Below are 57,028 nucleotides of genomic sequence, written 5' to 3' on the forward strand. Positions count from 1 at the left end.
TCTCGATCAAGGTCACGAGCGATCTGAGCGGTCGGCTCAGATCGCATCTCCTTGACGATATAGAACATCTCTTCGAGATCGAAGCGATGCTGGCCGAAGATCGTCTTTGTGAGGTCGTTGAAGTAGGTTTCGCAGGATTTGCACCAGTACTGCTGAGCGTCCTTACCGGTCGTTCCTCGGTCGACAACCGCGTCACTCTCGCAGTGAACACACGTCACCGTCTCGCCGAACCGGGCGAGACGGAGACGCTCAAAGCATCGCTCACGCGGTGGAAGGAACACTTGAGCTGACTGCTCGTCCATCGTTGGCTGCTACTGAGTCGCCAGCAGAATTGATGTTACGATCTATCGAGATGAGCGAAACACAGCGAGGACGTCCAGATGAAGCAATCAACGTTAGACGAGACGTATAACCGCCGTACGGGAGTAGAGCGAACCAACGAATCAGTGAAGGACTGCGGCCTCGGGCGAACGCACGCCCGAGGCCGCGTCCACGCACGAGCGCAGGTGTTTCTTGCTCTGTGCCTTCGCCTCGTCGTCGCTATCACCAACTACGAACGTGGAGACAACCCGGGAAGCACGATCATCACGGTGTGAGAAGAGTTCTATGACACCCTCTTTATTATAGTTGCGTACCGGTGATCGTCGCCACGGGGTAGACGATCACCGGTAAATCGCTACAATAATCCGTATCAGTGCACTCGCGCCCCCAAGCGCGACGGCTGCCTTGAGAACCTGTCGCCGAGGAATATCGTCGTCGAGTAGATCCATCACTATCCCGAACCTCTGGACTCGACGGAAAGCAGAGTTCTGGTTCGGTTCTCGAACGAGTGTCTACAGCGTCTCACGGGTCGTGCTCTGTCGTATCTGGCTCACCGGCGAGTAGCCCGTCGACGAGTCGCGTGAACCGATCGACCAGTCTGTCGGCGACCGATGGTTCGACCAACCGAAGCATCCGGGCCGTCTCCTCTGGGTGTGTAATAGCGAGTGTCACGTGGTTTTGAGCATCGCGCTGCTTCTCGACGAGGTCCTGTTCGACGAGGTGGTCGAGATGCCACTCGAGGGTACTCCGTGCGATATTCACACCGTCGGCGACTGCGTTGGGTGCACTCGAGCCGTTGGCCATGAGATAGACGAGGACGTCTCGTGCGGTTTCTCGACGGAGCACGGCCAACGCTCCCCGTTCCCAGGTTCCGTAGTCCGGCGTGTAATAGTGCGTCCGACCGTACAGCGACTCCTCGACGACATCATCAGAGCGTTCGAGTTTCCGGAGGTGGTACTGGACCTGCCCTGGTGCGAGATCGAGCGTCCGGGTGAGTTCGTTAAAATGGATGCCGGGGTTCCGACGAACCTGACGTGCAATTTGATTTCGTGTTCCAGTCATTGTTTGGTATCCCCGACTGCGGAGCGAAGTCACCGATTCAGCTATACAGATCTCTTCGAGTAATGGCTTCTATATTTCACGGTCCGTCGTTCGGGTTCGTTAATTGAACCACAACTTGTGAGTTGATCCGGCTACTGTGATTAGCTACATACGCCTGGCCACTCGAATCTCCGGGACTCAATTACATGCTGTCAATAGCATCACTCACCGCTGACGTTCTATCGCCACTCCATTTCGGGGTTTCACTGTCCGATAGTCTGCTTATCATTGCGCTCAGTGCAGGTACAGTGTTCTCGATACTCGTCGCGTTGCTCTCGTTCGTCGCGTTCGCGAGGCGTCGGACGATGTCGTATCTTCTCATTGCAGTCGCGTTCTCGACATTCCTCGGAAAGACCGGTCTAGGACTTACGTACCTGATAGGACGTATGAACTCCGAGATGCACCACTCGTTCGAGCATTCGCTTGATGTCGTCATGATGGCACTCGTACTTGCTGCAGTGTACTACGCTCGGTCGCAGGAGAGTCAAAAGCTCGGCTCTGACTGACGACCAGAGTGAGCCAGTTCACGGGAACTTCGATTATTGGACCAGTACACCTACTCTAATCGGGATGTGAATTTGGAGTATGGACGAACTCTCGACTCCCACACGACGCAGACTCTTACACGTCCTCGGTGGAACGTTGCTCGTTGGACTGGCAGGCTGTGCCGGTGACGATCCTCAGTACGAGGACCTTCAGGGACCAGTTCCTGATGAGTACCAAACAGCGACTTCTCAGGGTGAGACTGAGCGCTCCGCGGGAAACCTCCAATCGAAAGCAGGTGTCAACTACCACGATGCACAGGGGGCTGCCACCTGCGAGAACTGTATCCCCTATATCTGCGATAAGAACGACGATGGTCTCGGTGCCTGTAGCCTCGTCGAAGGTTACATCGAGCCGAACGCGTGGTGTACTATCTATGCGAGACACACCGGATAGCCCCGAGAGTCTGGCAGCTATAGTAACAATTGAAATGATTCACACACCGATCGCACGACTGCAGTGCGATTAGTGTGTAAATCGTTTCAATTATTACTACAGGAGAATTAAATCTGAGCGCTGCCAACGTATGATATCACTATTGACGGGACTGAAAAGAGAGTCGTTCGGTATGGAGGTGGAGGGGTCGCCATGCTTGCCTACAGATCGTGAGGGTGCATTCGTTAGTTGGACCAGAATCACCATACCACCACGCTTTGTCTCTCGAATTGTTGTATGAGACCGAAGCAATCGACACCAGTCGATAAAGAGGCAGAAACTAAAACCACGACGCGACGGCGCTACGTCAAGGGAACGCTCGGTGCTGCTGCTGCCGTCGCGGCTATTCCCAGCCTAAGTGGCGTGGCAGCCGCACACTTTCCCCTCGAACTCGATATCGATATTCAACCCGAGAACGCAGAGAACTTTATCGACGTAGACCAACACGAATCAGTGCCAGTTGCCGTCCATCGGTCAGAGTTTCTCAACGGTGATGATGAACGAGAGACGTTCGACCCCACAGACGAACCCGTACGTTATCGCTTTGGGTCACAGTCTACAGTCGAAGATGGTGGGGGCGCACGGCCAGAAGACGATGGGGTAGTTCGTGAGTTCGAGGGCCACGCCGGCGGGAGCCATGAGGCGCTAGTGCTAACATTCCCTGTTGACGAGATGGGATTCGACGGCAGAGAAGAGACGGGGTTGCTCTACTGGGAGCGTGATGAGTCAGGGGAACACGGCTACTCTGGTACGGAGTCCGTCAGCATCTATGGTACAGAGCCGACCGATCAAGACCTCCTTGATTTGCTGAGACGTTTGTTGAGTCAACGAACCAGTTATCCAGGGAGACGGCCCTGAACCCGTTGTATCGTCGTTTAGACGCCCTCTAAAACGCTTTAGCTGAACAGGTTCACATATCGCCAGAGACGGACTGAACCCGACTGCACTGACTGGCTGGATCACTGTCGCGTCTCCTCTTCTCAACGATATAGCCATCTGTAATCCCAGACAAGGCTGTCTCGTCACGCACCGAGGGGCTGGTAGATCGGTGGTTCGATATGGGGAACCTGAATCCCGAACAGCGCGAGACTGTGTACAATTGGCATCAGCCCGAGGAACAGGAACGCCACCCCAAGCGCACGGTGGAGTCGCTGACGGTTGGTCGCATCGACCGACTGGACGATCGTTCCGTAGATGAAGAGCGTAGGGAACGTCCCTAGTAGTCCGAGAACACCGAGCGTGAGGACGCCAGCGAGCGGAGAGTCGCGCGCGAACGCGTACAGGTAGGCCGGGTAGAGAAGCGGGCACGGGAGCAAGCCGTGGATGAGTCCCAGCCCGACGATGCCTGGGCCCTGGGCCCACCCGTCGATACGTGATTGGAGCGTTCCGAAGACGCCGGCGAGTCGCCCCACAATTGGGAGTTCAATACTGCTTCCGTGGCTGCCGTGTCTCCCGCTCACGTATCGGAGGCCGGTCCCGACAATCAGGAGGCCGATGACCAACCCGATCGTTGCGCGTACGGCACCGCTGAATACTAGGACGGCCGACGAAGCATCGAACACGAATGCGCCTGCAAGTCCGAAGAGCCCGCCCAACGCGGCATAACTCACTGTTCGACCACTGTTGAACAGGAGGTGTTGGCGGAGTTCCCAAAACGTAACTCCAGACCGCTCGGGGCTACTGATTGCACTTCCCCCGAACTGTTTGGCGTACATCGTCACCAGAGGGCCACACATCCCGAGGCAGTGTGCCCCACCGAGAAGACCGATCAAAAAGAACGCAGAGAGCTCGATCTGCTCGGACGTTACTATCCCCGTGTGGAGTATCACTGACGAAAGCGTCTCAGTCGCTGGAGCACCGAGTGTTATTCTGTCACCACTAGATAGTCTGAGTTCTAGCCCACTATTTCGTCTCTATGATTATAAGAACATCATCCGAATCCTGGCGAGCGAGAACGGGCCAGGAGTACGCGGGGACGTGTATTCGAGACCCGAACCAGATACCCCAAATGTTCGAGACCCTAACGACCGATTATGCACAGACGAACGTTTCTCAGGTCGACCGGAGCGCTCGGAGCGATCGGTGGACTCGCCGGATGTCTCGGGAGCGTTGGCCTCGGCGATTCGAATCCTGACGTCGCTCTCGGGGAACCGGATCGGGAATTCGAGAGTAGTGACGTTCCGTATCCGGCATGGGGCGAACAGATTCCGGACGTAACTGTCCCCGCACCAGTCGAGTCCAGAGAGATTCGTCTGCGTGACATCGAGACACCGTCACTCCTCACGTTCTTTTACAGTCATTGCCAGACCGTCTGTCCCGTCCTCATCTCGACACAGCGAAGTATCCAGGCCCACGCGCAGAACAACGGGTACAGTGATGCCGTCTCGTTCTTCCCGACGACGTTCGACCCCGCCCGTGACACTGCCGATCGCCTTCGGACGTACGCCGACGACATGAACGTCGACGCCGATCACGAGAACTGGCACTTCCTCCGGCCAGCCTCGAAGGAGCGAGCCAAGGCTGTCGTACAGGACCAGTTCGGCGTCGCCTTCGAGCGTACCGAACCCGAGGACATGGACATGTACATGTTCACACACTCGGCCATGACGCTGCTGGTCAACGCCGACGGGTTCGTCGAGCGCGCCTATCGCTCGAAGTCGCCGGACGAGGGAACCATCATCGCCGACCTGAAGACGGTGAGAAACGCGTGAACCGTCGGCAGGCCGTTGCCGCGATCGCAGGGCTCGGACTTACCGGGGGAAGTCTGTGGGTTACCCAAAACGGTCTGCCAGACATGAACTCTCAAGGGAACGAGCGGCTTCCAATTCGCGTTGAGACCCTGGACGCACGCGGTTCGACGGCCGGCGAAGCGGTCGTCCCGACACCAGATACCGTCACCGTGGTCGATCTCTTCGCCACGTGGTGTGCCCCTTGCGACGACCAGCTCGAGATTCTGAACGCAGTTCAGCCAGATTATGACGAGGTATCGTTCATCTCCGTGACAAACGAACGCCCGAGCGAGACGCTAACGAGAGCCGACATTGCCGAGTGGTGGAATCGCAACGACGGTGCCTGGACCGTCGGCTTGGATCCTGGGAGCGAGCTGCTGGCGGCGCTCGGAGCGGGCGGGCTGCCCTACGTCACCATCACCGACGAGGACGGAACCATCGAGTTCGGTCACAGCGGGCTCGCTGGAGAGAAAACACTCCGAGACCAGCTCGATTCACTGGTGTAAAATGGTCGAAACTGCAGTCGTTGGGGCGCTGGCCTTCGCTGCAAGCGCTGGCGTCGCGACGTTCTTCGCCCCATGTGCGTTCCCGCTTCTTCCGGGCTACGTGGGGTACTACCTGAGCGAGAAAGAGGAGGATACGGGGATGCTCGCACCTGCTGGTGCCGCTGCCGGAGGCGCTCTCGGTGCTCTCGCCGTCGTCGCGCTGCTCGTCCTGGCGGTGGGTCGGCCAGTGAAGACCGCACTGCCGGTACTCGAACCGGTTATCGGTGCTGGGCTGGTCGCCTTCGGCCTCGTGACACTCCTGGACCGAGGGCCGGAACTCCGCGTCCCGCTTCCCGAACGGCCGGTGTCAGTAACCGGATTCGGTGTGTTCGGTGCCGTGTATGCGGTTGCCGCAGCAGGCTGTGTGGTGCCACTCCTCTTCGGCGTAATCACCCAAGCGCTCGCATTGCCGGTCCAGTCGAGTGCCCTCGTACTGGCCGTGTATGCCCTCGGGGTGACGCTCCCACTCGTTGGAGTGACGTTGCTCGCGGGCGTCGGAATCGACTCCTGGCGTTCCTTGGGAAAGTACTCGAGACAGGTCCAACAGATTGCGGCCGTAGTGATGATATTGGCCGGTGGTGGGCAGATATACCTCGCAGTGTTCGAACTGGGAGTTCTGTGACGGGACCAGGAATCAAAAGGAGCACTCAGGCCGCTACAGAGCCCTCGTTTCGGGAGATTTTCACTCGCCAAGTTGCCACCGCGAGTATCGTCGCCAGTATCGTCAGCGCAACGACGCCCGCGGCTCCAATCTCGTGTGCTGCAGAGACGTGCTGGACGGTGCCGTTCACGACCGGTTCGACTGGCAATAGGGAGTGGTGCGGTGTTCCGACAATCGGGACGAAGTAGTCGACGTGGTCGTTGAACCCATACCAGGCCACGGCAACGAGAGTCGCTCGACCAGGAAAGTCACTGTACCGATGGATGAGGAACGCTTGAACGACCATACTCAGGTGCGAGACGAACAGGAAGGCGTACATCGCGTCCGCAGCGAGTGCTTGTCCCAGCAGTGGAACGACCTGTGGTGGTGGCGAGACCGTCGCGAGAAGTCGACCGCACGACGACATGTGGGCGATCTGGTAAAGACCTACGACTTTCCGTATCAGTCGTGTGCTCCGCCATCAGGCGAGGGTGTCTGTGCGGTTTCCAGATCGTTACCTTGCGTGAGGAGCGACACGAGATCCGCTTCCGTCACGGGCTGTGCGCTCGCATCGAGCCCCGCATCGCGAGCCACACGGACTGCACTCGGTGGGTGAAGGTTCGCTTCCGCCAACAGTGCGTCGTCGTAGAACACTTCACGGGGCGTCCCGCTTCCGACGACGTTGCCGTCGGCCATCACACAGACGCGAGTCGCGACCGTTGCGGCGAAGTCGAGGTCGTGCGTCGACAGGACGACACTGATGCCCTCCTCGTGAATCTGCTCGATGCGGTCGGCGACCAGTCGGGACCGCTCTGGATCGAGCCCTGCGAGGGGTTCGTCCAGCACGACCACGCTCGGTTCGAGCACCAGTACACCGGCGAGGCCGACGAGGCGTTTCTCGCCACCGCTCAGGTAGTGCGGGATCCGGTCTTCGAGGTGGCTCGCGTCGACGGTCGCGAGCGCCTCACGAGCGCGCGCTCTCGCTTCGTCACCGGGAACGCCGTAGTTCTGGAGGCCGAACAGCACGTCATCGAGGACCGTGGGCGCGACGAGTTGCGTATCGGCGTCCTGGAAGACGAAGCCGACTTCCTTCCGCGCGTGTGTCTTATCGTCTTCAGTGATCGGCGTGCCGTCGACGACGAGCTCGCCGTCGTCGGGAACGAGCGTCGCGTTCAGGTGTTCCAGCAGCGTCGACTTCCCCGCGCCGTTGCCCCCGACCAGGGCGACGACCTCGTCGGGATACACCGAGAAGTCGACATCGTGCATCCCGACGGTCCCGTCGGGGTACGTGTGGGCCTCACACTGGAGGTCGACCAGCGGTGCATCGTCTCGACTCACACTCTCACCCCGTAGACCGCGACTGCTGCGTAGCCGAGGATAGCGACGTACGACCCGACCACGACGAATAGTTCGTGGATCGGTGGCCGCGAGACATCGCCATACAGTGTGATGTCGCCGTTGTAGCCACGGGCTTCCATCGACTTGACGAGCCGTTCGGACTGCTCGATCGCCGACAGCATCGTCATGCCGAGGATTCTCGCGTACAGCCGTTTGTTCGACCAGAACTCCGAGAAGTTCGCACCTCGGGAGAGCGCGGCTTTCACCAGGTCCTCCAGCGTCTCGATCATGACGAACGTGAACCGATAGGTCAAGAGCGCGATCTGGTCGATCGGTCGCGGGAGCAACCGGCCGAGCATGTACGCGACGTCCGTGTATTTGGTCGTCATCGACGCCGTCAGCGTGAACGTGACGACCGTGAGCGATCGACAGCTGAGCTCGGCGAAGAGCACGAGTCCGTCCCACGTGACCGAGAGGTCGCCGAGCGGCGTCGGAAGTGCGCCACCGATCGGCGTCCCCGGTTCGAGAAACGCCAGCGGTCCAGCGACGGAGACGATGAACAGCATCGGGAGCGTGTACCAGCCGGCGAGCCGTCGATACGGCAGCCCCGAGAGTCCGTAGACGACGAGGACTACCCCGTACAGTCCGGCCAACAGCGCGAGGCGGTCGAACACCGTAACTGCGAGAACGAGTGCGCCGACGATACCGACCTTCGTCCATGGATTGACGCGGTGCAACGGTCCGTCTCGCCGTTCGGCGAACGCCGTGATGAGCCGCGGGTCGGGAACGTGGTTCGAGAGTGTCGTCACGGTCACCGAGCCGCGCGTTCGCCGTCCTCGAAGCCGCCGTAGCGGTCGACGTAGACGTACAGCCCGACGCCGAGTACGGCCAGAAGAGCGACGATAGCGCCGAATTCGAGCATCATCCCGCCCTTCCGAATGGGGCCAGCCACCACGATACCGCGACCGAAGTCGACGAGCGAACCACCGCCCTCCCGCACACCGCGCTGGAGGGCCTTCGCGGATCGCTTTGCCCACGGCAGGGCACCGCCGGTCGCAGTGAAGCCCCAGTAGCCGGCGGCGAGAAAGGCCGCGAACAGACCGAGGAGTCCGCCGTACTGCTTCCAGCGCTGCATCAGGCGGTCACCCCGGTCGGCTCCTCTTGAGTGTCACGGTCAACGAGACCGACGAGGTCGGGGCGCACGGAGGCGAGGAACTGAACGATGAAGCCCGTGAGCAGGCCTTCGATGACGGCCACGCCGAGGTTGAGCCCGACGAGTCCGCCGACGGCGATGGTGAGGTCACCGCGCGGCAGCGCGCTCCCGTTCACGCCGCTGACGACGATGATCGCACCCATCAGGAACGCGCCTGCCGAGAGGCCGAGTGTCGCCGCGCTCGCGCTGGCGGGGAAGACGTCCCAGTCCATTCCCAGAAGCGTCTTGAACGCGTAGTAGGCGACGATGGCCTCGCTCGCGTTGACGAGCGTATTCGCGCCGAGCAGGCCGACTGCACCGTGGCCGAGCGCCGCCGAGAAGATGTTCACGACCAGCGCGATGAGTGCCCCGAGTAGCGGCCCTGCGAGAATCCCCACGAGGCCGGTGAGGTTCATGTGGATGCCACCCCAGACGGGAATGTTCAACTGGAAGATCGCGAAACTCGCGGCCGCGCCGATACCGGCGAGGGCAATCTGGTGAGTCTCGATACCGCCCTTCCGAATGCGCCGGACAACGGCGCTAACGAGTACAGTTCCGAGCAACGTCCACAGGATCAGTGCCCATAGCGGAAACGACCCTTCTCCGAGGTGTATGTGTGCCATCTCTATATTGCCAATCTCAACTGGAATTATAATAAAGTTGCTGTACTAGCTCAATTCCGATAACAATCCTGGCATAGAGTTACGATATATATTGATATCGAAGGAGTCAAGTTTCGTCGGTGCAAGTGATTTCGAACCTAACGCTCGTTGATCTGTGCGTTCATGACATCGACGGGGACGACCGTGTATTCGACTGAGACCGACTCGTCTGCTCCTCGAACGGTCCCGATAAATCGCAGGGCGTCGTCGTACGGTGCTTCGATGACGAACGTCTCGACACAGCCGGCGTTCCCTTCGAGGCAGTTGTGGGAGTTCGACCGGATCGACGCTTCGAATTCGTGGCGAATATCCATCATCTGGCGTTCGATCTCCGGTTCGTCGTATCCGAAGACAGCAGTAACTGTCGCCAGTACCCGCCGATCCACGTCGTCTGGCTCTTGGTACTCTTCGAGTAGTGACTGGCACGCTTCGCGGATGACCTCACTCCGGCCGGTGTAGCCGTGTTCTTCCGCAAACGTATCGAGATCGTCCCGGAGTCGCTCCGTCATCGAGGAACTCACGATGGGCATGTATTAAAAATTGTCTCGGAGATAATAGAGATAGTGATACAGTGGGTTGCTATTAATAAACCCACCTCCAGAGAGTGTCACTCGATAGTATCGATCGGACTTCCGAGCTCGTCCCTGATTCGCGCGACGTAGTCCACGAACTCACGAGATGTCCGTTCACGTGGGCGCTCTATGCCAATGGAGAACGTCGACTGCACGGATCCCGGCTCGGCGTCCATGACGACCACGCGATCAGCGAGGGTCACCGCCTCGTCGATGTCGTGGGTGACGAACACGACGGTCTGGCCGGTCTGTGCCCAGATGTCGAGTAATTCGGCGTGCAGACGGTCGCGCGTCCGAGCGTCGACGCTCCCGAACGGTTCGTCCATCAACAGAATCTCCGGGTCGGGAGCGAGGGCGCGAGCGATACCGACACGCTGTTTCATGCCGCCTGACAGCTCTTTCGGGTACGCGTCCTCGAACCCGTCGAGGCCCACCAGGTCGATCAATTCTCGAACCCGTGCCTCGCAGTCCGCACAGTCACACGCAGGCCGGTCGAGCCCGAACCGGACGTTCCCGCGGACGGTTCGCCAGGGAAACAGCGCGTACTCCTGAAAGACCATTCCACGGTCTAGTCCAGGACCGGTAACCGGGTCTCCACCGACCAGTATCGACCCACCGTCCGGGTCGTCGAGACCGGCGATCGCTCGCAACAGCGTCGTCTTTCCACACCCCGATGGACCGACGATACAGCAGAACTCACCCTCCCCGACCGAGAGCGAGACACCCTCGAGCGCCTGGGTCGAGTCGTACGCCCTGCTGACGTTCCGGACAGTGATCTTCTCGCGCGACTCCCGATCGACTGACGACTCGGAACTCAGCGCCACGCGAGAACCCTCCCTTCGAGAAGGCGAAACCCGACGTCCATACACAGGAACGCCAGGCTGATCAGGAACATGTACGCGACGCTGGTTGCCATCGCGAGGTTGTTGGAGGCGTTGATGATCTCGTACCCGACGCCGGGCGCGCCGAACAGCTCCGCGCCGACGACGATCATCCAGCACCGACCGATGCTCGTCCGGAACCCGGTCAACACCTGCGGAGCAGCGCTCGGGAGTGCAACGAGTTTCAGCATCGAGAGATCGCGTTCCACGCCGAGCGTCGACGCCGCATCGGTTAGGTCGGTTGAAACGCCCTCGACACCCCCATACGCGCCGTAGAAGTTGATCCAGAACGCCCCGACGAAGACGATGAACGCCGCGCCGGTGTGGTGGATGCCGAACCAGACGATGGCGAAGACGACCCACGCCAGCGGCGGGATCGGCCGCAGCACCCGGACGAGCGGCCGCAACCAGTCGTCGAGCGCACCGTTCCAGCCCATCGCCAGACCGAGACTGACCCCACAGCTCGCACCGAGGAGGAGGCCTGGAACGTAGTGGAACAGCGTCTCCGTGAGATGTGCAAGTCCGGTCGGTAGCACCAGATCCGATCCCGAGACGGGGACGACGATCGCGGTCGTGGTCGCGAACAGGTCGATGAACGCGCGCACCGAATCGAGCGGTCCCGGCACGAGATACGACGGCTGGGTCGTCATCGCGCCAACCCACCAGACGAGCAGGAACACGAGGAGACCGCCCAGGCCGCGCAGATACCGCCGTGGGTCTCCCTCGAAACTGCCGGCGACTACCGCGCTAGAACGGGTGTCGGTCTGCGTGCTCATTCTTGAATAGCGTCGTAAGGGTCGAACGCGAACAGGTCCTCAGTTGCGACCGGTTCTTCGATGTTCCCGACGTTGGCGGCGAATTCACCCATCGTCGCGGCCTGCTCGGTGATCGCGTGCGGGTTCGAGAAGAAATCCGACGCCTGTGAGTCGATAGCCGCCGTCGCAAGCTCCTCGCTCACGCCGGAGCCGATCACCGATGCGGCGTGGGCGGCGGCGACATCCGGTGAGTCTGCTGTGAACTCGGTCGCCGCTGTGTGCTGTTCGACCAGCGATTGGGCGACGTCGCTGTCGTCGAGGACTCGCTGGTTCGCGAACAGCACCGTAACTGGGTGGTTCTCCAGAATGTTTCCGGACCAGGCGAGTTCGCCGAAGCCGTCGTTCTGGTCGATGATCGTCGCGAACGGCTCCTGGATGATCGTCGCGTCGATATCGCCCGACTGGATCGTCTGGACTGCCTTCGCTGGCGGGACTTTCGACTTGTCGATGACGGACTCCATCTCACCGGCATCGAGGTCCTCCTGGGTCCAGTACCGGAGGACGATGTCGGGAACGCTCCCGTCCGGTGGGGCACCGAATCGGACCTTTCGATCGTGCTCTTCCTCGAAGCGGTCGAACATGGCTGGCCCTTCCTGATCGTAGAGAGCAGCGAGTTCGGTTGTCCCCACAACCTTGAAGCCATTTCTCGAGTTTGCCGCGAGGACGCCGGCGTCGGTGCCCTTGTCGACGAGGACCATCGCAGGAGTAATCCCGAAGAGCGCAACGTCGACGTCTCCGCTCGCGAACGCCTTGACCACACTGGGACCGGAGCTGAATCGCTCTACTGTGACGTCTGCTGGAACGTCCTCGTAGTAGCCCTCTCGTTCCATCACGTAGTGTTGCATGTTCGGATAGATCGGGACGTACGCGACCGTGACAGAATCGAGTGACGCACCGCCCTCACCGAGACAGCCAGCGATTCCTGCCGTAGCAATCGTGGTTGCCCCCGTCTGGAGCAGCCTTCGGCGCGAGATGTGACCCATCTGTGTTGCTAACTCTATATCCGATTCTAATAATACCTGTGATTTACGAGTAGAAGGTTAATACTAGTGGGGTTAGGAGTGTAGATGTCGCTAGGGTTGGCGTGAATACAGCGAGGGAGGGAGAACAGAATCAGTCCATGTCGGCCAGCGGGCCGAAGTCATCCACCGGCAGCACTGAGTAGTCGATCGTGAGCGTGTCCTTCGTCGCTCGGATCTTCCCGACGAACGTCGATATCTCTTCGAGCGACCCTTCCAACACGAACAGTTCCATGCAATGATGGCCGCCGACGTGACTATGGAAGTTCGAAGCGACGATGCCCTCGTGCTCGTGACGCAGGTGCATCATCTTCTCCTCGACGCTTGTTGTTTGGTAATCGAAAAGTACTGTGACGACGCCCATCAAGTCTCGATCTTCGAGTTTCGTATCCTCGAACTCACCGAGAAGGTTTCGACTCGCCTCACGAAGCACTTCACTGCGACCAGTATAGCCGTGATCGTCTGCGAACTGGTCGATTCGATTAAGCAACTCCTCCGGCATCGAGACGCTGACCACACTCATATAACAACATATCCGGTACAAAATATTAAAGATTATCATCTACAGCTGCGTCATTAGAGTGATCGGGATAGGCCCTCCAACGATAGTGGAACACGGACATTCTAAGACACACCGAGTTGTTTCGGAATTTCGAAGGGTTACTGGAACGAATTTCAGGGTTAGTCGAAAGCTCGTAACGGGTTTTGTTGGATTTGAGATAACAGAAGGCGCAGATCAATACCATCCTCCGTGGTTGTGAGGAAGCGTCTCTTTATCGAGGGCATCGATCTGGGTGCGTCAGTTGCGACGTCACCAGCTTCGATATGTGAATAACGCTCTCTCATCATCTCCTCAGAGTTATCCAAGTAACGAGCAGCGACTGTATGCCCGAATGCGCGGACAAGCACCTCGCCCATTCCACGCCGGCCACCGTGTGGAGCAAGATAATCGTGTTTCGGATGATCGATATTGATCTCTGCGGTCTCCGAGAGCCGTTGGAGAATCGACCGTGCGCCGCCCGTCGTAAGACCACCACCACTGGAGTCTGATGACTGTGTTTCAAGCCCTGATCCCAGTGCTATCTGCAGATTCAACAGAGCACCGCCGGCACAACGGTGGCCGCTCCCGTGTTTCAGTCCCGTACCGAGTTTCGACCGCGTCTCGACATAATGGCCACTCTTCGAGAGGCATCCGGTTGCTGTTCTCGGTCGTCGGGAATCGTTAGTCGCCCCTCGATGCGGATTCGGTCGTATCGATGCTGCCCATCTCGGGTGTCTCTTCCTCGCCGAAGGCGGTCTGGAGTTTCCCGAGCACGACGGCGACGACGTAAATCGCGACCGCGACGAGAACGATAACGCCCCCGGCGGTCGCTTCACCGTAGTACGACGCTCCGATGCCGAGAACGACTGCCAGTTCGGCGAGCACGACCGAGATCAGGAGGGATTCGTTGAAGCTCCGCGCGACCTGACTCGCGCCGGCCACGGGCACGACGAGCATCGCAGCGACCAGGATGACGCCCATGATCTGCATCGCGCCGACGACGACCATCGCAGTCAGCATCACCGTGATGCGGTTGTACCAGCTCACCGAGAGACCCGACACCGCAGCAGCCGTCTCGTCGAAGGTGACGTACAGTAGCTGGTTGCGTGTGAGCCCGATCACGCCGATGATGATGCCGAACAGCGCCAGCAGTATCGCCGCACTCTCGTTCGAGACGGTGGACAGGTTGCCGAAGAGGAACTGATTCACGCCGACAGCGAGCCCGCCTGCGTTGATGCTGATCAGTGTCGTCCCCAGCGCGAAGCCCGTCGAGAGCACGATCGCCATCGAGACGTCGTTGTAGGCGTCTGTCGCCTCCGAGATGAGCTCGATGAGCAGGGCTGCGATCATCGCGACGACGACGGCCGTCAGATACGGCGAGACCCCCAGGTCGATGACGGCGTTCAGGAACAGTCCGACCGCGACGCCGGCGAATCCGGTGTGGGCGAGTGCGTCACCGATGAGCGCGAGCTGGCGGTGGACCAGAAACGTCCCGATCAGCGGTGCCATCACGCCGATACAGAGCCCGACCAGGATCGCCCGATGCATGAACCCGTACCGCAGGATTTCGAGGCCTGTCTGGCCGGCGAGCCACGACAGAACCTCCGACCAGGACGCCAGAATCCAGTACAGCGGCTCGAACACGGGGTCGAGCAGTCCCACTCGAAGCGGCAGGGCAGCGAGGTGAATCATCGAGACCCACCCAGCAGGTTCGCGGTGGTGCCGAATGCGCGGGCCAGAGAGTCGCTCTCGACGAACTCGGAGGCCGGTCCGTCGAAGTAGACCTCTCGGTTGAGACAGACGACGCGTTCGGCGTGTTCGGTGACCGCACCCAGGTCGTGCTCGATGAGTACGACTGTGATACCGTCGCCGTTCAGCGAATCCAGGAGGTCGTAGAACGCCTCGACGGACTCCATGTCGACGCCGACGGTCGGCTCGTCGAGCACGAGCAGGTCAGCCTCACCGGCGAGCGCGCGGGCGATGAATGCCCGCTGGCGCTGACCGCCCGACAGCTGTGTCACGCGGCGATCGGCGAACGCCGTCATGCCGACGGTGGCAAGCGCCTCGTCTACGATGTCCCAGTCCGCACTGGAGAGACGACCGAAGCCGACGTGTGGGAACCGACCCATCTTGACTACTTCGCGGACGGTGATCGGCATCTCTTTGGACGCGCTGGCGTGCTGGGCGACGTAGCCGAGACGGGAGCCGTCGTCGAACTCGTGGGCGGGTTCGCCGAAGAGCCGAGCAACCCCCTCGTCCGGTCGAACCAGCCCCAGCATCAACGTCATCAGCGTCGACTTTCCCGACCCGTTCGGACCGACGATCGCAACGTACTCACCGGGGTCGATCCGAAGCGAGACGTCCGCGACGACTGGGGTAGACGTGTACCCGAAGTCGACGCCGGACAGTTCGATGATCGACTCGGTACTGTCGGTCGATTCCGAGCTCGTGGTGTTCTCGGAGGTGTGTGTGCGCATTGGCGGTCACTCGAAGTTCAGCCACTCGTCGGCCCAGCCGTCGGGTCCGGCTTCCTCGGGTCGTTTGTTGCCGAGGACGACCTCGAACGTGGGCATGTTGATGTTGTAAGCGATCTCCTCGTAGCCCCAGTCGTTCTCGACCCAGTCCTCCCGGACCCCCGCGTAGGGGGTGACGGGGAGATAGCCGGCGACTCGCGTTTCGTCGAGCAGTTGCTTCGCCGGCTTCCGTGACTCGAAGACGCCGTTTGCGATGTAGTCGATGTCGTTTCGCTCGATGACCGCCTTCGCCTCGGTGATGTCCGAGAGCTTGACGTCACCGCTGGCTGCGAGGTTCGTAACGAGGGGGACCATCTCGGCGTCGTATTTGACGCCGATGTACTGGAAGGCGTTGTGCGCCGCGAGCTGCACGACGTTTCGGTCGGCGGCATCGAAGATGGCCCGGTAGTCCCGGTCGATCCGTTCGAGGGTGTCGGAGTTGTACGTCTCGGCGTTCGTTCGGAGAGTGTGGGCGTGGTCGGGCGCGAGTGTCGCGAGCCCGTCGGCGATGTTGTCTACCGACTGCTTCGCGCGGTCGGGATCGAGCCAGAAGTGTGGGTCCTTCCCCTGCTGCTTTCCGACCCCCTCTTCCTCGGGGTCCAGCGTCGCGGCGAGATCGACCATTTCGACGCCCTCACGGACGTTGATCAACTGCGTGTCGACGGCGTCGTCTTCGAGCGTCTGAATCGCGCGGTCGGCCCACGGCTGGAACCCCGGACCGACGTGGAGAAACGCGTCGGCTTCGACGATCTCTTTCGTGACGCTCGCATTCGGCTCCCACCCGTGACCGTGCAGTCCGGTCGGGACGAGGTTTTTCACTCGAAGCGGTGTCCCGTCGACGACGTTCCGTGCGAAGTCGTAGAAGCTGAAAAAGGAGGCGACTGCGACAGTGGGGCCGCCTCCGTTCGCGCCGCCCGCGTCGCTCGCGGGCGCGGTATCGCTGCTACCGACGCTGTTCGTGCATCCGGCGAGGCCGGTGGCGAGAAGTCCTGCACCGGCAGTAATGGCTCTCCTGCGTGAGAATCTGTCCCGCGTTCGAGACTGCGGTGTGTCGTCCATCGTCGACTAGCTAGAGATAAGTCGAAGAATATAGTAGTTTCTATCAAATCTAAAGGTTAGACTAGTCTAATCTACGGGCGCAGATTCCTTCGCCGAGATGTCGCTGGCAGCGGCTCGTACGGGCGGTTGTCGTTGCGTATCAGTACGTACGGCGACATGGGCACCGCCCTGGGCAAAGACGACGGCCGGAACCTTCCACTATCACGAAAGAGAATCGGCACACGTGATTGATTAAACAGCGCTACTTTTGTACAGTAATGAATCATACAGAGAACGCCACGTCGAAGGAGATCCACCTTCTGTATGTGAACGACGACACCGACTTCGTCGACCTGGCACGTGCCAAGCTCCAGAGTCACTCTTCGGCATTCGAGATTTCGACTGCTGGCACAGTCGCAGCCGCCCGTGAACAGATCGAGACGGCGGCCATCGATTGTGTCGTCACTTCCTACTCGCTGCCGGACGGAACGGGAATCGAGCTCATAGAGCAGATTCGATCAGCGGACACCGAGTTGCCGACGATCCTGTTTACCGGCAGAGGCAACGAGCGGATCGCCAGCGAGGCGACGCAGGCGGGTGTCTCAGATTACATCCCGCTGCGGGCAGACCAGCACAACTTCGAGCTACTCGCACGTCGCGTCCACACGCTGGTCGAAGCGGCACGCAAAGCGGCCATCGCACAGCGGCTCTCCGATCGATTCCAGCGGACGCTCGAATGTGCCACCGACGCGATCTACGCGGTGGATAACGACTGGCGGATCGAGTACATGAACGAGAAGATGGCCGACCGGATCGACAGGGACCCGGAGAACATCGTCGGCAGCAGAATCTGGGACGAGTTCCCCTCGATCGTCGGCACAGAACTCGAAGAGCGGTATCGGACTGCCATGGAGACCGGCGAGCCGGTGTCGTTCGAGCAGCACCTCGGCGACCCCTTCGAGTACTGGGTCGAGGTGCGGGCATTTCCCGACGACGACGGCCTGACCGTCTTCTCGCGTGAGACCACTGACGAACGGGAGCGAGAACGGGAACTGGAGCGCAGCGCGGCGATCCTCGAAAACATCCACGACATCGTGTTCGTCGTCGACGAGGACGGCGTCGTGAAGTTCGCGAACGGAGCCGGGAAACGCCTGGTCGGGGGGAACCAGTCGACGACACTCGACGGGCGACAGCTCGACGCGGTCGTCGAGGAGCGACTCTCCGACGACGAGGCAGAGCAGCTACGAAGCGTCATCGACGCCGCGCTCGACGGGCCGGAGGGCGACGGCGGACTGACCGGCCTGTACGACTCTGATCTACAGGTCGATATGGCGGTCGGGAACGACGAACGGACCTTCGACATCCGCGTGACGCCGTTCCGAAGTGATACCCGTGAGCAGGTCCTCGTCGTCGCCCGGGACATCACGGAACAGAGCGAAGTCAAGCGACGAGCACAACGGGAGCGGGACGCGCTCCGAGAGCTCCAGAGCATCATGGCAAAGAGCGACGTCTCGGGCGAGACCCGGCTCCGAGAACTGCTGGCCGTCGGCTGTCGGACGCTGGACCTGGAAATCGGGATCGCTTCGCGCGTCCGCGGCAGCGACTACACCGTCGAGGCAGTCCACGCACCGGAAGCCGACATCGAACCGGGAGCACAGTTCGAACTCGAAGCGACGTACTGTGCGGAGGTCATCGACGATGACGGAGTCTGTGCGTTCACCGATGCGGTCGCCGACGGAAAGCGGACCCATCCAGCCTATCGCGAACTCGGACTGGAGTCGTACATCGGTGCGCCACTCGTCGTCGACGGTGAGCGCTACGGGACGATCAACTTCTCGAGCCCGAGCACACGGGTCACGCCCTTCGACCCACTCGAACAGACGTTCGTCGAACTGTTGTCGGAACTGGTGAGCACCGAGATATCACGCAACCGCGACCAGACCGAACTCGAACGGCAGGACTTCCTCTTCGAGCGGGTACAGGACATCGCGGAGATCGGTGTCTGGGAGTACTTCCCATCGACGGGCGATCTCGAATGGTCCGACGGCGTCCGTCGAATCCACGGTGTCGATGACGACTACGACCCGTCACTCGAAGACGCGCTCGACTTCTACCATCCCGACGACAGGGAAACGATCGCGACTGCGGTCGAGCAGACACTCGAACACGGGGAGGCCTACGATCTCGATCTCCGGATCGTTCGAGCCGACGGAGAGATCCACGACGTGCGCGTGTGGGGCGAACGCGTCGACAACACACCCAACGGCACGACCGTGCTCCGTGGCGTCTTTCAGGACATTACCGAGCGGAAAGCCCAGGAGCGCGACCACCGAGAGCTCGCAGAGGAGTACGAGGCACTGCTGGAAACGTCCGGCGACGCGATCTTCCTGCTGAACGTCGACACGACCGGCTCGGAGCCGGCATTCGAGTTCTCCCGGCTCAGCCCGGGGTACGAAACCCAGACCGGGCTGACGACCGAAGACGTTCGACAGCAGACACCGAGCGAGGTGTTCGGAGCGGAACGCGGCGCAGAGCTCGAAGCGAACTACAGCCGCTGTGTCGAGCAACGAGAGCCGATCTCGTACCGCGAAGAGCTGGCTATCGGCGACGGCGCGCGGTTCTGGGAGACGACCCTCGCACCGGTGATAATCAACGGGGAGATCGTCAAGATCGTCGGCATCGCACGCAACGTCACCGAACGGGTCGAACGCGAGCGGAATCTCGAAGCGACGAACCAGCGGCTCGAATCGCTCATCGAAGCGACGCCACTCACCGTGATGGAGATCGACCGTGACGGCATCGTCACTCGCTGGAACGACGAGGCAGAGAAGATGTTCGGCTGGTCGCGAGCGGAGGTGCTCGGTGAGCCGAACCCGATGATCCCCGACGACAGGCAGGGCGAGTGCGACGAGCATCGACAGCGAGCCATGAGCGGCGAGCGGATCCGCGCCGAGGAGATACGACGAGAGACCAAGGACGGCGACGAACTGGACCTGCTCCTGTCGGTCGCCCCGATCAGTGATCCCGACGGCGAGGTGACGAGTATCCTCGCAGTGCTCGAAGACATCACCGAGCAAAAAGAGTTGGAGACAAAACTGCGCTCGCTACAGGAGACGGCCCAGCGGCTCAGCAGGGCACAGTCTGGCAGTGAGATCGGAGAAATCGCCATCGAGGCAGCCGTCGAGATTCTCGGCTTCGAGCTCACAGGAATCTGGGAGTCCGACCAGCGAGCGGACGAACTCGTTCCGCTGGCGTCGAGTGCGGCTGTCCGGGACCTGCTCGGCGAGTTGCCACGGCTCCAACCAGAGGAGAATCTGGCCTGGGAGGCGTTCGAGTCCTCGGAGCTGCGGACGTACGACGATCTTCGGGAGGAACCGGGAATCGACGACGCAGCCGCATTGCCGACGAGTGGGCTGTTCGTCCCGCTGGGTGAGTACGGACTCGTCGGCGTCGGGACCTCGAACGAGCGAGGGTTCTCCGAGACGGATGTGGACCTGTTTCGCATCCTCGGTGCGACCGTCGAAGCCGCCTTCGGTCGGGCGAACAGAGAGACGAAGCTACAGCGCCAGAACGAACGGCTGGACCAGTTTGCGAGCGTCGTCGCCCACGACCTCAGGAATCCACTCAGCGTCGCGATCGGGTTCACCGACATCGTACAGCAGACACAGGATCCGGCACACTTCGAGAAGATCGAGACCGCACACGAGCGCATCGAGCGTCTGATCGACGACCTGCTCACGCTCGCGCGTGGCGAGTCGACCGTGACCGAGACCGAAGAGATCGACCTCGAAACGATCGCGACAGAAGCGTGGGGGTACGTCGACACGAGTGAAGCGACGTTGACGGTCGAATCTGTCCCGGTCGTCGCGGGCGACAGTGGTCGCTTGACCCAACTGTTCGAGAATCTCTTCCGAAACGCAGTCGAACACGGTGGCGAGGAGGTTTCGGTGAACGTGGGACAACTGACGGAGGCGGACGGGTTCTACGTCGAAGACGACGGTGTCGGGATTCCGCCAGAGAAGCGAACGACTGTGTTCGAACACGGCACCACCACGAACGAGGGTGGCACCGGTTTCGGACTCTCGATCGTCGAAGACATCGCGAAGGCCCACGGCTGGACGGTCAGTGCTACCAGCGGGACAGCGGGTGGAGCGCGGTTCGAGTTCGAGATGACCCCGTGACACTGCCGGCAGTCTGTCTATAGTAGCCATTGAAAATCAATGCACACCCGATCGCATGACTGCAGTGCGATCGGTGTGTAAATCGTTTCAATTGTTACTATATCACGGATATCTCCACCCCACGAGATCCGATGTCGTACAGCGGTGCCACCGGATCCGACGGCGAACAGCAACGGACGTGCGAGTCGCGCTGAAGGTGCCGGCAAAAGTATTTGGCCGTCCTAAACCACAGCCCATTTATATTATTAGGTTAGCCTAAAATCATGGTCGAAGACGAGACATCGACTCGACGTGACGCGATCAAATACGGGTTCACCGTCGCCGCATCGGGCCTGCTGGCCGGCTGTACCGATCAGGAGAGCTCGGGTTCGGACGTGACCGAGACGCCGACCCCCGAGCCGACGGCGACGGCGGCGAAGGAGGACACGCCCACTCCCGAGCAGTCGTACACGGCGACGATGCCGCCCGTCGGCGAGGTGACTCTCGAAGAGCCGCCGTCGTCGTGGATCGGCGGGCTCGGGTTCACTGCCGACGTACTGACGGCGCTCGGGCAGGCGGACGGCGCGGTCGGGATGGTCGACCCGAGCTTCTGGTACACCGGGTTCTACGACTTCCTCGACGGCGTGACCGCACCGTCGGAAGACGAACTCGCCCGGATCACGACCGAAGACCGCGAGACGGACGTGGAGATGGTGTACGAGCTGGACCCGGACCTCATGGCGGTCGACCCGAACGCCCTGATGGGGATCTACGGACTCGACGAAGCGGGGGCGCGCCAGATCCAAGCGGACGTCGCCCCCTGGTTCGGCAACGAGAGCAGGCGAAAGCGCTTCGACGGCTGGACACACTGGCCGGTCGGAGAGCCCTACGACTACCTCTCGCTTCCCGAGTACGTTCCGAAGTACGCGGCGCTGTTCGGTGAACAGGAACGCGGAAACGCACTGCTGGAGCTGTACGAACCGTTCGTCGAATCGGTCACTGACCGATTACCGCCCAGAAAAGACCGGCGGTCGATGGCGCTGGTCAACGGCCGGTACAACCCCGAGAACCGGGACGGATGGGTCGTCTACAACCCGAACTCCGAAGTCGAAGCGACGTGGGGCAAAAAGCAGTATCGAGATCTGGGCGTCGTCGACGCGTTCGACGGGGCCTACGACGGCCAGTCGTCGGTGACCGTCAACCACGAGGGACTGCTGGAGTACGATCCGGACGTGATCATCTTCAACTTCGGGATCACTTACCGGGACTTCGACGGCACGAACTACATCCAGCAGCAACGCGAGTTGCTCGAAGACCACCCCGTCGGGAGCAGGGTGACCGCGGTCGACAACGGGGACCTGTACGTCGGGGGCACGCCCTACCAGGGACCGATCATCAACATGTTCCAGACCGAGATGGCCGCAAAGCAGCTCTACCCCGAGGAGTTCGGAGCGTATCCGGGCTACGGGGAGCTGTCGGCGGACGAACAGCTGTTCGACAGACAACGGCTGGCGGAGATCGCGACCGGCGATTTCTGATACTGCCGGCCGGAATCTGTACAGATTTTGCGACCCCGTATCGCGAATATCTTGAAACAGTTACAGCCGGAGGATGGGGGCTCACGCGAACCGCGCGAGCCACGACTCGATGTCGTCGACCGGCGCAGTGCCGGCCGTCGAGTCGACGCGCTCGCCCACGTAGGTGATGCGCCCCCGGACCGTCGCGTCGTCGAGCTGGCGTTCGAGCAGCCAGGCGTAGAAGGCGGTCTGGAGCGCGTATCGGTCCCGAGTGGCGTCGGTGTCGGCGAGGACGAGCTTGATGTCGTCGACGTACCACGTGCCGTCCGGAGCGCGCGAGACGATGTCGGCGTGGTTCCGGGTCTCGATGGTGTGGTCGACCACGGGAAGCACGGCGTCGAGCGGCTCCTCGACGTAGACGGCGCTCGACTGCAAGCGCTCCCAGACGCCGGTCGAGGCGAACTGCGGGCAGACGGTCTCGCGGACGTAGCTCGCCACCTGCTGGCGCTCACGGCCGCCAACGTCGCGGCACTGCTCGTCGATGGCGGCGTCGAGCCGCCCCGCGAGCGGTTCGGCACAGTCTTCCAGCGTCGCAGTCGAGACGCCCCGCTCGACGGCGGTCGTGAGCACGTCGTGTGCGATCGTCCCGAGGCCGTCGGGGCCGACCGCGTCGAAGGCCAGCGGGAGGCCGTCGGCGGGAGCGGGACGGTCGCTGTGGAGCGAGGCCCCCTTGAGGTGGGCGAGCCAGTGCTCGTCCAGTCCCGTCGCCAGCGGGTAGAGCGTACTGCCGTTGACGAAGCGGGGCGTCCGGCCCGTCCGAGTCGGCGACGGCGCGAGCGCAGTCCGCGGCGTCGGGCGACTCGACGGCGAGACGCTGGCGTCGTATGCCACGTCGAGACAGCCGATCGCCAGCGGGTACTCCCCGATCGGTCGCTGGAGCGCGGTGTCGATTCGGCCGGGCTCCAGCGAGTCGGAGAGAGCGAGTGCCCGCCGGATCGTCGTCATCCAGCTGTCCTGTGGCGGCGTTCCGTGGCTCGTCGCGTCCCGTGGCACCGAGAGGACGAGGTGGTCCCGGGCTCGCGTCATGGCGACGTACAGCGTCCGCCAGCGGTCCGCGCGGTGTGCGGCGGCGAGCTCGCTGAACACCGGCGGACCGCCGAGTCGCGGCTGCTCGTCCCCGACCCAGCGGTTCGTCGCCCAGCGGAGCCGCGGCACCGACTCGACGCCGTGAGCGCCGGGTTCGTCGACGGGAACCGACGGCGCGGTCGCTGGCGGTGCGAGCGCGAGCGTCTCACCGCGGGCCACGAACGAATCGCGATGTGGGCCGTGAACGCCGAGCGGTCGGCTCAGATCGGCCAGGCAGACGACGTCGGCCTCGTCGCCTTTCGCGTTGTGGATCGTCCGGAACACCACGTCGTAGTCGCTGGCGTCGGGCACCGGGACGAGCGGCCCGTGGGACGGGGACGCGCGGTACCGCTGGAGGACGCCGGCCAGCTCGGACAGCGAGTAGCGGTCGGTCCCCTCCCACGACTCGACGGTCTCGACGAGCGTATCGAGGACGGCGAGACAGCGCCGCGGATCGTCGACCTGGTCGAACGGGTCGGTCTCCAGGGCCAGCGTCTCGACGACGGTCGCGACGACGAGCGCCCCCGGATCGGCCGTCCGTCGCGCGAGCCGCCCGCGGAGTTCGGCGAGGTCGTCGAGGAACGTCTCGACGCGGGCCGGGAGTCGATCGTCGGCCCCGATCTCGTCGAGGCGGTAGTCGGCGGCGGCAGCGATCTCTCGGACGGTCGACCCGTCGTCGCAGGTCACCGCCGGAACCGCACCGTCGAAGAGCGCGCGCGTTCGCTCCGGGTCGAACGGGTCGACGAGCCACTCGACGACGCCGACGACGAGTTCGACGAGCGGGGTCTCGAACAGCAGTTCGCTGGCGTCGGCGACGGACAGCCCCTTCGCTTCCAGACGAGCGGCGAGCGAGCGCATGTTCGTCCGCGTCGGAAAGAGGACCTCCACCGGGCCGTCAGCGTCTCGGCCCGCGAAGCCGTCGTCGGCCAGCGCACCGTGGAGGTAGTTCGAGAGCGGCGCTGCTTCGCTCTCCTCGAACCACGTGGTCGTCCCCGGAGATCCCCGCGCCCGGTAGCTCGCGACGTGGACCGCCGGCTCGCTCGTCGCCTCGCGGTCGGTCTCGACGGGCGTGTAGCCGTCGCCGGTCCGGTGTAGGGCACCGCGTGCGGGATCGGTAAAGACCGTCTCGAAGACGGCGTCGACGGCCGCCGAGACGTCCGGTCGCATCCGGTAGGTCCGTGCGGCGTCGGCCCGATCGTGGGGCGTCCAGGAGCGCCCGAAGTACGTCCCCTCGTCGAACGCTCGCGTGAACAGCGCCGGCCGGGCGTCGCGCCAGGCGTAGATACACTGGTCGGTGTCCCCGGCAAGCAGGACGCGGGCGTCGTCGGGGACCAGCGGGGCGAGCGCGTCGTGCTGTGCGACGGACACGTCCTGGGCCTCGTCGATGACGAGGGTCTGGAGGGCGTGAGCGTGGCGCTGTCGGACCCGCTCGCGGAACGAGTCGTCGGCGTCGCCGGACTCCTCGAAGAAGTCGGCGACCCAGTACGCCACGTCCTGGTGGGCGAGCACGCCGCGCTCGCGACACCGGCGGTCGTACTCGGTCTCGTAGGCGGCCACGAGCGAACAGAACTCCTCGACACGCGCACGCCAGCGGTCGAAACACGCCCGGGACTGGGCCGCGACCGCCGCCTCGTCGTCGTGGCGTCGCCGGAACGCCGCGGCGGTCTCCTCGTCGAAGAACCGCGCCACGTCACGGACCACGGCGTCGAACGCGGCCGGGCGACCGTCCGGAAAGGCCTCGTCGATCGCGCCCAGGAGTCTGTCGCAGAACTGCTCGTCGGAGAGCCTGCGGGCGCGCTTGGCCGAGCGGGCCGTTTCGAGCAGCGCGTCCAGCGTGCGCTCGTCGGCCCCCCGTCCGTCCCTGGCCGTCTCGTCGCCGTAGGCCTCGTCGAGACGGTCGAACCGGGCGGTCAGTGACTCGCGATCACGCAGGGCGTCCAGCGCCGCCTCTCGGAGCGAGGAGAGTCGAGCGTCGTTGCCGACCGTCGGCATCTGCTCGAAGCCGTACTCGGCGTGAATCTCCGTGAAGACGGTGCGAAAGATGCTGTCGATGGTCCCGACGTGGTCGGCGTGGCGGACCCGCTCCTGGAGCCGCCGTGAACGCTCTGGGCTGATGGTGGTCGCCGTCGGCTGCTCGTCGTCGGCGAACGCGGCCAGCGCGGCAGTGATCCCCGGAACGATGCCGGCAGCGTCCTCGCGGGAGAACGAGACGACGCAGAGCCCCCGTTCGGGAGCGGCCGCTTGCGCGCCCGCTTCGACCAGCGCCTCGGCGGCGACGCGCTCGACGGTCGTCGACTTGCCAAAGCCCGCCGTACAGTCGAGGACGAACAGCCCCCGGTCGTGAGCGAGGAACGCGTCGCGAATCCGGTCCTGTGCGCCCTCCAGGGGCGGGACGCCGTCGGTCACCGGCCGCCACCTCCCACGCTCGTGCCGTCGTCGATCCAGTCGTGGAGCGTCGAGGCGTCGCCGGCCCGCAATCGACGGACCCGCTCGGGCGCGAGGCGGTCGGCGTCCAGGTGAGCAAGCAGCGGCGACCGCTCGTAGCGGACGCCGTCCACGTCACGGGTGTAGCGAGTGACGACGAGGTGATCGGTGGCGGCCCGGACCGCGTCGGCGAAGTGATCGAGGTCGCGCTCTGTCGACCAGGCCCCCCGGACGGGGAACTGACGGGCCGACCGTGTCTGCCCCCGGACGATGGCCGCCCGCAGTTCGGCCGGCAACTCGCCGTGAGGGCGCTGGGGCCACTCGCCGTCGGCGAACCCCAGCGCGATCACGAGCGAGTACGTCCGGAGCCAGGCGTCCGTCGCGTCGAGCACGTCGATGCGCTCGGCGTTGGCGTGTTCGCGCCGGCCGGGCCGGGCGGTCGCGAGCGCGTCGAGGACCGTCAGGACGGTGTCCCACGACGGATCGAGGTGGCCCCGTTCGAGCCAGTCGGCGTACTTCGCGCGCGTCTCGCGAAGGAGGTGATCGCCGTCGTCCGTGCCGGCGACCCGCTCGACGGCGCGGGCGGTCTGGGCGGTCTCGGTGTAGTCCGGCCCGTCGGACGCGGCCCGCCGGGGCAGGACACCCTCCTCGAACGCGTCGACGACGGGCTCCAGAACGGGACAGATGTCGGCCGGCGCGGGCTCGGCGGGCTGCTGGCCGATCCAGTTCAGCAGGCCGGCCGCCGCTTCGCGTGCGGTCGTGTCGACGCCGTCGAGTTCCCCGACGGCCGTGAGCCACCCGACCCGCGAGCGAGACGCGCCGTCGAGCGCACGACCGAGCGCGTGTACCGCCGCCGGTGGCGTCGGGCGGTCGTGACGGCCACGCGGTGCGATCCACTGGAGCGCGAGCGGTTCCAGCAGCGCGTCGGCGGCGATGTCGTCGGCCGCGGCCGCCCCCAGCAGTTCACAGACGGCGACGACGAGCCGGTAGGGGAGCGTCCGCGTCAGCGGGAGCTGCGTCCAGACCGACGGGTGCCGTCCGTACGTCGACAGCGCGCGCCGGACCGGCCGCTCGTAGCGACCGACGTCCCGAGCGACGAGCGCGACGTCGTCGACGCCGGCACCCGCTTCGAGCGCCCCGTCGACGATCGCCGCCGCGGTGCGGGCCTCGTCGTGTCTCGTCTCGACCGCGATCTCGGTCGTTCGCGGCGGCTGGTCGAGCCGGCGGTCGGGCGACGGATCGACGCAGTCCGGGGCGGTGTCGGCGATCCCGGACCGGGCAGCCAGCCGACGGGCGATCCGGGGACCGGTCCCGGCCCGGAGGTAGTAGTGGACGGCGACGTCGGTCGCCGCCTCAACCGCCGTGAGAAAGTCTCGGATCGGCGCGCCGAGCGTGCTGACGCCAGCGAGATCGATCCGCTCGATCGTCGGGAACGTCGCCGACCACACTGCGCCGTCGGTCTCCTCGATCGCGCTCGCACAGGCCCGAAAGACAGCGCCGGAAGCTGGAGCGGCCGCGACACGCTCGTCGAGAGCGTCGACGAGAGCACCCACCCCGGTACGGAGCGCGCGCGTGTCGGCACTGGCAGCCGCCGACAGCGACGAGCGAACGTCGTCGAGCGCCGCCGCCCGGTCGGCTCGCCCGCCGGTCAGGAGCTGGAGCTCCTCGCGAGCGACCTCGATCGACTCGGCGTGCTCGGTCAGCGCCGTGCCGTAGACGGTGGTGAGCGCCCCGACGCCCGCGGGCGGCTCGTCGAGGAGCACCCGGAACAGCCGGAGCCGGTCGAGCCGGTCGAGCGTCTCGACCGCTCGGCCCTCGTGGGTCGAGAGGACCCGCGACGCCACGTCGATCGGCGTCCGAAACAGGACCGACGAACGGGGCCGGCTGCGCTGTGCGAGCGCCCGCTTGCAGTTGCGCTGGTGGAGCTGCTCGGGCGTCATCACGATGTCGATCGGGTCGCTGGCTCGCTGCGGGCGTTCCAGAAGGGACTGCTCGTCGTGGACGTGGACCGTGGGCGAACAGCGCCGAGCGGAGACGGCAGCGTCGTCCATACCTGTGAGAGAAGCGCAGTCGTGCCCTAAAGCTGCTCGCCTCGGAGTGAAAGTAGACGCGTCGTCTCGCGGCGTCACTCGGGCCTGCCAGTGACGGTCCCCTCCATCTCGTCGAGGGCCTCCGTCGCAACGTCGCCGGGTTCGCCGGCCTCGATGTGTGAGTAGCGTTCGAAGGTCTCGGTCAGCGGCGTCGAGTACGACCGATCAGACACCGGCGGTCACCGCACGACGCGGGCAGGGCCCCGGCGGCGTCGAAGCGGCGTCGGCGTGTGGCAGTCGCATGGTTCGTGCGCCCCGACGGCGCGTCCGGAAACGGCCGCTCGGGTCCGTGACGTGCTGGCCGACCAGTGGTGAGCGTCGCTCAAAGCGAGATTGGAGTCACCGCCGCTCTCTTGTGTCGGTTACTGCAAGCGACTGCATGAACAGACGAGAGTCCCTCGCCGCGTTCGCGGGGGTCGCCGCCGCGCTGGCCGGCTGTAGCGGGTACGGCAGCGCGACCAGCGAGTCGACGGCAACGAGAGGGGCCGAGGGCGAGATCGACACGGACGCGCCGGGGACCGGGTCCGCGACGGATCCCGAGATGGTCCGCGTTCGCGAGGCGACCGATCGGGCACCGCTCTGGCTCGCCGATCGAGACGGCGAGACCGACCGAGAGCGCGGGTCCCACCGCGAGCGGCGTCGACACTCGCGGACCGTCGTCGACACGCCGGCCCGGGCGGAACGGCTCAGGGTCGCCGACGGCGTCGACGCCGACGGGCTCGACTCGTTCCTGTCGGAGACGGACCTCGACGGCCAGACGCTGTATCTGGAGAGCGTCGAGGTCCGAGCCTGCTTCGAGCTGGCACTGTGTCGGATCGAGTGGCAGCCCGACGAGGTGTCGACGGACTACGCGCGCACCCAGCTCCCCTACGATACGCGCTGTGAGGTCGACGACCACGTCTTCGAGGCGCGACTCGTCCGCATTCCGGCCAGCCTCTCGGCCGACGAGGTGCGTGGCTACGGCTCGTCGATCGGCACGGCCGGCTGTCAGAGACGGAATCGGGCCGCGGCCGAGGGCGGCGGGGGATCGAGCACCGGGAGTGACGGAGAGACACGCCCCGCCACAGCCACGTCGACCGGAGGTGACCGGTGATGGGCGAGGACGCACGGAGCACAGCGGACCGACAGCGCCTGACGCGTCGCGGGCTGCTCGCCGTGGCCGCGACGAGTGCCGTCGCCGGCTGCCAATCGATCGGCGGGCTGAGCGACGACACAGACGAGCAGATCAGCGTGTACGAGCTCCCCGACCTCGACCGGGAGTCGATCCCGTCGCCGGTCGTCGCCCCGTCAGTGCCCGTCGACATCGCGCCGTCGCACCTCACGACGGCCCGCGAGCGCGTCGACGCGTTGCTCGGCGAACTCCCGACGCCGATGGGACCCGACGACATCCCCAACGGCTACGTCCGCGAGCGCCTGACCGACAGCGCCAGCGACGCGACGGACGCGCTCGACGACGCACGCACTGCCCGGACGGAGCTGGAAGCGCTGACGGCGCTGGGCGAGGCGCGCGAACGAGCCAGATACGCGGCCGCCGGCTGGGCGATGGCCGACGAGGGACTGACAGTCGAGCGCCTCCGCAGCGAGCACGGTGAGGTCGTCTCGAACGCCCACGCGTTCTGGGACGAGCACACGTACCTCGGGACCGACCCCGTCCGAGCGGCGCTGGTACACGCCCGCATCGAGGACGCGTTCGATCGGCTCGCCCGGATGGACGAGCCACGGACCCACGGCGACGGCGAACTGCTGACCGTCGCCGAGTGGGGCGAGACCGTCGAGTCGGCACGGGTCAGTCTCGACGACGCCCGCCACCTCGACAGCCAGTTCACCGAGTCGCTGCCCGCCGACGCCGGCAACGTCGAGGACGCGCTCACCAGCGGTGCCGAGACGCTGCTGGCCGACGTTCGCTCGCGCCGCTCCGACCTCCCACCGGAACCCACCCAGGAGGAGTGGGGCGTCGCCGAGAACGTGGTCGCCGACCTCCGGCGGACGGTCGACGACGGACCGACGACCGTCGGGGAAGCCAGCGGACCGGCCAGCGCCGTCGTCGACGCGACCGGTCGCATCGCGAGACTTCGAGCGCTGGAGCGGATCGAAGAGCGGATCGATGCCGGCGAGATCACCGGCGTCGAGAGCGCCGACGAACTGCGAGCACTGCGGACGGCGGCCTGCGACGCGCTCGATACCGCGCTCGAAACGAGTCGCGACGCCGCGCTCGCCCGGACCGTCATCAGCGACGTGTCCCGGGAGGTGACGAGCGCGGACTGGCGGCTCGCTCGGTTCGATCGCGACGTTCGGCCCGAGCGCCTCGACGACATCGTGGAGGGGTACGTGCGCGCGACGGCCGTCGCGCGGGCCGTGCCGCCAGCGTGCAAGCAGACCGTCGAGGCGCTGGAGCGATACGGAACGTTGTAGTTGCTTACCGGTGCTCGTCGCCACGGGGGAGACGCTCACCGTTAAATGCTTACGACCGTCCGTATGAGCCCGAGGGCCTCGGTGCTCACTGTTTTACGTGTCCAGTTCTATCGAGTACAGTGTCTTTTTTCACCCACGCCTACGGATGTCCTGCATGTGTTACCTCCCGACGAGACGACGGTTCTGCTACCGGTCGACATCTCCGGAGAGTACGTCCTTCCGACACCGGTATTGGACCTACTGTCGTCGATCCACGTCGTCGTCCTCGGTTACTACCCCGTCCCGAGCCAAGCGGCTCCGGCACAGCTCAAACACCAGCATGAGGACGACGCGAGACGCCATCTGGACGCGATTCTCAACCAATTGACCGGCCGCGTGGACGGCATCTCCGATGTCCTTGTGTTCACCCACGACCGCGACGAGACGGTCGACCGGATCGCCACCACCCACGACGTCGATGCGATTCTCACCCCGGGCGACGTGACGACCGTCGACCGCCTGCTGGTCCCGCTACGTGGCGAGTCCAACGTCGAGAACATCCTCTCGCTCGCCGAGACGCTCCTCGCGTCGACCGATGCGACGGTCACACTCTTTCACGCCACGGACGAGGCAAACCCCGATGGGCACGGCGACCGCCTGCTCGACGGCGCGGTCGAGCACCTCGTCGAGAGCGGCGTCGATCCCGACCGCATCGACAGACAGCTATCGACCGATGACGCAGTGGCCGGTATCCTCGCGGCCGGTGACGAGCCCGACATCCTCCTCATCGGCGAGACGGAGCCGTCCCTCCGGGACCGCATCCTGGGTCGCGTTCCGTCACAGATCCTTGAAGACGCCGAGGGTCCGGTCTTCGTCGTCAGGGATACCAGCGGAACCGAGACCGTGAATAAAACCAGGACTGGGTCTGAGAGCGGGACGGAATACGGTTCTGGGGGACAGACCGACGCTCCATGAGCGGCGACAGCAGCCAACTCGAACGGAACCTCGGCTTTCTGGAGGCGATGACGCTGGGCGGCGGGACGATGATTGGTGCCGGCATCTTCATCCTCCCGGGGCTGGCCGCGGAGGGGGCCGGGCCGGCCAGCGCGATCTCCTTTCTCATCGCCGGGTTCGTCGCACTGCTCGCAGCGCTGTCGCTGTCGGAACTTGCGACGGGGATGCCCATCGCCGGCGGGAGCTACCACTACGTCAACCGCGCTCTCGGTGGCCTGTTCGGGAGCATCGTCGGCTGGGGCATGTGGACCGGCCTGATGTTCGCCAGCGCCTTCTACATGATCGGCTTCGGTCAGTACATCGTCGTCCCGCTTGCCTTCCTCGATGGCCGGGCCCTCATCGTCCTGCTGGGCGTCCTCGGGCTGGGGCTCATCGCCGGCATCAACTACTACGGCACCGACGAGTCCAGCGGCGCGCAAAACGTCATGATCGGTGCGGAGCTCGTCGTCGTTCTCGCGTACGTCGCGCTGGGCGTCTTCTACGTCGATCCGGCGAACCTCCGAGAGTTTGCACCGACCGGGCCGACCGGCATCGTCGCCACCACCGGGACCGTCTTCGTCACGTATCTGGGCTTCGAGATCATCGCCACCGTCGCTGGCGAGATCAAACGCCCCGGGGAACTGATCCCCAAGACGATGGTGCTGTCGGTCGTCTCGGTCTCGCTCCTGTACGCCGTCATCATGGTGGTCAGCACTGGTATCGTCCCGTACGCTGAGCTGGGCGACTCGCTGGTACCCGTCTCCGACGTCGCGGCCATCTCGATGTTCGGGACCGTCGGCGTCGCCGCCGTCACAGCCGCAGCGGCCGTCGCCGCCATCTCCAGTTCCAACTCCTCTATTTTGGCCGCCTCGCGGGTCATCTTCGCGATGGGCCGGGACAGCCTGATGAGCGAACGACTGAACGTCACCCACGACCGCTTCAGCACGCCTCACCGAGCCATTCTCGCCACTGCCGTCGTGACGGGTGGCCTCATCCTACTGGGGTTGCGTGTCCAGGAAATCGTCGCCCTCCTCGCGCAGGTGGCGAGTTTCAGTTTTCTGGTCACCTACGCCCTCGTCCACGTCGCCGTGGTCGTCTTCCGGACGGTCGATCCCGACGAGTACGACCCCGAATTCGAACTTTCCGGGCCACTGTACCCGACTGTTCCGGTGCTGGGTATAGCGATGGCCGCGCTGGTCGTCTCACAGATGCGCCTCCCGGTCATCGCCGTCGGGATCGGTATCGTCGCCCTGGGCGCGGGCTGGTACGTCGTCTACGCCCGGGACCGCGCCGTCGAACAGGGACTCCTCGACGACGCGCTCGACCAGCTCCGTGAGGACCTCCCGGCCGGCGTTCCGGGGTCGACACCGACCGCGTCAGCCGAGGACCAGCACACGGTCGTCGTCCCGGTCGCCAACCCAGAGACACAGCACGGTCTCCTGCGGCTTGCCGCCGCCAGCGCGCAGGCACACGCTGACGAGCGCCGCCCGAAACTGGTTGCGATGAACGTCATCCAGGCCGAGACCTCGTCCCGTCAGAACGTCGAATCGGAACGTGTCGACCACCAGCGGACGCTCCTCTCGAACGTCCACGACATCTCCGAGGAGATGGACCTCGACGTGCGGACCCGCGCGCTCGTGGCGGCCGACGCCGGCGAAGCAATCGTCGAGGTCGCCTCCGAGGAGACCGCCGACCAGGTCCTCATGGGGTGGAACGGAACGCTGGCCCGGGACGACCACGTCTTCGGGACGACGCTGGACCCGGTGCTGGCCGACGCGCCCTGTGACGTGTCGCTGGTGGAAATTCAGTCAGAGACCGTCGGTCGCCCGGTCGCACTGGCTGGACCCGGCCCGCACGCACCGAAAGCGGCCCAGCGTGCCGTCGAGTTCGCGACAGTGCAGGGGACGACTCCCGTGTTGCTCAACGTCCAGTCGCCCACGCCGGATGGTGATACCGATCCCGTCCAGCGCGGCCACGAGGCCATCGCCTGGGTCGCCGACAGGGCGGGCATCGACCGCGAGGCCTACGACGCAGAAGTCGTCGTCGGCGAGGACACGGAGTCGGCCATTCTCGACGCTGTCGACGAGTTCGACACCATCTGTGTGGGTCTCTCCGAGAAGAGCGCGCGGTCGCGCATCCTCTTTGGCTCGATTGCAGAGCGCATCAGCCAGCGGGCCACCGGCAACGTCGCCATCATTCGTGGTGCTAGCGACGACACTCCGTCGGATACGCCGACAGAAGCACTGGTACGAGTTGAACAGGAGTGAGTTCGGATAGTTGACCGATGGGAGACGAGAGGATCCCCGTGTGAACAACGGCCGGCCCGAGAGGCCCGACCAGCGAGCGGGAAGCGAGCGCGCCGGTCACGGATCGGGGTCTCGGTCTACCCGTCGGCCGTCAGCGCGACGAGGCCGTCCGCGGTGCCGAAATAGATCGTCCCGTCAGATACCGCGGGAGGCGTGTGGATCCGGCTCCCCACGTCGACCGTCCAGCGCCGGTCGCCCGTCGTCGCCCAGAGGGCCGCGAGCGTGCCGTCGGCACAGCCGGCGACGACCGTCCCGTCGACGACGGCCACCGCGTTGCGGACCGACCAGCTGAGCGACCGCTGCCAGCGGACCGTTCCGGTCGCGGGATCGAGCGCGTACACGTCGTTCGCGTTGTTGCCGACGAACAGCGTGTCGTTCCAGATGGCCGGCGACCCCGGAATCGAGCGCCCGGTGTCGAACGACCAGGCGCAGTCACCGGTCTCGCAGTCGAGCGCGTACAGCGAGTCGTCCCAGCAACCGACGTACACCGATCCGTCGATCACGGCGGGAGACGACCAGACCGGGCGGTCCGTCCGGTACGTCCACACCGTCGCACCGGACTCGCGGTCGATCGCGTGGACCGCCTCGGCTTTGGTACCGACGTAGACGGTGTCGGCGGAGACGGTCGGTGCCGACTTGATCGAGCCACAGTCGACCGCCCAGCGTCGCCGACCGGAGTCAGCCGCGACCGCGTACAGTGTGCCGCCTCGGCCGCCGAAGTACACCGTCCCGTCAGCGACCGTCGGAGGACCGTACACGCGACTCCCGGTCTCGAACGTCCACTGCGTGTCACCGGTCACAGCATCGACGGCGTACAGGTCACCGGACCAGCTGCCGGCAAAGACCTGCCCGTCGGCGACGGCCGGTGCCGAGGCCGTCTCCAGGAGGCGTCCACTCGTCCAGACTGTCTCCCCCGTCTGTGCGTCCAGTGCGCGCAGAGTCCCCTGTTCCGGTCCGGCGTAGACGAACCCGTCGCTGACGGCCGGCGCGACCTTGACGAGATCCGGCGTCGAGTGCGTCCAGGCGACCGACACCGCGCTCTCCGGGCCGTCGGGACCGACGCTCGTCCCCGTCCGGGCGAAGTTCCCACCGAGTGTCGGCCACCCAGCGGTCCGAGGGGGCGGACCGGACGCCGCCCGAGGTTCGCGAGCGCCGTTCGTCGACTCGGCAGCGACGGCGGTGTGGTCGCCGGGCGAGGCGTTGACCGAGCGGTGGTTCTCGTAGGTGGCGACGCGGTCGGCCATCGATTCGCTTTCCGAGGCCGGACGGGTTCGCGGGTCGTCCGACGACGCTTCGTCGTCCACGTGCCCGTCGGACCGCCCGGTCGTGACGCCGTCGTGATCGCCGGGCGAGGCGGAGTACGACCCGTAGTTGTCGTAGTCGGTCACTCGCTCGACCAGTTCCGGGTCGCCGACATCCCCGTCGTTCGTCGCCGCCCGCTCGTCGTCGCGCTCCGGGGCTGGCGGCGTCGACGTGTCTGTTCGGTCCGGGCGGGCGTCCCCAGTTCGTTCTGGCCGGCCGTCGAGACGGTCGCCGACGATCGGTGGCAGGTCGCCGCCGGTTCGGACGGCCCGGAGCGCGTCTGCCATCACCGGAATCGCGCTGTAGCGATCCGTCTTGTCCCGTTCAAGCGCGGTCGACACGACGGCGTCGACCGCCGGAGAGAGCGCGGGCCGTTCGGCGCTGGGAGGCGACACCGGGTCTGAAGACATCGCGACCTGCATCGCCTGGAAGCGGCTCTCGGGCGCGATCGGTGTCCCGGTCAGAAGCTCGTACAGGATCGTCCCGACCTGGTAGATGTCCGTCAGCGTGTCGGGCTCGCCGAACTCGCCGGGCTCGAACTGCTCGGGCGCGGCGTAGGCGGGCGAGAGCCCCTCGACCGTGCCGGTCTGATCGGCCAGCACGCGGGCGAGTCCCCAATCGGCGACCTTCGGAACGTCCCAGACGCCGTCGGGCGTCGAGCGAAAGAGGACGTTCGCCGGCTTGAGATCGAGATGTGCGATCCCCAGGCTGTGAGCGACCGCGACGCCGCGACAGACACACTCGCCGATCCACAGTGCCGCTAGGGTCGGGAGCCCGCCGTCCGCGGCCGCTAGGCGGTCCGCGAGCGTGCCGCCGTCCATGTACTCCATCGCGATCCAGGGCAGGCGCTCGCCGGTGTCGACGACGCCGACGACGTGCTCCGAGTCCCGCCAGCGCGGGCGCTCTCGCTCGATGCGGTCGACCGTCTCCCACGTCTCGGCCTGCGAGAGGAACCGCTCGATCTCGTCGTTTTCGAGCGTCCCCGGAGCCAGCGGTTCTTTGACCGCGATCCGGTCGGGCGACCGTTCGTCCGAGAGGGCAGCGACGGAGACGAGCGCGTTGCCGCCCCGGTCGATCAGTTCGCCGGATCGAACGAGATCCGCAGAGAGGTCCCGCCGGGGCGGGCTCCGGACGCGGTCGAGCGTCGGCTCTCGATCACCCATAGACGAGCCAACGATGCGCGTCGGCGACCATAAAACTGTACACAGGCGTGCCTAGCCACACAGCGCGTCCCAGAACTCGTCGAGACGGTGCAAGACGGCCTGATGTCCTCGTATCGGTCCTCGGGCTCCGGGTTCAGACACCGGCGGATCACCTCTTCGAGCGCCCGCGGGATGCCGGGGCGAACCTCCGAGGGATGTGGTGGCTCGGCGTCGCCGGCCCGCTTCGTCGTCCGTCCGTACGGGTGCTTCCCGGTAAAGAGCAAGAAGAGCACGATGCCGAACTGGAAGACATCGACCATCTTCTGGTTGCGCGTCTCGACCTGCCGGGCGTGCTGTTCGGGCGCGGCGTAGCGCGGCGTGTACTCACCGATCGTCTCACTCGAACTGCGGAGCGTGCTGGCGGTCCCCCAGTCGCCGAGCTTCGGGACGTTCCAGCCGTCCTCGACGGTCCGAAAGAGGACGTTCTGTGGTTTGATGTCCCTGTGAGCGGTGCCGCGGTAGTGGGCCTCCTCGATGCCGCTCGCGATACACCGGGCGATCCAGAGCCCGTGACACAGCGACTGGACCCCGCCCCGGTCGAGGAAGTCGCCGAGATGGCCTCGATCCATGTACTCCATGGCGATCCAGGGCTGGCCGTCGTCGATCCCGTAGTCGACGAGGCTGACGACGTACTCGTTGGCCTCGAACTCGGCCCAGTCCTCCGCTTCGTCGAGGATGCGATCGATCCGGCCGTCGGTGATCGTCCTCGATGTATCGGGCACCTTCACGGCGACCGTGGTGCCATCGGAGAGCGACTGGCGGTACACCTCGCCGCTGGCCCCCGTCGCGATCCTGTCTGCGAGCTCGAACGACAGCACGTCGAGTTCCGCCGAGAGGTCGACGGAGATCGGCGGCACGTCCGGGATCCGCTCCGGGACGGAGTCACTCGCCGTCATCGAGCACCACCCTGTCGCCGGCTCTCGTCAGGTAGCCGTCGCCACACGCCTCACAGCGGTCGCCGACCGACGCGGCCGACGGGTCGAACGCCGTCCCACAGTTGGGACAGGTGATAGATTGGGGCGTCTCATACTGCCGGCTGTAAGTCTGTACAGAATTTCGCGACCCCGTGGTCGCGAATATCTTGAAACAGTTACAGCCGGCAGTATCAGTCGCTTCGTCGGTCCCCGCTGTACTCCCAGCCGCTGTCTCGAACTCGTCGACATCGACGTCGGGAGTCGTACTCTCGGAACGCCACGGTGGGATTCCGTAGAGCGCGACCAGCGTGGCGCTGACGAGAACGACACTGGTGATCGCGCCAGCCAGACTGGTTTGTACGGGACTGAGCGAGAGGCCGAGAACGTCGACCGCCATCGCGACGAAGAACCCGATGACGAGACTGGCAACGAAGATCACGAGAAAGGCGACGGATTGTGTGGACGTGCGGAGTCGGCCCATCGCAGTTACGAATTGGTTGCTGCATGACGCTAATAAAGGTGCCTACCGTCACACGAGACGGTCGGTGTGGGTATCCTTGGGGCGACGGGTCTCAAACACCGCTGAAACAGCGTCGCACCCCGATGGAGCGAGGCCGGCGGCTATAGTAGCCATTGAAAATCAATGCACATCCGATCGCACGACAGCAGTGCGATCGGTGTGTAAATCGTTTCAATTGTTACTATAGGAGGAGCTTCGAGTGGCTGCTCTACAGCGACGGGACGAGCTGGGAGCGCGTCAGCAGCTCACGGAGTCGCTCGCCGTCGACGAGCCGGACCTGTTCGCTCATTCGCTCGACGCTCTCTCTGGCGTTCTCGGTGAAGCTCGAACTGGTGACGACGGCGACGGAGTCGGCGTCGAACTCGACGAGCAGTCCGGCGGTCCGCTGGACCGTGCGCACCCCGACCGTGTTGCCCGGCCCGTACTGTTTGGCCTGGATCAGTTCGCGCGTGCCGTCGGCCTGGGCGATGACGTCGATGTTGTACTCCTGGACGTACTTGGTGGTCCGGGCGTCGAACCCGCCCTCCCGCCAGAGGTCCGCGATCAGGACCTCGAACTCGCGGTGTGAACAGGACAGCAGATCGTCGGTGGTCCACTCGCCGTCGGTGGCGGCGTTCAGCCGTTCGGCGACGGTGTCGATGCGGTCCGTGTCGCGCTCGGCGATGGCCTCGTCCAGTGTCCCGCCGAGGGTGGCCTCGGCGCGTCCGAGCTGTGGTTCGCCGACGGCCGACAGCGCGGCGAACAGCTGATCGGCGCGACGGACGACCACGGCGGTGCGGTACAGCTCCTGGGCGGCCGACCGGACCGACGAGAGGCCGTCGCTCAGATCGTCCGCGACGGCGGCGTCCCCGGCGTCCCGGAGTCGATCGACGGCCGTCGCGACCGGCGCACTGGGATAGCGCTCCTGGAGTTCGAACGCCAGCGCGCCGAACGCGAAGAGGGCGTCACAGTAGTCGAGAAGCGCGGCGCGGCGACGCGCTTCGATCGACTGGTCGTTGGCCACGTCGACGAGTCGTTCGGTGATCGCCTCGATGGGCAGTGAGACGGCCTCCTGCTCGGACAGCGTCTGTCCGCGTTCGATCGTCGAGCGAAAGCGTCGTTTGCGGTGCTGTCCGACGGTCTCGCGTGGCTCGGTGTCGTCCAGCGCGGGTTCGAAAAACTCCGCGAGGGCGAAGGCGGGCTCGACCGCAGAGTGGGCCGCGTACTCGGCCGTCAGGGTCTCGACAGCTCTCGCAACCGAATCGAACATTGCCGGAGGTATGCGACCGTATGCGCATAAAACGTCCCCATAGCGCCGTCACACCGTTCTCGTCCGTGCCCGGTTGTGGTACCTTCGAGGGAAGAGACGGCGTGCAGTTCCGAGCGACAACGGCCACCACGGGCAGCGTTCAGCTGTCGTCCAGCAGATCGAGCGTCTTCTGGTCGCGGTCGCCGTCGTAGTACCGCACCAGTGCCGTGGCGAACGGCGTCGGATCGTCGGCGACCGTCTCGAACAGCGTCATGGACGACCGGAACTTCAGATCGTCCGGCGAGCCGAAGATGTCGTTCGCTGAGCGCCCGTCGAGGCCGTTGACGATCGCCGTACACTCACGTAATCGCGGTCCGAGAGCGGGATGGCGCAGGTAGGCGTCGGCTTCCGCTCGCGAGGCGATGGCGAATCGCTGCGCCATCTCACTCCGGCCGAGCCCGGCGACCTGGGGAAACACGAACCACATCCAGTGGCTCCGTTTCCGTCCCGACCGGAGTTCCCGCTTGACCGTCCCGATGACCGACTCCTGTGCCTCGACGAAGCGCTGTAGGTCGTGAGGGTCCGCTGGACTGGGCATCGAGTGTCCCGTTCGACCCACTGGCGCTTATACTGTCGGCTATCGCTGTTTCGAGATATTCGCGACCCCACGACGGGGGCGGGCAGACTCAACAGTTTTGCCGCTGGCGTGCCGTCGTGGCCACATGGCTGGACTCGACTCGGAGATGGAGCGCCGTTTCGACAAGTCGATATCGGAGTTACGGACGGAAGCCGACCAGTTCAAGACGCGGGCCCGGTCCGACCCGGCGGTCGTCGCCACGTACCTGCCGCGGCTGCGAAAGCTCCTGGAAGCTGCGGGCTACAGCCGCGACGAGATGATGGTCAGAGACGACGTTCAGCGGACGATACTGGCGATCTCGGACCAGCAGCCAGAGGCACTCTCCGACGAGTATCCGGACCTGGTGGCGGCGTTCCTCGACACGCGCGAGACGAGAGTGCTGGCCCAGCGACTCCTGCACAACTGCGCCGAGCTCTGGACGTACGGCGTGACCCGCCAGGAGATCACCGACGGGCTCGACGTGGTGGAAGGCGAGATCGTCGACCGGCTCGCAGACATCGCGGAGCAGTTCGACGACGACGGCCGGGTGCCGGGCAACGGTGCCACGGCGATGGCGCTCAGCCAGCGGGTGGCCGACTTCGCACACAGCGTCGCTGGCCGCCAGCAACTCGTCGTCGAGGCCGCCTCCGACGCGCTGTTCGACCTCGTCCGGTTCCACGCCAGCGAGAAAGGAGTCGACCCGATCGACGGGGCCGTCGACCTCCGATCCCGATACGAGACCGACAGCGAGCCGTTCGTGCGCGGCTTCTCCGATCGGGGAACGATCGAATCGATGCGGGAGACCGAGGAGACCCAGACGAAGAACTACGTCCTCCGCTACGTGGTCGACGCACTGGTCGCCACGTCTCTGATCGTCAGCGTCGAGCGAAGCGAGGCCCGAATGCTGCGGATCGAGGCGGTTCTCGCCGAGCGAGATCAGTGATCGGGGGCGTCCATCGCGGCCAGCGCCGCCGCGAGGGACCGATCGTCGCACCTGGCGATCGCGTCGGCGAGTGACAGCTCGGCGGTACCGGACTCGATCCCGGCGATTGCCGCCGCGAGATCCCGCTCGCTGCCCTCGGGGAACGCAGCCGGATCGAACCAGCCGTCGGTCCGCGCAGCGCCACTCTCCTCAGCGTCGTCCCCGGACGTGTCCCCATCTGGCTCGGGGCTGTCGTCCGAACTATCGTCCGAAGTAGACTCGCCGTCCTCCGAGCGTTCCTCCCTGATCTGCTCGACGCGTTCTCTGAAGGTCAGCTCCTCAGACTCGCTCTCGTTCGCTTCGGCGCTGTCGCCCGAATCGTCGTCCGCCGGAGGGTCGCCGTCCTCGGACCGCTCCGCCCTGATCTGCTCGACGCGTTCCCTGAAAGTCAGGTCCTCCGACTCGCTCTCGTCCGCTTCGGCACTGTCGCCCGAATCGTCGTCCGCCGGAGGGTCGCCGTCCTCGGACCGCTCCGCCCTGATCTGCTCGACGCGTTCTCTGAACGTCAGGTCCTCGTCGGGGTCGCCGGTGTCGGCGTCCGTCGAGTCGCCGTCGCTGGAGGCAGCGTCGGTCGAATCGGCATCGTGGGAAGCGCTCTCGGCTGCGTCGACACGGGGCGAGCGGTCGTCTGCCGAGAGGCGGTCGGCGACGATCGGCGGGAGCGCGCGATCCGTCCGGGCCGCCCTGAGTGCCTGTCTGAAGATCTGGACGGCGTCGTAGCGGTCTCGCTTGCTCGTTTCGAGGGCGGTCGAGACGACGGCGTCGAGTGCCGGAGACGCGTCGTCGCGGTGCGCGCTCGGCGGCGCTGGCGGATCGCCGTACACCACGTCGTGCATGACGCTCATCCGGTTGCCGACGTAGGGCGGGCGACCCGTGAGCAGCGCGTAGACCAGTGCTCCGACCTGGTACACGTCGGTCAGCATGTCCGGATCGCCGAACTCGTCGGGTTCGAACTGCTCGGGTGCGGCGTAGGTGACCGAGAGCCCCTCCATCGTTCGCGTGCGTTCCGAGAGCGAGCGCGCGAGCCCCCAGTCGGCGATCTTCGGCACGTCCCAGGCGTCGCCCGGCGTGGTTCGAAACAGCACGTTCGACGGTTTGACGTCGAGGTGGGCGACCCCGTAGTTGTGGGCGAGTTCGATCCCGCGACAGACACACTCGCCGATCCACAGGGCCTCGTCCAGTGCCAGCCCGTCGGTGCCGTCGAGGCGCTCGGCGAGGTCGCCGCCGTCCATGTACTCCATCGCGATCCAGGGCAGGCGCTCGCCGGTGTCGATCACGCCGACGACGTGCTCGGAGTCCGCCCACCGGCGCTTCTCGCGCTCGCGGCGGTCGACCAGCTCCCAGGTGCGGGCCTCTTCCAGGAACGTCTCGACCACGTCACCGGTCAGCGTTCCGGGGTCTGCGGGCTCCTTGAGAGCGATCCGATCGGGCGGCTCGTCGTCCGGCACGGCCGCCTCGTAGACGAGCGCCTGTCCACCGGCGTCGAGCGGGGACTTCGCGGCGTCGATCGTCCGGTAATCGAGGTCCCGACGCGGCGGACTCGCGACCGCCGAGCAGTCGGGAATCCGAGGATCAGTCATTGGCCAGGTGTTGGCCAGAGAGCTACATCAAGCTTGGCGACGACAGCGACCGTGGTTCACTCCTCGCCGAGCGCGGACACGACGCCGTCGTGCGTGGCGACGTACGCCGTGCCGTCTGCCACTGCCGGCGATCCGTCGATGAGACTGCCGGTCCGGTAGTGCCACCGCTCGTCGCCGGTCGCGGCGTCCAGCGCGTACAGACACTCGTCCCAGCTCCCGACCAGGAGCGTGTCGTCGGCGACGACCGGCGCACCGTTGATCTGTCCCGCCGTGTCGTAGCGCCAGCGTTCGGTGCCACTGTCCGCGTCGATCGCGAGGACGTAGCCGTCGATGCTGCCCGCGTACACGGTGTCCCCGCAGATCGCCGGTGCCGACCGGCCGTTACCACCGGCGTCGAACGTCCAGCGCTCGGTGCCCGTGTCGGCGTCGAGTGCCACGACGCGCCCGTCGTTGGTGCCCGTATAGAGGACGCCGTCAGAGACCGCCGGCGTCGACATCGCCGGTCCATCGGTGGGGTAGCGCCACAGGCGCTCGCCGGAGTCGGCATCCAGCGCGGCGAGGACGCCGGTCCCACAGGAGGCGTACACTGTCCCGTCGACGACCGTGGGGACCGCGCCGATCTTGCCGTCGGTCTCGACGACCCACCGCTCGGCCCCGGTCGCGGCGTCGAGCGCGTACACGTGCTTGTCGTAGCTGCCGACGTACACCGTCCCGTCGACCACGGCGGGCGCGGCGTCGACCATCCCGTCGGTTTCGGCCACCCAGCTGACCGTCCCGGTCGCAGCGTCGAGCGCGTACACGTGCTTGTCGTGGCTGCCGACGTACACCGTCCCGTCGACGACGGTCGGCGGCGATTGGACCGGATCGTCGGTCTCGTAGGTCCACCGCGTCGCACCGGACTCCGTCGCCAGTGCGGAGACGGCCATATCGTCGCTCCCGACGTACAGCGTGTCGTCGACGACGGTCGGCCCGCCCCTGATCGAATCGCCCGCCTGGAACGTCCAGCGTTCGGTGACGGGTGGCGAGGGGCCGACCGCACGCTGTCGAGGGCCGGAGCGCGACGCGCTCCCGTGGAGGGTCGGCCAGTCGCGGTCGTCGGCCGCCGACAGCGTGCGGTCCGTACTCGTCGTTTCCGGCGCGGAGTGATCGGTCGTCGGAGTGGGGTCGCGGTCTGCCGTCGCGGGCTCGGTCGCGCTCTCCGGGTCGTCCGGCGTCGACTCCCACTCCTCGGCGATCCGCTCCAGGGCGCGACGGAGGTCGATCGTCGCCTCGTACCGATCTGTCGGATCCCGCGCCAGAGCGCGCTCGAACACGTCGTCGAGAGCGGCCGGCAACTCCGGACGGCGCTCGCTGGGCGGCCTGTGATCGGCGTCGAGGACGCGCTCGATGCGCTCTCGCTGCGGGGTGGCGGCGAGGTCGTCGACGAACGGATGCGTCCCGGTGAACAGCTCGTAGAGGACGATCCCGAGCTGGAACTGGTCGGTCCGCTGGTCCGTCGTGCCCTGGCCGTCCTGTTCGGGCGCACAGTAGCCGGGCGTCGAGATGCCGACGGCGGTCCCCTGGCCCAGCAGCGACCGGGAGAGCTCCCAGTCGGCGACCTTCGGAATCGGCCACCGCTCGCCGGGGGCAAACAGGATGTTCGACGGCTTCAGGTCGAGGTGGACGACGCCGCGGTGGTGGGCGTGCCAGACCGCGTCGACGAGTCGCTGTGCGGTCCAGAGCGACTGCTCGACCGTCGCGTCCTCGGCGACGGCGCGAAGGTCCGGTCCGTCGACGACCTCCGTGGCGATCCAGGGTACCGACGCGTCGCCGCGGAGCCAGGGGAGCGGGTCGTACCCCCAGTCGATCACCGAGACGACGTTCGGGTGGTCGTCGAGGCCGGCCCACTGCCGGGCCTCGTGATCGAACCCGTCGATGGTCTCCTCGGTCAGCGTCCCGTGTCGAGCGGGGTGTTTCACGGCGATACCGTCCGGCCCGTCCTCGCCGGGGTGACGGACCCGATGCACGACCGTCGTCGCGGTGCGGCCGATGACGTCGTCGTGGCGCAGTGCGGACGGGTCGAGCGACATCGACGGCGTCTCTTCTCCCTCATCGAGATCTGGTCCGTGAGCAGAGTCCATAGTCGTGGTTCGTTGGTGCTGTCGGTTCGGCTCGGTCCGACAGGCGTCTTCGACGGCGGCGCTCTCGGCGGACGCACCGTCGAGCATCGCAAGCGTCCGTTCGGCCGCTTCGCGTACGCGTCGGTCGTCGTCGTCGAGTGAGGCCCGCAGGTCGTCGACGGCCGGTTCGATCGCAGCCGGTCGTTCGCTGGCGACGTGTTTCAGCGCCTCGACGGCCGCGGTGCGCGTCGCGGCTTTCTCCTCGTCGAGGAGTGTCAGAAGAGCGTCGACGGCGGTGACGACCGATCCGGGAGCGGCTCTCGCGACGTTTTTGAGCGCGATGGCACCGGCGGCACGCGCCGTGTCACGCTCGTCGTTTCGCAGCGACCGGAGCTCCGCGACCAGCGGCCGGATCGATTCGGGATACTCCGCTGGCGTCACAGTGGCGCGTGTCTCGGTACGCGCCTCGGAAAGGAGCGTCCGGAGGCCGGGAACCGCCGGTCGGATCTCCTCGGGACGTGCCTCGGCGACCGCAGCGAGTGCGAGAGCGGCGTTACCACGCAAACCCGGATGGGCGTCAGCGAGACACTGTCTGAGACCATCCACGGCAGGAACGACGGCGTCCGGTCGGTCCCGAGCGACGGCCGCAAGTGCCAGAGCCGCCCCGGCGCGAACGTCCCCGTCGTCCAGAGGAGCCTCGGCCGATTCCGCGGGCGACGCTGGAGCCGTCGGTCGGCGATACTCCAGCAGTGCGGTGAGTTCCTCGATCTCGTCTGCAGCGACGGTGTGGCGCTCGGAATCGGCTTTGGATCGGAGACGAGACGCCCGTTGCAGTGCATCGACACTCATGCTCTCACCGAAGCCTCATCTCTCAGAGGGTACGTCGGAACGGGTGTTGAACTTTTTCCTGAGATAGTGACGACCGGCGGCGTCCGTATCAGTTGATCTCCGGTTCGATCGCCAGCACCGTCCCCGAGATTCCCAGCGCCGCGCCGATGCCCGCCAGGACGACGATCAGTCGCTTCTCTTCGAACGTCAGCGAGAACAGCTGTGCGCCGACAGTCGCCTCTGCGTAGACGACGATGCCGCCGATGACCAGCCCCGCGATGGCCCCGAGCAGGATGCGCTGCTCCATCAGCGTGAACACGCCCAGTACGAGGACCGCACCGAGTACGAGATTGACGAGCAGTGCCAGCGCCAGCGTCCACAGTGATAGTGCCATGTTGGATCGCTCCCAGTACATCGTCTGACGGACACCAGACACATAAAGATTTGGCTTTTAGAGATGTACTATTGAATCTCCAAAGTGGAGATAATAATACTCAGAGACGCGACGGACCACCGTCGAAAAACGCGCGTCGAAACCCCGAACGGGCACCAGACACGCGGGACAAGCTATTACTTTTGGCACGCGGATGCTGTGATAATGACGGATTCCCAGGAGGAGGAGACGCCGACGCTCACGGAGATGTTCGAAAGGGTCGAGAGCGAGGCCGAGCTCACCGGGCGGAATCTGACCGTGCTCCGAACCGTCTTCGAACGGGAGCCCGCGGGCATCACCGATCTCGCCGACGTGCTGGACCATCCCCACAACGAGCTCCGATACTCGCTGCGAGTGCTGGAAGAGGAGAACCTCATCGAGCCGACGGCAGAGGGCGCGGTGACGACCGGTGACGTTGTCGGGACGATCGAAGCGGCGAACGCCGGAGTCGAGGATCTTCAGTCCAGACTCCGGGCGCGTGCAGCCGCCTTCGGCTCGGACGAGGGACAGTCGAGCGAGGCGACGGAAGCGGATGCGCTCGAAGGAGCGGGACAGACGGACGGGACAGCAGGCCGGGCGACAGCACAGACGGACGGACAGCAAACGAGCGACTCGTCGCCGGGCGAAGCGAGCAGCGAATCGGTGTCGACGGCCGAGACGGCGTCTGCGACCGAGACGGAGCCGGCGGCCGAGAACACCGGGGAGACCGAATCGACGGCAGCCGCCGAGGCGTCGGCCGACACGCAGTCGTCGACCACAACGACGGTCGAGACGGCCTCGATGGTGCCCGACGTGGCGAGCGTTCAGAGTCCGGCCCGAGAAGAGCTTGCGTACGCCGATTTCGAGATCGAGGGGCAGCTCGGACACGGGGGCAGCGGCGTCGTCCACGAGGCACAGTACCGCGTCGACGGTGAGACGACGACGGTCGCGCTGAAGGTGCCGAACTTCGAGGGAACGATCACTTCGTCGGTGATAGAGAGCTTCGAGCAGGAGGCGGAGACGTGGTCGTTGCTGTCGCCCCGAGACCACGTCGTCGGCGTCGTCGACAGCGGGACGCGGCCCAAGCCCTGGATCGCGATGGAGTACATGGACGGCGGCACGCTGCGCGAGCGGCTCTCGGAGTTTTCTATCGAGCAGGCCGTCTGGACGTGCGAACGGATCGCGCAGGGGGTCCGCCACGACCAGACCGGCGTCCTCCACCTGGATCTCAAGCCCGAGAACGTCCTGTTTCGCCGGACTGGCGAGGGGAGCTGGGACGTACCGAAGATCGCCGACTGGGGGCTGGCACGCACGCTCAAGGAACACCAGCCGACCGTCGAGGGCATGTCGCCGACCTACGCCGCCCCCGAGCAGTTCGACGCCGACGAGTTCGGCGACCCCAGCAGCAAGACGGACATCTACCAGCTCGGCGTCCTCATGTACGAGGTGCTGACCGGCCGGCCGCCCTTCGAGGGCAACGGCGTCGCGCTGATGAACGCGATCCTCACCGAGGAGCCCGAGCCACCGGCGACGGTCGACGATCGCGTCCCGCAAGCGGTCAGCGACGCCGTGATGAAGGCGCTGGAAAAGCAGCCAGCGGAGCGGTTCAGCACCGTCGAGCGCCTCCAGTCCCGGCTCCGGGCACAGCGCTAAGCTACAGCTCGTCGAGGTGGGCTCCCAGCCGCGACTGCATCCGTTCGATCGTCTCGAAGCGGCGCTCGGGATCCGTCGCGAGGGCCGTCTCGACGGTGTCGTCGATCCCGTCCGGGAGACCGTCGACTCGCTCGCCCGGCAGTGCGGGCTCGTCGGACAGAACGCTCTGCATCACGTCCATGTCGGAGCCGGTAAAGGGCGGCTCGCCCACGAGCAGCTCGTAGAGGACGACCCCGAGCTGGTAGATGTCCGTCCTGCTGTCGGGCGTCCCGTAGGTGTCGGGGTCGAACTGTTCCGGTGCCGCGTACGTCGCGGTCATCCCGCCGGCAGTCGCGCCGTGCTCGTTCAGCAGTCGGGCGATTCCCCAGTCGGCGACCTTCGGCACGTCCCAGACGCCGTCGGGCGTCGACTCGAAGAGGATGTTCGCGGGTTTGAGATCGAGGTGTGCCATCCCGGTCTGGTCGTGTCGGACCGCGTTCGCGACGCGCTCGCAGATCCACAGCGCCTGGCGGTAGTCACACTCGCCGACTCTGGCCGCCAGCGAGCCCCCGTCCATGTACTCCAGGGCGATCCAGGGGAGGGGCTCGACGTCCCAGTCGACGACGCCGACGACGTGAGCACGGTCCGAGAGTCGGTCCCACTGTCGCGCCTCGCGCTCGAAGGCGGCGATGTCGTCGGCCGTCTGTGTCCCCTCGGTGACGGGCTCTTTGACGGCGACCGTCCGCGACTCCCCGTCGATCTCGACGGTCCCCTCCCGGACGACCGCGTTGCCGCCACGGCCGACGACTCGACCGGTCTCCACCTCGCCGTAGTCCAGCGACAGCGACGGAGCCTGTGTCGGCTGGCCGGTCGGTATCGCCGTCGAAGCGGCCTCGCTGGTGGTCTCAGACCGATCGTCGCGAACCCGGTGACCGGTCGCCTCGGACCGTGCTCCCGCCGGGCGCTCCGAACCGGAGCCCGCGTCGGCCGACGGCTCCGAGTCCGCCTCGGGCGAACCGTCGGGGTCGTAGTCGAGCGTCCCGAGTGCCGCCTGGGCGGCCTCCCGTACGTCGTCGTCGTAGTGCGTGCGGAGTGGCGCGATCCGTGCAGCCGCCGACTCCGCGCCGAGCGCCGCGAGCGCCTCGCAGGCTTCGACGCGGGGACGGGGATAGTAGTCGTCGAGCAGGTCGACGAGCGGATCGCGAGCGACACGCAGATCCGGACCGCTCGCTGCGAGCGCGCCGATCGCCTCGGCCGCCGCCGCTCTGACCGTCTCGCTGACGTGGCCCACACCGGTGACGAGCGTCGAGACGTGATCGTCGGTCACCGCGTCGGGATGGGCCGCGCCGATCCGGCCGAAAGCCCGGAGCGCCCGTTGCTCGACGTGTGAGTCGCCGTCGTCGACGGCCCCGAGAACAGCTGGGAACACGGCGTCGGCCAGTTCCCGATCGGCCGCGCCGATCCGGCCGAGAGCGTGGACGGCGTCCGCACGGACCGAGTCGTGCTCGTCGTCGAGGAGATCGAGGAGGGGCGTCGACCCGGTCGAAGCGATCAGTCCCGACGCGTCCGGCTCGACCAGCGGGCGAACGGCGTCGGGCCGTTCGCTACCCAGCCTGCCGAGCGCGGACGCTGCACTCGACCTGACGCCCCACGACTGGTGATCGAGGTGGGCGACAATCTCGACCAGCCCGCCGACGACCAGGTCCGGACAGTGCTCTGCCAGCCGGCCCAGCTCGCTCAGCACCGTGCTCTTCCGGAAATCCGCCGCCGACTCCAGAGCCCCGAGGTGCGCGCGGGTCGCGCGCTCGGCCGCCTCGGCCAGTCGCGACTCCAGCGGCGAGAGGGCGCTCACGACCGCGCGTCGTATCTTCGGGTCGGGATCGTCGGCGGCGGCAACGAGGTCGTCGGCGACGCGGTCGAGGACGGCCGGCTCCGTCTCGCCGAGGGTCCCGAACAGGCCGATCGCCTGTCTCCGAACCATCGTCTCGTCGTCGGTCAGGAGCAGCGTGAGCCGGTCTGTGTGGTGATCGAGAAGCGCCGGGCGCTCCTCGGCGATCGTCTCGAGCGCGCTGACGACGTGCCAGCGGTCCGCCTCGTGGGCGGCACTGTCGACGCCGGTCCGGTTCGTCGCCTCGACCAGCGGCTCGACGAGCGTCAACCCCGCGTCCGAGCGGCAGGTCACGAGGTTCCGCACACCGTACACCACGCCTTTATTCGGGAGCGACCCGCGGTCGAGTTCGCGCTCGAACCGTTCTATGATCCGTGCGCGCACCTGATCGTCTGTGCCCGCGATCGTCCCCAGCGCCTTCCCGGCGGCCTCACAGAGCAGGCCGACATCGTCCTCGGCCGGTTCCAGACAGTCGAGCAGCGTCGGGACCGTCTCCCGGACTTCCTGGGGAAAGAGGTCGTAGATCGCCGCGAGTGCGGCCGCCCGTTTCGAGCGGACGAGCTCTTCGTTTTCGGTGTCGGCCAGCGTTCGGTGGTACTGGCCGACAGGGTCGGCCTGCGCGACCGGCGTCCGGTCGAACTGGGGATCGGCCGCCGCGACTCGTGTGCGATCGAACTCCGCGATCGCGGCCACCAGTTCCGGACGGCGGATCCCGTCGGTGTGGACGACCGCGTCGATCAGCGGTTGTACCAGCGGTGCCATCGCCTCTGCGTCCCGTGCCGTCGCCTCCCTGACCAGTTGCGCCGTGACGTGGACGACGCCGTGGTTGTCCGACAGCAGCAACTCCTCGATGCGCGACCGGTCGGCCTCGGTGTAGGCGGCCGGGTCGTCGGGCAGCGTCGCGAGGAACGCCCGGGCCTCGTCGAGTTGGACTTCGTCCTCGTCGGTGTCGCTCACGAGTTACACCTCTGCTCGCCCGCCACCGTTCGACGGCCGCCGAACGGCTCACTCCTCGGTGACATCGAGCACCCTATCCACGGTGAGGACGACGATCCCGACGAACCTCCGGGCCTCGATATCTTCGAAGTTAGCGACCATGGTGTGAGTAACCAGTGGACGATGTTAAAACCAGAACTATCCACGAAGCGGAAGAGTTGAGACGCTGGCCCGGAAAGGGTGGGGACGACAGAATGGTCGCAACGTCGTTCGGAACAGGCCTCGTCGGAACCGCCGGTTTCCATCGGAGCACGCGATGACTGACGACGAGCCGCCGCGGTTCGTGACGACGACAGAACAGTTCTCGACGGATTTCGAGACGACGACGGTCGAGTCCGAGCCGGTGCTCGTCCACAGCCTGGAGGGGGAAGGAGGCCGGGCGGTCGTCGGGGTCTACTCGACCGAAATCTACGAGGGCGAGTGTCACCTGGCGGTCGGGATCGACGTGACAGCCGCACGGCAGACAGCCGAACCACAGAAGTCAGACACCGCAGCGAACGACGAGCCCGACACCCCGATTTCGGTCGCCAGACCCGCAGAGAGGGTGCCCGAGCCGGTCGAGCCGTCGCTGCCCGAGTCGGTCACCTACAGCGAGCTGACGATCGGCGAGCGCATCGGCGACGGCGGATTCGCCGAGGTCAGGGCCGCGACAGTCGAGTCCACACCGGACGCGGCGCTCGCGGTCAAGCGCCTGTCCGACGAGGGGACGCTGACCGGAGCGACGATCGACCGGTTCGTCGAAGCGGCGAAGCTGTGGGCCGAGTGTGACGACCACCGCCACGTCGTGAGCGTCGTCGACTGGGGGAAGGTTCCCCGGCCCTGGATCGCGATGGAGCGTCTGACCGGCGGCGACCTGCGCCAGCGCCTCCGCGACGCCGACGACGGGCTCGCGATCGACGAGGGGCTGTGGATCGCGAGCGTGCTGGCCGAGACCCTCGCCGACGTACACCACCTCGGGGTCCGGCACTTCGATCTCCGGGCCGAAAACGTCCTCTTCGCCCCGACGCCGGAGGCGGCGTGGGACCTCCCCAAAATCGGCGACTGGGGCGTCGCGAAGACACAGCGCGGCGGCGGCGATCCGGCAGCGCTCGATCCGCGATACGCCGCCCCCGAGCAGTTCGAGTCCGACCGGGCACTCGACCACCGGACGGACATCTATCAGCTCGGCGCGGTGCTCTACGAACTGCTGACCGGACGGGTGCCGACGGCGACGGGAGCCGAGGGCGAGTCGGTCGCCGAGCGGTCGCTGCCGACGCCGCCGTCGGAGCTGCGCCCCGAACTGCCGTCGTCGGTCGACAAGGTCGTACAGACCGCGCTCGCACCGGCCCCCTCGGAGCGGTACAGTCGAGCGGTCTACCTCGCCGACGCGCTGGACGATCTCGTCGACGACACGCCGTAGCAGCCGTGGAAAGCGATGTCGCTGCCCCGTGGTGGGGAATACACGAACGAGAGGACAGCCGCCAGTATTAGAGCCAGCCACCGCCGTCGTCATCGTCGTCAGTGTATTTGTCGCGCTCGGGTTCGTCCCCCTGACTCCACAGATCTCCGTCCGCTTCGTCTGCACCGGTTTCCTCGTCGTCGTCCGCTGTCTCTGCTTCGTCGAGTTCGTCTAGCCAGTCGGCGTCCTCGTCCTCGATTTCGGCGTAGGTACGGACCAGCCCACACTCCGGACAGAGCCGGGCTTCGAGCCGGTGTGACCCTCGCAAACCGAGCGAGCCCAGGAACCCCTCGTGCTGGTCTTCGGTCCGGACGCGGACGTTGTTTCCCCCGGCAGACAGCTGAGCCGGTTCCATGGTCACGCCACAGTCCGGGCACTGTCGTTCCATGAGACAGTCTTGTGCAGCGAAGGTTTATTGTTTCGCTCATCCCGATACATTGTAACACAGCAGTTTCTCGAACCAGTCGTCCGGTGAGTTGAGTTTCAGTGCGAGAAATCCGAGGTATTTTTGGAGATGATGCTTCGAGATGCCTCTGAACTTCGCTAGCCACTGGCGAAGGAAGCTGTGGCGGTTCTCGCAGGTGTTTGTGTGGGCGTCACCGATGACGTAGGTGTCGGAGTGGGTGACGGCCAGATGGCCGTCCACCCCCTCCGTCTCCTCGATGTCCTCATAGATCGTGTAGCCGTCGGTACAGAGGATGACGCTTCCATCTCCGTACTCAGAGATGTCCTCGTCAGCTTCTTGCAGATCCTTACAGACGAGAAATCGCACTCGTCCGTCGGAGCGACGGACGAGTGTCAACACTAGTGGTTTGTCTGATTCGAAAGTTCCGCGCCCCTTTTTGAGAGTCCGCGCTCGCGCGGACTCCCATCCTCATCTTCGAGTCCTTTCTCACCAGCCGTGACGTAGACCTCGTCAGCTTCGCACACGTCGTAGAGGTCGAATTCGTCGATATTACCACTCACTTCCTGCACTTTGTGAACGTAGTTGAGAACAGCCTCGTAGTCTCGATCGAGGTCACGAGCGATCTGAGCGGTCGGCTCAGATCGCATCTCCTTGACGATATAGAACATCTCTTCGAGACCGAAGCGATGCTGGCCGAAGATCGTCTTTGTGAGGTCGTTGAAGTAGGTTTCGCAGGATTTGCACCAGTACTGCTGAGCGTCCTTACCGGTCGTTCCTCGGTCGACAACCGCGTCACTCTCGCAGTGAACACACGTCACCGTCTCGCCGAACCGGGCGAGACGGAGACGCTCGAAGCATCGCTCACGCGGTGGAAGGAACACTTGAGCTGACTGCTCGTCCATCGTTGGCTGCTACTGAGTCGCCAGCAGAATTGATGTTACGATCTATCGAGATGAGCGAAGAACAAACGCTCTTACGCAGACTCAGTCGATCACATCGGGTTAGAGGAAGTGTCTGCTTGGATGCGGTGTGAAGCCTACCCAAGCAGACAGCGAGATAGAGGAAGAGCACCTGCTTAATTTTGTCGTCAACAGCCTCGACGAGGAGCTTGCGTTAGATCTCGGCGAAGACGTTGAGGTCACGACGGAGACGTTGTACGAGGTCCTCGCCGGCGCCAGCGCCGGCGGGACCTCGATCAACCACGTCTGCGAAACGACTGACGACTCGCCGCACGCCAATACCGTCCGTGGATATCTCACCGATCAGTTCGACCTTGACTCTGTTGAGGCGGTCGGAGACACGCTCCTGCAACGGGATGCTCTTGAAACACTGCCGGATCGATCGGTGGAGGTCGTCGCCGACCTCCACCTCGATCCCTACTACGGCGACGAAGATGAGACAGAGGCGTTGTACTCGTCTCAAGCGAAACGCGGAACAACGACGTTTCACGCCTATGCAACGCTCTATGCGCGGGTACGCAACAAACGGTACACGCTGGCGGTTCGCCAGCTGGTCGCTGGCGACACCACCAGCGATGTCCTCGCCGAGTTTCTCGAACTCCTCGACGGCCTTGACCTCGGCGTCAAGGCCGTCTACCTGGATCGCGGATTCTACAATAGCACCTGTCTCAGCCTGCTGTACGCGCACAACTACGCTTTCGCCATGCCGATTGTCAAGTGGGGTGAGACGATTCAGAACGAACTTAGCAGCGGCTGGAGCCGCGAGATCGAACACGATCTCGCCGGCACGGTGACGTTCCCTGTGTTCATCGACTGCGTCTACCAGCAAGGACGATACGACGAACACGGGGTGGCGCGTCACGGCTACGCCGCTGACGCGCCGTTTATCGACACACCACGAGATGCACGAGAGCACTACAGCAAGCGCTTCGGCATCGAATCGAGCTACCGATTAGCCAAGCAGAGCCTCGCGTTCACCAGTTCTCAGGATGCTGGTCTGCGACTGGTGATGTTTGTGGTGAGCCTGCTGCTCCAGAACAGCTGGCGGTATCTCCACTGGAGGTACGTGGCGGCGCCCCGCCGCGGGGGGCGCCGCCTCTGGCAGTGGTCATTCACGGAATTCTGTGAGATGGTGCTGCGAGCAGCCTGGACAGCGCTCGGTGTGTGCAGGACAGTTCCAGCAAACCAACCACTCGACGACCGGTTCTTCCGGTAGCTGTCCGCCGATCAGGACAGTGGTCGTGAGTGGCAACACCGTCGCGTCGGCGGCGATTTGCCGCCGACAGCGACTCCGAATTACCGAGACTCTCCGTCTGTGTCATTTTGAGAACTAACTACGCATCGAAAACGCAGATTCACGCTCTAATGGAGCGATTAGAGAGTTCTTGATGTGATCGACTGAGTCTATATCCGTTCGAAGCGAGAAGTGATACGGACGGTTGTAGGCGTTTACCTAGTCGACCGCACGACGGCGTGCGGTCGATCTGGTAAAGATCTACAACTTTCCGTATGAAGGGGTACAATGCAGTTCTGCGACGACTGCGGTTCGATGATGCACGCGGACGGCGACGAGATGGTCTGCAAGTCCTGTGGCAGTCGCGTCCAGAAGGACGCCGACCGGGCCGCCGAGTTCGTGAGCACCGCCGCACAGAGCGACGACGACGTGATCGAGACCGAGGAGGGTGCGAACTTCGAGGGCAAGCCGACTGCCGAGGACGTGACCTGCGCGGACTGTGGCCACGGCAAAGCCTGGTACACGATCAAACAGACCGGCTCGGCCGACGAGCCGCCGACGCGCTTTTTCAAGTGCCAAGAACGCAATAGCGTAGCATATTCGTAAACAAATTCAAAGCTGGCTACTCTGGTTTGAGGAATTGAATCGGAATTTGAAACGGTCGAATTCAGAAGGTTGAGTCAGTTGTAGTCTCGCCACCGATTCCCACACTCAGTACATTTGAAAAATCGAGTTGGTGGCTCATCAGCAGACCCTGTTTGCTTGATTGTGTACCATGCCTTCCCGTTACCGCACTCATCGCAATGTACACTCTCATCAGTTGGCTTGCCCTCGAAATTCGCATCTTCTGAAGTCTCAATGAGTTCGTCACCTGTCTGCTCGGTCGTACTGATGAAGTCTTCTGAATCACCTTTTTGCTCCGCCTTGTAACCACAATTCGAGCAGACCATCACGCCATCTTGCTTTTTTATCATGGATCCGCACTCATCGCAGAATTGCATCTTAGGCTGGCATATACGACTGTCGGATATAGGTGTTAAGTTTGGATGCGTGAAGCTGAGGCTGCCAAGGATTAGTTTGCTGTTGAGTTTTCAAGATAACACAAGGAATATAAGCATTGTAGTTGATATGAGGAACATCCTAAGAGCAATCAGCAAGAAGACGACATATGGTCATTAATATCAACGCAGTTGCTTTCTCGCCTGTATCAAACGGAATTGAATCTGGAGATGACGATGATTGGGTGGTAAGCACTCGAACCGTCGACATTGATGACCGAGTCATGGGAATCTTCGTTGGATATCTAAGCCGAGTGATCAATAAAGAGGACACTGGGAAGGTTACCGTAGGACACTTTTCTGATGGTAGTTCCGATGGAGATGATGTAGGGAATCAAACTCAGGAACGCTTAGAGAGAATTCTGGAGTTGGATGTGGATGGTGAAGATGGTTCTGACTCTGTGGAGTTCGAGGAAATATCTGAATCTCTCAAGAACCGACCCATATCTCACATGGATCGTCGAACCTCCAGAGGCTACTTATTCATAATACAGGCAGTCAACGACGACGAACCATTTGTTGGTATCCTCAAGTTGGATGTCGTAGAGAGCGAGGAACGACCTATATTGGATCGAGACACCAGACAGTTGGAGTATGAAGAGATCGAGAACGCATTCCCTCCCACAGAAGATCTCCAAAAAGGCTGTACGTATCCTATATTTGACCCTCTTGACGACGACAATGTATTCAATCTGGATGGAGATGTGAAATTCCTCCAAGAAGACACCAACTCCGACTACTTTGAAGAGTTCATGGGGTGTGTCACCAGCAGCGGGAGTCGAGAGCAAAGCCAAACTCGCTCTTACGCAGACTGGCGAAAAATATCGGCAGCGAAGCAGTCAACGAGTCCGTGGATTGGTGCGCCAGCGAGATTCAATGACCGCAGGAAGCCGTAGGTACGAGCGGCCTGTTCCAAGCCCTGCTTGGACAGGCCGCGGAATTTCTCGATCCACGGTTGCAACAACGACCAGAGACACTCAGCTTGGTTGGTGTGAACACCCGCATCTGAGACGTATGCTTCGTCGTGAACCACCGTTCTGTGGTCGTGCTCCATCTGTTGATACGGCGGGTACTCATCCGTCCAGACCTCTCCCAGTCGCTGGGAGAGGTCTTCAGCTTCTTCGATCACTGGCTTGAGTTCGTCCTTGAACTTCGTTCCTTCCTCAGCAGAAACCACGCGAAGCACGTCGCGGCAGGCCGCGACGAGCGTCAGTTCATCACCCTGCTCACCGCTCCAGCGTGTGCGACCGCCCTCTGGCGACCCGCCGCGGGACAGACCGTCCCGCGGTGGGTCGCGTCCCTTGTACCCAGAGCAGACCTGCTGGGTTTCATCGACCTGCGTTGGCCCGTCGAGAGTGTGATCGATGCGATCCCAGACGACGGGGAAGCCGCGCTGGAACGCGGCTTCCACGTCACGAATCGCCGAGTGAATCGTGTTGTACGCCCGATCAAGTAGGGAGCAATTTGATGATGCTGAGCAACGAATCAGCGTAGAGGACGAAGGCGACGAGGAACTCGCCGGGGGCGAGTTCCGCGTCGTAGAACGGTGTACCGAACGTGTAGGTACTCATGAAGCCGCAGCCACGGCACCAGATACGGTCGAGATCGTCGTAGGTTCGGATGGTTGTCGCGCCACAATCAGGACAGGGTGCCTGTTCCCAGATGGTCTTGAGACGCCGCTCGACGATGGCGTCGAGCGGCTCGGGCCGAAACTCCAAAGCGCCAAGCGATACAAGTTGCTGAAGCATCCCGCCGAATGCTGGTTGTTTGGTCACAGCTGATAGCAGGAGACGGGATGCTTTCCATACAACGGAGTCTTTTCGCTAGCTTGAGCAAGAGCGAC

48 protein-coding genes and 4 pseudogenes (1 of these 52 only partly in view) are annotated in these 57,028 nt (G+C 64.5%); 19 read left to right on the forward strand and 33 right to left on the reverse strand.

Features of this window, described 5'->3' with window-relative positions:
* Positions 1 to 302, reverse strand: a protein-coding gene (locus tag HALKA_RS20345) for an IS1595 family transposase (protein WP_155119386.1) (it extends 582 nt beyond the left edge of the window). Within the gene, positions 1 to 302 belong to an annotated coding region that runs on past the window's edge; the region does not span the whole gene.
* A gap of 57 nt (positions 303 to 359) precedes the next feature.
* Between HALKA_RS20345 and HALKA_RS20350 the strand changes: the two are divergent.
* A pseudogene (locus tag HALKA_RS20350) lies at positions 360 to 596 on the forward strand (transposase); the annotation flags it as partial.
* Positions 597 to 843: 247 nt separating this feature from the next.
* On the opposite strand, the gene HALKA_RS0108410 reads toward HALKA_RS20350, so the two are convergent.
* A complete protein-coding gene (locus HALKA_RS0108410; protein ID WP_018257557.1) occupies positions 844 to 1,383 on the reverse strand; it encodes a winged helix-turn-helix transcriptional regulator in 540 nt (179 codons plus the stop codon).
* Positions 1,384 to 1,568: 185 nt separating this feature from the next.
* On the opposite strand from HALKA_RS0108410, the gene HALKA_RS0108415 reads away from it, so the two are divergent.
* From HALKA_RS0108415 to HALKA_RS20360, 3 genes are all read left to right on the forward strand, one after another.
* Positions 1,569 to 1,928 carry a DUF7471 family protein gene (locus HALKA_RS0108415; protein WP_026190227.1) on the forward strand — a complete coding sequence of 120 codons (360 nt, stop codon included), beginning with the start codon at positions 1,569 to 1,571 and terminating at the stop codon, positions 1,926 to 1,928.
* A 79-nt stretch (positions 1,929 to 2,007) separates the two neighbouring features.
* Positions 2,008 to 2,361, forward strand: coding sequence for a high-potential iron-sulfur protein (locus HALKA_RS20355; protein ID WP_080505811.1), 354 nt, complete (start codon positions 2,008 to 2,010; stop codon positions 2,359 to 2,361).
* Positions 2,362 to 2,637: 276 nt separating this feature from the next.
* Positions 2,638 to 3,258 carry a hypothetical protein gene (locus HALKA_RS20360; protein ID WP_245545367.1) on the forward strand — a complete coding sequence of 207 codons (621 nt, stop codon included), beginning with the start codon at positions 2,638 to 2,640 and terminating at the stop codon, positions 3,256 to 3,258.
* Between the two features lie 164 nt (positions 3,259 to 3,422).
* Here HALKA_RS20360 and HALKA_RS0108430 read toward each other — a convergent pair whose 3' ends face one another.
* Complete coding sequence (locus tag HALKA_RS0108430; RefSeq protein ID WP_018257561.1) at positions 3,423 to 4,229, reverse strand: sulfite exporter TauE/SafE family protein; 807 nt, start codon at positions 4,227 to 4,229, stop codon at positions 3,423 to 3,425.
* 204 nt (positions 4,230 to 4,433) lie between these two features.
* On the opposite strand from HALKA_RS0108430, the gene HALKA_RS0108435 reads away from it, so the two are divergent.
* The 3 genes from HALKA_RS0108435 to HALKA_RS0108445 are packed head-to-tail and all read left to right on the forward strand — an operon-like array spanning position 4,434 to position 6,296.
* Complete coding sequence (locus tag HALKA_RS0108435; RefSeq protein WP_018257562.1) at positions 4,434 to 5,111, forward strand: SCO family protein; 678 nt, start codon at positions 4,434 to 4,436, stop codon at positions 5,109 to 5,111.
* Positions 5,108 to 5,635: a TlpA family protein disulfide reductase gene (locus HALKA_RS0108440; protein ID WP_026190228.1), complete on the forward strand. Its 528-nt coding sequence runs from the start codon at positions 5,108 to 5,110 to the stop codon at positions 5,633 to 5,635. Before HALKA_RS0108435 ends, HALKA_RS0108440 begins: the two co-directional genes overlap by 4 nt.
* A gap of 1 nt (position 5,636) precedes the next feature.
* Positions 5,637 to 6,296 (forward strand): sulfite exporter TauE/SafE family protein, encoded by a 660-nt coding sequence (locus tag HALKA_RS0108445; protein WP_018257564.1) that lies wholly within the window; start codon positions 5,637 to 5,639, stop codon positions 6,294 to 6,296.
* Positions 6,297 to 6,321: 25 nt separating this feature from the next.
* Here the strand turns inward: HALKA_RS0108445 and HALKA_RS19425 are convergent.
* The 14 genes and pseudogenes from HALKA_RS19425 to HALKA_RS0108515 all read right to left on the reverse strand — a co-directional run.
* Positions 6,322 to 6,657 (reverse strand): annotated as a pseudogene (locus HALKA_RS19425) (DUF1405 domain-containing protein); the annotation flags it as partial.
* Positions 6,658 to 6,776: 119 nt separating this feature from the next.
* On the reverse strand, positions 6,777 to 7,580 hold the full coding sequence (locus tag HALKA_RS0108455; RefSeq protein ID WP_080505841.1) for an energy-coupling factor ABC transporter ATP-binding protein: 804 nt from the start codon (positions 7,578 to 7,580) through the stop codon (positions 6,777 to 6,779).
* Between the two features lie 68 nt (positions 7,581 to 7,648).
* On the reverse strand, positions 7,649 to 8,461 hold the full coding sequence (locus HALKA_RS0108460; RefSeq protein ID WP_026190229.1) for an energy-coupling factor transporter transmembrane component T family protein: 813 nt from the start codon (positions 8,459 to 8,461) through the stop codon (positions 7,649 to 7,651).
* Positions 8,462 to 8,463: 2 nt separating this feature from the next.
* Positions 8,464 to 8,787, reverse strand: a complete 324-nt coding sequence (locus HALKA_RS0108465) for a hypothetical protein (RefSeq protein ID WP_018257568.1) — start codon at positions 8,785 to 8,787, stop codon at positions 8,464 to 8,466.
* Positions 8,787 to 9,467: an energy-coupling factor ABC transporter permease gene (locus tag HALKA_RS0108470; protein WP_018257569.1), complete on the reverse strand. Its 681-nt coding sequence runs from the start codon at positions 9,465 to 9,467 to the stop codon at positions 8,787 to 8,789. Before HALKA_RS0108470 ends, HALKA_RS0108465 begins: the two co-directional genes overlap by 1 nt.
* 137 nt (positions 9,468 to 9,604) lie before the next feature.
* A complete protein-coding gene (locus HALKA_RS0108475; RefSeq protein ID WP_018257570.1) occupies positions 9,605 to 10,015 on the reverse strand; it encodes a CopG family ribbon-helix-helix protein in 411 nt (136 codons plus the stop codon).
* 98 nt (positions 10,016 to 10,113) lie between these two features.
* On the reverse strand, positions 10,114 to 10,902 hold the full coding sequence (locus HALKA_RS0108480; protein WP_018257571.1) for an ABC transporter ATP-binding protein: 789 nt from the start codon (positions 10,900 to 10,902) through the stop codon (positions 10,114 to 10,116).
* Complete coding sequence (locus tag HALKA_RS0108485; protein WP_018257572.1) at positions 10,893 to 11,735, reverse strand: ABC transporter permease; 843 nt, start codon at positions 11,733 to 11,735, stop codon at positions 10,893 to 10,895. The genes HALKA_RS0108480 and HALKA_RS0108485 overlap by 10 nt, the downstream gene beginning before the upstream one ends.
* The gene (locus HALKA_RS0108490) at positions 11,732 to 12,757 is read right to left on the reverse strand and encodes an ABC transporter substrate-binding protein (RefSeq protein WP_018257573.1); all 1,026 of its coding nucleotides are present in this window, start codon (positions 12,755 to 12,757) and stop codon (positions 11,732 to 11,734) included. Before HALKA_RS0108490 ends, HALKA_RS0108485 begins: the two co-directional genes overlap by 4 nt.
* Positions 12,758 to 12,887: 130 nt before the next feature.
* Positions 12,888 to 13,316, reverse strand: a complete 429-nt coding sequence (locus HALKA_RS0108495) for a CopG family ribbon-helix-helix protein (RefSeq protein ID WP_018257574.1) — start codon at positions 13,314 to 13,316, stop codon at positions 12,888 to 12,890.
* Between the two features lie 158 nt (positions 13,317 to 13,474).
* A pseudogene (locus HALKA_RS21890) lies at positions 13,475 to 13,822 on the reverse strand (hypothetical protein); the annotation flags it as partial.
* Between the two features lie 193 nt (positions 13,823 to 14,015).
* Positions 14,016 to 15,026 carry a metal ABC transporter permease gene (locus tag HALKA_RS0108505; protein WP_026190230.1) on the reverse strand — a complete coding sequence of 337 codons (1,011 nt, stop codon included), beginning with the start codon at positions 15,024 to 15,026 and terminating at the stop codon, positions 14,016 to 14,018.
* Positions 15,023 to 15,811 (reverse strand): metal ABC transporter ATP-binding protein, encoded by a 789-nt coding sequence (locus tag HALKA_RS0108510; RefSeq protein ID WP_018257577.1) that lies wholly within the window; start codon positions 15,809 to 15,811, stop codon positions 15,023 to 15,025. Before HALKA_RS0108510 ends, HALKA_RS0108505 begins: the two co-directional genes overlap by 4 nt.
* A 6-nt stretch (positions 15,812 to 15,817) precedes the next feature.
* Positions 15,818 to 16,906, reverse strand: a complete 1,089-nt coding sequence (locus HALKA_RS0108515; RefSeq protein WP_018257578.1) for a metal ABC transporter substrate-binding protein — start codon at positions 16,904 to 16,906, stop codon at positions 15,818 to 15,820.
* Positions 16,907 to 17,163: 257 nt separating this feature from the next.
* On the opposite strand from HALKA_RS0108515, the gene HALKA_RS0108520 reads away from it, so the two are divergent.
* Together HALKA_RS0108520 and HALKA_RS0108525 are read left to right on the forward strand one after the other, a co-directional pair.
* Positions 17,164 to 21,066: a PAS domain S-box protein gene (locus tag HALKA_RS0108520; RefSeq protein WP_018257579.1), complete on the forward strand. Its 3,903-nt coding sequence runs from the start codon at positions 17,164 to 17,166 to the stop codon at positions 21,064 to 21,066.
* A gap of 263 nt (positions 21,067 to 21,329) precedes the next feature.
* Complete coding sequence (locus tag HALKA_RS0108525) at positions 21,330 to 22,583, forward strand: ABC transporter substrate-binding protein (RefSeq protein WP_018257580.1); 1,254 nt, start codon at positions 21,330 to 21,332, stop codon at positions 22,581 to 22,583.
* Positions 22,584 to 22,664: 81 nt separating this feature from the next.
* On the opposite strand, the gene HALKA_RS0108530 is transcribed toward HALKA_RS0108525, so the two are convergent.
* The 3 genes from HALKA_RS0108530 to HALKA_RS20920 form a co-directional block, all read right to left on the reverse strand.
* Positions 22,665 to 26,093, reverse strand: coding sequence for a UvrD-helicase domain-containing protein (locus HALKA_RS0108530; RefSeq protein ID WP_018257581.1), 3,429 nt, complete (start codon positions 26,091 to 26,093; stop codon positions 22,665 to 22,667).
* Positions 26,090 to 28,162, reverse strand: a complete 2,073-nt coding sequence (locus HALKA_RS0108535; protein ID WP_018257582.1) for a hypothetical protein — start codon at positions 28,160 to 28,162, stop codon at positions 26,090 to 26,092. Before HALKA_RS0108535 ends, HALKA_RS0108530 begins: the two co-directional genes overlap by 4 nt.
* A 74-nt stretch (positions 28,163 to 28,236) precedes the next feature.
* Positions 28,237 to 28,374 carry a hypothetical protein gene (locus HALKA_RS20920; protein ID WP_018257583.1) on the reverse strand — a complete coding sequence of 46 codons (138 nt, stop codon included), beginning with the start codon at positions 28,372 to 28,374 and terminating at the stop codon, positions 28,237 to 28,239.
* A gap of 206 nt (positions 28,375 to 28,580) precedes the next feature.
* Between HALKA_RS20920 and HALKA_RS0108545 the strand changes: the two genes are divergently transcribed.
* The 4 genes from HALKA_RS0108545 to HALKA_RS0108560 are packed head-to-tail and all read left to right on the forward strand — an operon-like array spanning position 28,581 to position 33,852.
* Positions 28,581 to 29,294, forward strand: coding sequence for a hypothetical protein (locus HALKA_RS0108545; RefSeq protein WP_018257584.1), 714 nt, complete (start codon positions 28,581 to 28,583; stop codon positions 29,292 to 29,294).
* Positions 29,294 to 30,613 carry a hypothetical protein gene (locus HALKA_RS0108550; protein WP_018257585.1) on the forward strand — a complete coding sequence of 440 codons (1,320 nt, stop codon included), beginning with the start codon at positions 29,294 to 29,296 and terminating at the stop codon, positions 30,611 to 30,613. Before HALKA_RS0108545 ends, HALKA_RS0108550 begins: the two co-directional genes overlap by 1 nt.
* Positions 30,614 to 30,658: 45 nt before the next feature.
* Positions 30,659 to 31,567, forward strand: a complete 909-nt coding sequence (locus tag HALKA_RS0108555; protein ID WP_245545368.1) for a universal stress protein — start codon at positions 30,659 to 30,661, stop codon at positions 31,565 to 31,567.
* Positions 31,564 to 33,852 carry an amino acid permease gene (locus HALKA_RS0108560; protein WP_018257587.1) on the forward strand — a complete coding sequence of 763 codons (2,289 nt, stop codon included), beginning with the start codon at positions 31,564 to 31,566 and terminating at the stop codon, positions 33,850 to 33,852. The genes HALKA_RS0108555 and HALKA_RS0108560 overlap by 4 nt, the downstream gene beginning before the upstream one ends.
* A 116-nt stretch (positions 33,853 to 33,968) precedes the next feature.
* Here the strand turns inward: HALKA_RS0108560 and HALKA_RS0108565 are convergent, their stop codons facing one another.
* The 5 genes from HALKA_RS0108565 to HALKA_RS0108585 form a co-directional block, all read right to left on the reverse strand.
* Entirely contained in the window at positions 33,969 to 36,356 is a 2,388-nt protein-coding gene (locus HALKA_RS0108565; RefSeq protein WP_018257588.1) for a serine/threonine-protein kinase, read from the reverse strand.
* A complete protein-coding gene (locus HALKA_RS0108570) occupies positions 36,269 to 37,291 on the reverse strand; it encodes a serine/threonine-protein kinase (protein WP_018257589.1) in 1,023 nt (340 codons plus the stop codon). Before HALKA_RS0108570 ends, HALKA_RS0108565 begins: the two co-directional genes overlap by 88 nt.
* Positions 37,278 to 37,790, reverse strand: coding sequence for a hypothetical protein (locus tag HALKA_RS0108575; RefSeq protein ID WP_018257590.1), 513 nt, complete (start codon positions 37,788 to 37,790; stop codon positions 37,278 to 37,280). Before HALKA_RS0108575 ends, HALKA_RS0108570 begins: the two co-directional genes overlap by 14 nt.
* 247 nt (positions 37,791 to 38,037) lie before the next feature.
* Entirely contained in the window at positions 38,038 to 39,078 is a 1,041-nt protein-coding gene (locus HALKA_RS0108580; protein ID WP_018257591.1) for a restriction endonuclease, read from the reverse strand.
* Between the two features lie 139 nt (positions 39,079 to 39,217).
* Complete coding sequence (locus HALKA_RS0108585; RefSeq protein ID WP_018257592.1) at positions 39,218 to 39,655, reverse strand: DUF1810 domain-containing protein; 438 nt, start codon at positions 39,653 to 39,655, stop codon at positions 39,218 to 39,220.
* Positions 39,656 to 39,779: 124 nt separating this feature from the next.
* Between HALKA_RS0108585 and HALKA_RS0108590 the strand changes: the two genes are divergently transcribed.
* Positions 39,780 to 40,616, forward strand: a complete 837-nt coding sequence (locus tag HALKA_RS0108590) for a TCP-1/cpn60 chaperonin family protein (protein WP_018257593.1) — start codon at positions 39,780 to 39,782, stop codon at positions 40,614 to 40,616.
* Here the strand turns inward: HALKA_RS0108590 and HALKA_RS0108595 are convergent.
* From HALKA_RS0108595 to HALKA_RS0108605, 3 genes are all read right to left on the reverse strand, one after another.
* Positions 40,610 to 42,235, reverse strand: coding sequence for a serine/threonine protein kinase (locus tag HALKA_RS0108595; RefSeq protein WP_018257594.1), 1,626 nt, complete (start codon positions 42,233 to 42,235; stop codon positions 40,610 to 40,612). The genes HALKA_RS0108590 and HALKA_RS0108595 overlap by 7 nt on opposite strands.
* Before the next feature lie 56 nt (positions 42,236 to 42,291).
* Positions 42,292 to 45,183, reverse strand: coding sequence for a BamB-related PQQ repeat family beta-propellar protein (locus HALKA_RS0108600; protein WP_018257595.1), 2,892 nt, complete (start codon positions 45,181 to 45,183; stop codon positions 42,292 to 42,294).
* Between the two features lie 88 nt (positions 45,184 to 45,271).
* Positions 45,272 to 45,556 carry a hypothetical protein gene (locus HALKA_RS0108605; protein WP_245545369.1) on the reverse strand — a complete coding sequence of 95 codons (285 nt, stop codon included), beginning with the start codon at positions 45,554 to 45,556 and terminating at the stop codon, positions 45,272 to 45,274.
* A gap of 204 nt (positions 45,557 to 45,760) precedes the next feature.
* Between HALKA_RS0108605 and HALKA_RS0108610 the strand changes: the two genes are divergently transcribed.
* Complete coding sequence (locus HALKA_RS0108610; protein ID WP_018257597.1) at positions 45,761 to 47,227, forward strand: protein kinase domain-containing protein; 1,467 nt, start codon at positions 45,761 to 45,763, stop codon at positions 47,225 to 47,227.
* Between the two features lies 1 nt (position 47,228).
* On the opposite strand, the gene HALKA_RS0108615 is transcribed toward HALKA_RS0108610, so the two are convergent.
* Positions 47,229 to 50,051, reverse strand: coding sequence for a protein kinase domain-containing protein (locus tag HALKA_RS0108615; protein WP_018257598.1), 2,823 nt, complete (start codon positions 50,049 to 50,051; stop codon positions 47,229 to 47,231).
* A gap of 295 nt (positions 50,052 to 50,346) precedes the next feature.
* On the opposite strand from HALKA_RS0108615, the gene HALKA_RS0108625 reads away from it, so the two are divergent.
* A complete protein-coding gene (locus HALKA_RS0108625; RefSeq protein ID WP_018257600.1) occupies positions 50,347 to 51,489 on the forward strand; it encodes a serine/threonine-protein kinase in 1,143 nt (380 codons plus the stop codon).
* A 67-nt stretch (positions 51,490 to 51,556) separates the two neighbouring features.
* Here the strand turns inward: HALKA_RS0108625 and HALKA_RS21615 are convergent, their stop codons facing one another.
* Both HALKA_RS21615 and HALKA_RS20370 read right to left on the reverse strand, forming a co-directional pair.
* Entirely contained in the window at positions 51,557 to 51,916 is a 360-nt protein-coding gene (locus HALKA_RS21615) for a hypothetical protein (protein ID WP_018257601.1), read from the reverse strand.
* A 36-nt stretch (positions 51,917 to 51,952) separates the two neighbouring features.
* A protein-coding gene (locus tag HALKA_RS20370) for an IS1595 family transposase (protein WP_155119388.1) occupies positions 51,953 to 52,836 on the reverse strand; the annotation gives its coding sequence in 2 pieces (ribosomal slippage) (positions 51,953 to 52,374 and positions 52,374 to 52,836; 885 coding nt in all).
* 127 nt (positions 52,837 to 52,963) lie between these two features.
* On the opposite strand from HALKA_RS20370, the gene HALKA_RS0108645 reads away from it, so the two are divergent.
* The gene (locus tag HALKA_RS0108645; RefSeq protein WP_018257604.1) at positions 52,964 to 54,109 is read left to right on the forward strand and encodes an ISH3 family transposase; all 1,146 of its coding nucleotides are present in this window, start codon (positions 52,964 to 52,966) and stop codon (positions 54,107 to 54,109) included.
* A gap of 306 nt (positions 54,110 to 54,415) precedes the next feature.
* Positions 54,416 to 54,733 (forward strand): RPA12/RPB9/RPC11 RNA polymerase family protein, encoded by a 318-nt coding sequence (locus HALKA_RS0108650; protein ID WP_018257605.1) that lies wholly within the window; start codon positions 54,416 to 54,418, stop codon positions 54,731 to 54,733.
* A 74-nt stretch (positions 54,734 to 54,807) separates the two neighbouring features.
* Here HALKA_RS0108650 and HALKA_RS20375 read toward each other — a convergent pair whose 3' ends face one another.
* Positions 54,808 to 55,128 carry a transcription factor S gene (locus HALKA_RS20375; RefSeq protein WP_080505813.1) on the reverse strand — a complete coding sequence of 107 codons (321 nt, stop codon included), beginning with the start codon at positions 55,126 to 55,128 and terminating at the stop codon, positions 54,808 to 54,810.
* A gap of 167 nt (positions 55,129 to 55,295) precedes the next feature.
* On the opposite strand from HALKA_RS20375, the gene HALKA_RS20935 reads away from it, so the two are divergent.
* Positions 55,296 to 56,081: a nucleoid-associated protein gene (locus HALKA_RS20935; protein WP_155119389.1), complete on the forward strand. Its 786-nt coding sequence runs from the start codon at positions 55,296 to 55,298 to the stop codon at positions 56,079 to 56,081.
* Here HALKA_RS20935 and HALKA_RS0108660 read toward each other — a convergent pair.
* A pseudogene (locus HALKA_RS0108660) lies at positions 55,988 to 56,933 on the reverse strand (IS1595 family transposase). The gene HALKA_RS20935 and the pseudogene HALKA_RS0108660 overlap by 94 nt on opposite strands.
* Positions 56,934 to 57,028 lie beyond the last annotated feature (95 nt).

This window comes from Halomicrobium katesii DSM 19301 (assembly GCF_000379085.1).
Taxonomy (GTDB): Archaea; Halobacteriota; Halobacteria; order Halobacteriales; family Haloarculaceae; genus Halomicrobium; species Halomicrobium katesii.

Excerpts from the sequence above, each read along its gene's own strand:
- HALKA_RS0108410 (WP_018257557.1), bottom strand. The coding sequence starts at position 1,383 with ATGACTGGAACACGAAATCAAATTGCACGTCAGGTTCGTCGGAACCCC.
- HALKA_RS0108415 (WP_026190227.1), top strand. The coding sequence starts at position 1,569 with ATGCTGTCAATAGCATCACTCACCGCTGACGTTCTATCGCCACTCCAT.
- HALKA_RS20355 (WP_080505811.1), top strand. The coding sequence starts at position 2,008 with ATGGACGAACTCTCGACTCCCACACGACGCAGACTCTTACACGTCCTC.
- HALKA_RS20360 (WP_245545367.1), top strand. The coding sequence starts at position 2,638 with ATGAGACCGAAGCAATCGACACCAGTCGATAAAGAGGCAGAAACTAAA.
- HALKA_RS0108435 (WP_018257562.1), top strand. The coding sequence starts at position 4,434 with ATGCACAGACGAACGTTTCTCAGGTCGACCGGAGCGCTCGGAGCGATC.
- HALKA_RS0108445 (WP_018257564.1), top strand. The coding sequence starts at position 5,637 with ATGGTCGAAACTGCAGTCGTTGGGGCGCTGGCCTTCGCTGCAAGCGCT.
- HALKA_RS0108455 (WP_080505841.1), bottom strand. The coding sequence starts at position 7,580 with ATGCACGATGTCGACTTCTCGGTGTATCCCGACGAGGTCGTCGCCCTG.
- HALKA_RS0108465 (WP_018257568.1), bottom strand. The coding sequence starts at position 8,787 with ATGCAGCGCTGGAAGCAGTACGGCGGACTCCTCGGTCTGTTCGCGGCC.
- HALKA_RS0108470 (WP_018257569.1), bottom strand. The coding sequence starts at position 9,467 with ATGGCACACATACACCTCGGAGAAGGGTCGTTTCCGCTATGGGCACTG.
- HALKA_RS0108475 (WP_018257570.1), bottom strand. The coding sequence starts at position 10,015 with ATGACGGAGCGACTCCGGGACGATCTCGATACGTTTGCGGAAGAACAC.
- HALKA_RS0108485 (WP_018257572.1), bottom strand. The coding sequence starts at position 11,735 with ATGAGCACGCAGACCGACACCCGTTCTAGCGCGGTAGTCGCCGGCAGT.
- HALKA_RS0108490 (WP_018257573.1), bottom strand. The coding sequence starts at position 12,757 with ATGGGTCACATCTCGCGCCGAAGGCTGCTCCAGACGGGGGCAACCACG.
- HALKA_RS0108495 (WP_018257574.1), bottom strand. The coding sequence starts at position 13,316 with ATGAGTGTGGTCAGCGTCTCGATGCCGGAGGAGTTGCTTAATCGAATC.
- HALKA_RS0108505 (WP_026190230.1), bottom strand. The coding sequence starts at position 15,026 with ATGATTCACCTCGCTGCCCTGCCGCTTCGAGTGGGACTGCTCGACCCC.
- HALKA_RS0108510 (WP_018257577.1), bottom strand. The coding sequence starts at position 15,811 with ATGCGCACACACACCTCCGAGAACACCACGAGCTCGGAATCGACCGAC.
- HALKA_RS0108515 (WP_018257578.1), bottom strand. The coding sequence starts at position 16,906 with ATGGACGACACACCGCAGTCTCGAACGCGGGACAGATTCTCACGCAGG.
- HALKA_RS0108520 (WP_018257579.1), top strand. The coding sequence starts at position 17,164 with ATGAATCATACAGAGAACGCCACGTCGAAGGAGATCCACCTTCTGTAT.
- HALKA_RS0108525 (WP_018257580.1), top strand. The coding sequence starts at position 21,330 with ATGGTCGAAGACGAGACATCGACTCGACGTGACGCGATCAAATACGGG.
- HALKA_RS0108535 (WP_018257582.1), bottom strand. The coding sequence starts at position 28,162 with ATGGACGACGCTGCCGTCTCCGCTCGGCGCTGTTCGCCCACGGTCCAC.
- HALKA_RS0108545 (WP_018257584.1), top strand. The coding sequence starts at position 28,581 with ATGAACAGACGAGAGTCCCTCGCCGCGTTCGCGGGGGTCGCCGCCGCG.
- HALKA_RS0108550 (WP_018257585.1), top strand. The coding sequence starts at position 29,294 with ATGGGCGAGGACGCACGGAGCACAGCGGACCGACAGCGCCTGACGCGT.
- HALKA_RS0108555 (WP_245545368.1), top strand. The coding sequence starts at position 30,659 with ATGCTTACGACCGTCCGTATGAGCCCGAGGGCCTCGGTGCTCACTGTT.
- HALKA_RS0108560 (WP_018257587.1), top strand. The coding sequence starts at position 31,564 with ATGAGCGGCGACAGCAGCCAACTCGAACGGAACCTCGGCTTTCTGGAG.
- HALKA_RS0108565 (WP_018257588.1), bottom strand. The coding sequence starts at position 36,356 with ATGGGTGATCGAGAGCCGACGCTCGACCGCGTCCGGAGCCCGCCCCGG.
- HALKA_RS0108570 (WP_018257589.1), bottom strand. The coding sequence starts at position 37,291 with ATGACGGCGAGTGACTCCGTCCCGGAGCGGATCCCGGACGTGCCGCCG.
- HALKA_RS0108575 (WP_018257590.1), bottom strand. The coding sequence starts at position 37,790 with ATGGGCCGACTCCGCACGTCCACACAATCCGTCGCCTTTCTCGTGATC.
- HALKA_RS0108580 (WP_018257591.1), bottom strand. The coding sequence starts at position 39,078 with ATGTTCGATTCGGTTGCGAGAGCTGTCGAGACCCTGACGGCCGAGTAC.
- HALKA_RS0108585 (WP_018257592.1), bottom strand. The coding sequence starts at position 39,655 with ATGCCCAGTCCAGCGGACCCTCACGACCTACAGCGCTTCGTCGAGGCA.
- HALKA_RS0108590 (WP_018257593.1), top strand. The coding sequence starts at position 39,780 with ATGGCTGGACTCGACTCGGAGATGGAGCGCCGTTTCGACAAGTCGATA.
- HALKA_RS0108595 (WP_018257594.1), bottom strand. The coding sequence starts at position 42,235 with ATGACTGATCCTCGGATTCCCGACTGCTCGGCGGTCGCGAGTCCGCCG.
- HALKA_RS0108600 (WP_018257595.1), bottom strand. The coding sequence starts at position 45,183 with ATGAGTGTCGATGCACTGCAACGGGCGTCTCGTCTCCGATCCAAAGCC.
- HALKA_RS0108605 (WP_245545369.1), bottom strand. The coding sequence starts at position 45,556 with ATGGCACTATCACTGTGGACGCTGGCGCTGGCACTGCTCGTCAATCTC.
- HALKA_RS0108610 (WP_018257597.1), top strand. The coding sequence starts at position 45,761 with ATGACGGATTCCCAGGAGGAGGAGACGCCGACGCTCACGGAGATGTTC.
- HALKA_RS0108625 (WP_018257600.1), top strand. The coding sequence starts at position 50,347 with ATGACTGACGACGAGCCGCCGCGGTTCGTGACGACGACAGAACAGTTC.
- HALKA_RS21615 (WP_018257601.1), bottom strand. The coding sequence starts at position 51,916 with ATGGAACGACAGTGCCCGGACTGTGGCGTGACCATGGAACCGGCTCAG.
- HALKA_RS0108650 (WP_018257605.1), top strand. The coding sequence starts at position 54,416 with ATGCAGTTCTGCGACGACTGCGGTTCGATGATGCACGCGGACGGCGAC.
- HALKA_RS20375 (WP_080505813.1), bottom strand. The coding sequence starts at position 55,128 with ATGCAATTCTGCGATGAGTGCGGATCCATGATAAAAAAGCAAGATGGC.
- HALKA_RS20935 (WP_155119389.1), top strand. The coding sequence starts at position 55,296 with ATGGTCATTAATATCAACGCAGTTGCTTTCTCGCCTGTATCAAACGGA.